This window comes from Pseudoflavonifractor sp. 60, from assembly GCF_009911645.1.
Classification (GTDB): domain Bacteria; phylum Bacillota; class Clostridia; order Oscillospirales; family Oscillospiraceae; genus Lawsonibacter.
This window is the reverse complement of sequence record NZ_QWKI01000004.1, coordinates 1-57,671: the sequence shown is the minus strand read 5'-3', so window position 1 is coordinate 57,671 and position 57,671 is coordinate 1. Positions and strand designations below refer to the sequence as shown.

General features: G+C 58.8%; 45 protein-coding genes, 2 tRNA genes and 1 pseudogene (1 of these 48 running past the window's edge). 31 read left to right on the top strand and 17 right to left on the bottom strand.

Going from position 1 to position 57,671, the window contains the following annotated elements; all coding sequences use genetic code 11:
• The 8 genes from D1646_RS01030 to D1646_RS00995 form a co-directional block, all read right to left on the bottom strand.
• On the bottom strand, positions 1-1,076 hold the start of the coding sequence (locus D1646_RS01030) for a glycoside hydrolase family 3 C-terminal domain-containing protein (RefSeq protein ID WP_160634640.1). Its footprint begins 1,342 nt before the window's first position; 1,076 of the gene's 2,418 nt are visible here — the first part of the coding sequence; the start codon lies at positions 1,074-1,076; the stop codon falls past the left edge of the window.
• Between the two features lie 68 nt (positions 1,077-1,144).
• Positions 1,145-4,138 carry a glycoside hydrolase family 3 N-terminal domain-containing protein gene (locus tag D1646_RS01025; protein ID WP_160634639.1) on the bottom strand — a complete coding sequence of 998 codons (2,994 nt, stop codon included), beginning with the start codon at positions 4,136-4,138 and terminating at the stop codon, positions 1,145-1,147.
• 197 nt (positions 4,139-4,335) lie between these two features.
• On the bottom strand, positions 4,336-5,682 hold the full coding sequence (locus tag D1646_RS01020) for an ATP-binding protein (RefSeq protein WP_160634638.1): 1,347 nt from the start codon (positions 5,680-5,682) through the stop codon (positions 4,336-4,338).
• Positions 5,679-6,389 (bottom strand): LytTR family DNA-binding domain-containing protein, encoded by a 711-nt coding sequence (locus D1646_RS01015; protein WP_160634637.1) that lies wholly within the window; start codon positions 6,387-6,389, stop codon positions 5,679-5,681. The genes D1646_RS01020 and D1646_RS01015 overlap by 4 nt, the downstream gene beginning before the upstream one ends.
• 206 nt (positions 6,390-6,595) lie before the next feature.
• A complete protein-coding gene (locus D1646_RS01010; RefSeq protein WP_160634636.1) occupies positions 6,596-8,569 on the bottom strand; it encodes a methyl-accepting chemotaxis protein in 1,974 nt (657 codons plus the stop codon).
• A gap of 221 nt (positions 8,570-8,790) precedes the next feature.
• Positions 8,791-13,494: an S-layer homology domain-containing protein gene (locus tag D1646_RS01005; protein WP_160634635.1), complete on the bottom strand. Its 4,704-nt coding sequence runs from the start codon at positions 13,492-13,494 to the stop codon at positions 8,791-8,793.
• Positions 13,495-13,702: 208 nt separating this feature from the next.
• Positions 13,703-16,732, bottom strand: coding sequence for a serine/threonine-protein kinase (locus tag D1646_RS01000; RefSeq protein WP_160634634.1), 3,030 nt, complete (start codon positions 16,730-16,732; stop codon positions 13,703-13,705).
• Between the two features lie 4 nt (positions 16,733-16,736).
• Positions 16,737-16,898: a hypothetical protein gene (locus D1646_RS00995; protein ID WP_160634633.1), complete on the bottom strand. Its 162-nt coding sequence runs from the start codon at positions 16,896-16,898 to the stop codon at positions 16,737-16,739.
• A gap of 443 nt (positions 16,899-17,341) precedes the next feature.
• On the opposite strand from D1646_RS00995, the gene D1646_RS00990 reads away from it, so the two are divergent.
• The 8 genes from D1646_RS00990 (at position 17,342) to D1646_RS00955 (ending at position 26,592) form a co-directional block, all read left to right on the top strand.
• Complete coding sequence (locus D1646_RS00990; RefSeq protein ID WP_160634632.1) at positions 17,342-17,482, top strand: hypothetical protein; 141 nt, start codon at positions 17,342-17,344, stop codon at positions 17,480-17,482.
• Between the two features lie 39 nt (positions 17,483-17,521).
• Entirely contained in the window at positions 17,522-19,096 is a 1,575-nt protein-coding gene (locus D1646_RS00985) for a recombinase family protein (RefSeq protein WP_160634631.1), read from the top strand.
• Between the two features lie 504 nt (positions 19,097-19,600).
• A complete protein-coding gene (gene ald / locus D1646_RS00980; RefSeq protein ID WP_160634630.1) occupies positions 19,601-20,710 on the top strand; it encodes an alanine dehydrogenase in 1,110 nt (369 codons plus the stop codon).
• 120 nt (positions 20,711-20,830) lie between these two features.
• On the top strand, positions 20,831-21,202 hold the full coding sequence (locus D1646_RS00975) for a DUF3870 domain-containing protein (RefSeq protein WP_160634629.1): 372 nt from the start codon (positions 20,831-20,833) through the stop codon (positions 21,200-21,202).
• Between the two features lie 40 nt (positions 21,203-21,242).
• Positions 21,243-22,454: a DUF819 family protein gene (locus D1646_RS00970; RefSeq protein ID WP_347565098.1), complete on the top strand. Its 1,212-nt coding sequence runs from the start codon at positions 21,243-21,245 to the stop codon at positions 22,452-22,454.
• 116 nt (positions 22,455-22,570) lie between these two features.
• Positions 22,571-23,974, top strand: a complete 1,404-nt coding sequence (locus D1646_RS00965; protein ID WP_160634628.1) for a transglutaminase-like domain-containing protein — start codon at positions 22,571-22,573, stop codon at positions 23,972-23,974.
• 98 nt (positions 23,975-24,072) lie between these two features.
• Positions 24,073-25,446 carry a dipeptidase PepV gene (pepV, locus tag D1646_RS00960; protein ID WP_160634627.1) on the top strand — a complete coding sequence of 458 codons (1,374 nt, stop codon included), beginning with the start codon at positions 24,073-24,075 and terminating at the stop codon, positions 25,444-25,446.
• Positions 25,447-25,500: 54 nt separating this feature from the next.
• Positions 25,501-26,592 carry a dipeptide epimerase gene (locus tag D1646_RS00955; protein ID WP_160634626.1) on the top strand — a complete coding sequence of 364 codons (1,092 nt, stop codon included), beginning with the start codon at positions 25,501-25,503 and terminating at the stop codon, positions 26,590-26,592.
• Positions 26,593-26,846: 254 nt separating this feature from the next.
• Here the strand turns inward: D1646_RS00955 and D1646_RS00950 are convergent, their stop codons facing one another.
• The 8 genes from D1646_RS00950 to D1646_RS00915 all read right to left on the bottom strand — a co-directional run bounded on the left by D1646_RS00950 (position 26,847) and on the right by D1646_RS00915 (position 35,127).
• Positions 26,847-27,875, bottom strand: coding sequence for a sugar kinase (locus D1646_RS00950; RefSeq protein WP_160634625.1), 1,029 nt, complete (start codon positions 27,873-27,875; stop codon positions 26,847-26,849).
• Between the two features lie 20 nt (positions 27,876-27,895).
• Positions 27,896-28,840 (bottom strand): bifunctional 4-hydroxy-2-oxoglutarate aldolase/2-dehydro-3-deoxy-phosphogluconate aldolase, encoded by a 945-nt coding sequence (eda, locus tag D1646_RS00945; protein ID WP_160634624.1) that lies wholly within the window; start codon positions 28,838-28,840, stop codon positions 27,896-27,898.
• Positions 28,841-28,900: 60 nt separating this feature from the next.
• Entirely contained in the window at positions 28,901-29,743 is an 843-nt protein-coding gene (locus D1646_RS00940) for an SDR family oxidoreductase (protein WP_160634705.1), read from the bottom strand.
• Positions 29,744-29,817: 74 nt separating this feature from the next.
• Complete coding sequence (uxaC, locus tag D1646_RS00935; RefSeq protein ID WP_160634623.1) at positions 29,818-31,218, bottom strand: glucuronate isomerase; 1,401 nt, start codon at positions 31,216-31,218, stop codon at positions 29,818-29,820.
• Between the two features lie 3 nt (positions 31,219-31,221).
• On the bottom strand, positions 31,222-32,283 hold the full coding sequence (gene uxuA / locus D1646_RS00930) for a mannonate dehydratase (RefSeq protein WP_160634622.1): 1,062 nt from the start codon (positions 32,281-32,283) through the stop codon (positions 31,222-31,224).
• A gap of 20 nt (positions 32,284-32,303) precedes the next feature.
• Entirely contained in the window at positions 32,304-33,605 is a 1,302-nt protein-coding gene (locus tag D1646_RS00925) for a TRAP transporter large permease (protein ID WP_160634621.1), read from the bottom strand.
• The gene (locus tag D1646_RS00920) at positions 33,606-34,088 is read right to left on the bottom strand and encodes a TRAP transporter small permease (protein ID WP_160634620.1); all 483 of its coding nucleotides are present in this window, start codon (positions 34,086-34,088) and stop codon (positions 33,606-33,608) included.
• A 16-nt stretch (positions 34,089-34,104) separates the two neighbouring features.
• On the bottom strand, positions 34,105-35,127 hold the full coding sequence (locus D1646_RS00915; RefSeq protein WP_160634619.1) for a TRAP transporter substrate-binding protein: 1,023 nt from the start codon (positions 35,125-35,127) through the stop codon (positions 34,105-34,107).
• A 274-nt stretch (positions 35,128-35,401) separates the two neighbouring features.
• Between D1646_RS00915 and D1646_RS00910 the strand changes: the two genes are divergently transcribed.
• From D1646_RS00910 to D1646_RS00815, 21 genes are all read left to right on the top strand, one after another.
• Positions 35,402-35,983 (top strand): AraC family ligand binding domain-containing protein, encoded by a 582-nt coding sequence (locus D1646_RS00910; RefSeq protein WP_243153970.1) that lies wholly within the window; start codon positions 35,402-35,404, stop codon positions 35,981-35,983.
• Between the two features lie 3 nt (positions 35,984-35,986).
• On the top strand, positions 35,987-36,259 hold the full coding sequence (locus D1646_RS22910) for an AraC family transcriptional regulator (protein WP_347565103.1): 273 nt from the start codon (positions 35,987-35,989) through the stop codon (positions 36,257-36,259).
• 169 nt (positions 36,260-36,428) lie between these two features.
• Positions 36,429-36,505: transfer RNA gene (locus D1646_RS00905), tRNA-Pro, on the top strand.
• 151 nt (positions 36,506-36,656) lie between these two features.
• A complete protein-coding gene (locus D1646_RS00900; protein ID WP_160634618.1) occupies positions 36,657-37,436 on the top strand; it encodes a TatD family hydrolase in 780 nt (259 codons plus the stop codon).
• The gene (locus D1646_RS00895) at positions 37,433-38,053 is read left to right on the top strand and encodes a TatD family nuclease-associated radical SAM protein (RefSeq protein WP_160634617.1); all 621 of its coding nucleotides are present in this window, start codon (positions 37,433-37,435) and stop codon (positions 38,051-38,053) included. The genes D1646_RS00900 and D1646_RS00895 overlap by 4 nt, the downstream gene beginning before the upstream one ends.
• A gap of 90 nt (positions 38,054-38,143) precedes the next feature.
• Positions 38,144-38,217: transfer RNA gene (locus D1646_RS00890), tRNA-Gly, on the top strand.
• 558 nt (positions 38,218-38,775) lie between these two features.
• Positions 38,776-39,072, top strand: a complete 297-nt coding sequence (locus tag D1646_RS00885) for a WXG100 family type VII secretion target (protein ID WP_160634616.1) — start codon at positions 38,776-38,778, stop codon at positions 39,070-39,072.
• 69 nt (positions 39,073-39,141) lie between these two features.
• Positions 39,142-39,456, top strand: coding sequence for a WXG100 family type VII secretion target (locus tag D1646_RS00880; protein ID WP_160634615.1), 315 nt, complete (start codon positions 39,142-39,144; stop codon positions 39,454-39,456).
• A 122-nt stretch (positions 39,457-39,578) separates the two neighbouring features.
• On the top strand, positions 39,579-40,136 hold the full coding sequence (locus D1646_RS00875; protein ID WP_160634614.1) for an FHA domain-containing protein: 558 nt from the start codon (positions 39,579-39,581) through the stop codon (positions 40,134-40,136).
• A 59-nt stretch (positions 40,137-40,195) separates the two neighbouring features.
• The gene (locus D1646_RS00870) at positions 40,196-45,166 is read left to right on the top strand and encodes an FtsK/SpoIIIE domain-containing protein (protein ID WP_160634613.1); all 4,971 of its coding nucleotides are present in this window, start codon (positions 40,196-40,198) and stop codon (positions 45,164-45,166) included.
• Positions 45,167-45,181: 15 nt separating this feature from the next.
• Entirely contained in the window at positions 45,182-45,898 is a 717-nt protein-coding gene (locus tag D1646_RS00865; RefSeq protein ID WP_160634612.1) for a LytTR family DNA-binding domain-containing protein, read from the top strand.
• Positions 45,895-46,542, top strand: coding sequence for a hypothetical protein (locus D1646_RS00860; protein ID WP_160634611.1), 648 nt, complete (start codon positions 45,895-45,897; stop codon positions 46,540-46,542). The genes D1646_RS00865 and D1646_RS00860 overlap by 4 nt, the downstream gene beginning before the upstream one ends.
• Complete coding sequence (locus D1646_RS00855; RefSeq protein WP_160634610.1) at positions 46,529-46,777, top strand: glutamyl-tRNA amidotransferase; 249 nt, start codon at positions 46,529-46,531, stop codon at positions 46,775-46,777. The genes D1646_RS00860 and D1646_RS00855 overlap by 14 nt, the downstream gene beginning before the upstream one ends.
• Before the next feature lie 111 nt (positions 46,778-46,888).
• The gene (locus tag D1646_RS00850) at positions 46,889-47,257 is read left to right on the top strand and encodes a hypothetical protein (protein WP_160634609.1); all 369 of its coding nucleotides are present in this window, start codon (positions 46,889-46,891) and stop codon (positions 47,255-47,257) included.
• A gap of 15 nt (positions 47,258-47,272) precedes the next feature.
• Positions 47,273-47,578 carry a WXG100 family type VII secretion target gene (locus D1646_RS00845; RefSeq protein ID WP_160634608.1) on the top strand — a complete coding sequence of 102 codons (306 nt, stop codon included), beginning with the start codon at positions 47,273-47,275 and terminating at the stop codon, positions 47,576-47,578.
• Positions 47,579-47,601: 23 nt separating this feature from the next.
• A complete protein-coding gene (locus tag D1646_RS00840; protein ID WP_160634607.1) occupies positions 47,602-47,919 on the top strand; it encodes a WXG100 family type VII secretion target in 318 nt (105 codons plus the stop codon).
• 16 nt (positions 47,920-47,935) lie between these two features.
• Entirely contained in the window at positions 47,936-48,244 is a 309-nt protein-coding gene (locus tag D1646_RS00835) for a hypothetical protein (protein ID WP_160634606.1), read from the top strand.
• Positions 48,231-49,703, top strand: coding sequence for an FHA domain-containing protein (locus tag D1646_RS00830; RefSeq protein ID WP_160634605.1), 1,473 nt, complete (start codon positions 48,231-48,233; stop codon positions 49,701-49,703). Before D1646_RS00835 ends, D1646_RS00830 begins: the two co-directional genes overlap by 14 nt.
• The gene (locus tag D1646_RS00825; RefSeq protein ID WP_160634604.1) at positions 49,700-50,413 is read left to right on the top strand and encodes a PP2C family serine/threonine-protein phosphatase; all 714 of its coding nucleotides are present in this window, start codon (positions 49,700-49,702) and stop codon (positions 50,411-50,413) included. Before D1646_RS00830 ends, D1646_RS00825 begins: the two co-directional genes overlap by 4 nt.
• A 125-nt stretch (positions 50,414-50,538) precedes the next feature.
• Positions 50,539-55,347: a DUF6531 domain-containing protein gene (locus tag D1646_RS00820; RefSeq protein ID WP_160634603.1), complete on the top strand. Its 4,809-nt coding sequence runs from the start codon at positions 50,539-50,541 to the stop codon at positions 55,345-55,347.
• On the top strand, positions 55,341-55,811 hold the full coding sequence (locus tag D1646_RS00815; protein ID WP_160634602.1) for a hypothetical protein: 471 nt from the start codon (positions 55,341-55,343) through the stop codon (positions 55,809-55,811). Before D1646_RS00820 ends, D1646_RS00815 begins: the two co-directional genes overlap by 7 nt.
• Before the next feature lie 60 nt (positions 55,812-55,871).
• Here the strand turns inward: D1646_RS00815 and D1646_RS00810 are convergent, their stop codons facing one another.
• Positions 55,872-56,513, bottom strand: a complete 642-nt coding sequence (locus tag D1646_RS00810; protein WP_160634601.1) for a recombinase family protein — start codon at positions 56,511-56,513, stop codon at positions 55,872-55,874.
• 387 nt (positions 56,514-56,900) lie between these two features.
• On the opposite strand from D1646_RS00810, the gene D1646_RS00805 reads away from it, so the two are divergent.
• Both D1646_RS00805 and D1646_RS00800 read left to right on the top strand, forming a co-directional pair.
• Positions 56,901-57,281 (top strand): carbon storage regulator, encoded by a 381-nt coding sequence (locus tag D1646_RS00805; RefSeq protein ID WP_160634600.1) that lies wholly within the window; start codon positions 56,901-56,903, stop codon positions 57,279-57,281.
• Between the two features lie 177 nt (positions 57,282-57,458).
• Positions 57,459-57,671: pseudogene (locus D1646_RS00800) on the top strand (flagellin); the annotation flags it as partial.

The window sequence follows — 57,671 nt, the reverse complement described above, 5'->3', positions numbered from 1 at the left end:
ACCTTGGTGGGGTTGACCACTGAGGAGCCCGCCCCCTGATACCGGGCCTTCTGGGCAAATTCCCCGATGACCGCCACCTTCGCCCCCTTCTTCAGAGGCAGAATATTTCCCTGGTTTTTCAGCAGGACGATGGACTCCCCGGCGGCTTTCGCGGCCATCCTGTGGTGGGCGTCGATATCAAAAGGCTTGCCCTCCAGCGGGGCGATTGCTTTGGTGACCGAGAGAATCACATCTACCAGCTCATCGACCCGCTGATTGATGACTTCTTCGCTGATTTTCCCGTCCCTGACCGCCTGGACCAGCTCCAGGTCGGAGTCGCCGCCGGTGGTGGGCATCTCCAGGTGTGAGCCCGCCTGGACGCCCTCAATGTGCTCATTGGAGCCGCCCCAGTCGGAGACCACGAAGCCGTCAAAGCCGAACTCGTCCCGCAGAATTTCCTGGAGCAGGTGGTAATTCTCGTTGGCGTAGACGCCGTTGACCCGGTTGTAGGAGGACATCACTGCCTTGGGATGGGACTCCTTCACAGCAATCTCAAAGCCGGTGAGGTAGATCTCCCGCAGAGTCCGCTCGTCCACCACCGAGTCGGAGGCCATCCGCCTCAGCTCCTGGGAGTTGCAGGCGAAATGCTTGGGGCATGCGGCCACGCCGTTTTTCTGAATGCCCCGCACGTAGCCTGCGGCCATCTTGCCCGCCAGATAGGGGTCCTCGGAAAAGTACTCAAAATTCCGTCCGCACAGGGGACTGCGCTTGATGTTCAGGCCGGGGCCCAGCAGTACCCCAACCCCCTGGGAGGCGGCCTCTTCCCCCAGACACAGGCCGATCTCCTCGCCCAGAGCCGGGTCCCAGGAGTTGGCGATGGTGGCGGCGGTGGGGAAACAGGTGGCGGGAAGGGAGGGATTCAAACCCAGCTGGTCTCCCGCTCCCGCCTGCTTGCGGACGCCGTGGGGGCCGTCGGACAGGGTCATATTGCGGACACCCAGCCGCTCCACACTGCGGGTCTGCCAAAAATCCTTGCCGGAGAGGAGAAAGCACTTCTCCTCCAGCGTCATTTTCTTGATGATATCCTCATGCTTCATCAGATTTTGCTCCTTCCTTCACAGGAAGCGCCCGCCGGTCGGCGGGCGCTCTCCCCGGCAGTTGTGGTTTACTGGACTTTGCGCTTGCGGTAGTTCAGCAGAAGCAGAGCCTCGGCAGCTGCCAGGACCACAGCGATGCCGATATCGGCCATCAGGAAGGTCTTGGTCATGTTGTCCATGCCGCCGGTGGGATCGCCGTTGGCGTAGTAGCCGCTGTTGCCGATGGTGTACAGAATATTTTTGCAGGACTGGCGCATAGCCAGCGTGGCGGTGGCGCTCTGGTCGGTGAACTTGTTGGACTCTGCCTGACCGAAGGCCAGCATCAGGTCGTTGCCGGTGCGCACGCAGTGGTCGGAGATCATATAGCCATAGGAGCCGTTGTAATCGCTTTCCACCATGCCCACAAAGCCCCACTCGTCCCGAAGGACGGTGTTCAGCAGGTCGGGGTTGGAGCAGGAGGGCTGGGTTCCGATGAAGTTGAAGGAGGACATGGCGGCGATACAATTGCCGGTGTAGTCCTTCACGCAGCGCTCAAAGGGCTTGAGGTAGATTTCCCGGATGGTCTGCTCAGAGGCGTAGGTGAGCAGGACGGCGCAGCGGTTGGTCTCCTGGTCGTTGAGGGCAAAGTGCTTGATGTAGGGGTAGATGCCCTTGGTGGCCGCGCCGTTGATCTCGGCGGCAGCCAGATAGCCGGCCAGCACGCCGTCCTCAGAGAAGTACTCGAAGTTGCGCCCGGCAAAGGCGGAGCGGTGGGTGTTCATAGCGGGACCATACCAGCCGTAGTTGCTGGCTTCGGCGTATTCCTGCCCCATAGCCACGCCCATGTCATAGATGAGTTCTTTGTTCCAGGTCTGGGCCATCAGGACCTCGGAGGGGTAGGCGGTGCCGTAGGCCCCGGTGATGAAGTTGGACAGGCCGGCGGGGCCGTCGCAGTCGGAGGTGGCGATCTTGCCCACGGAGTCCACCGCCGCAGTCTGCCAGCCGCCGATGTTGATCATGGTGACCATATCCTCAAAGGAGAGCTGGTCCAGCAGCTGTTCCCATTGGGGGTCATTGTAGTCCTTGCCCACCAGGTCGATGAGCTTTAGGCCGTTGTTGGCTCCCAGGGTGGGCATCTGGTCGTTGGGGTCGTCCAGGGCGGTGGGGTCGTAGTAGCCGAACAGATTCTTTTCCACAGCGGCCCGGGTCTCAGCGCTCATGGCAAAAGCGGAGGCGGCGGGAGCGGCAGTGGCCTGGGCGTAGTTGGCGAAGCCATTGGCCCGGGAGAGCTGAACAAAGTCGCCCCGGGAGTAGTCCTGGAACTGATTGACTGCGGGGGTCAGGTCGCTGGGCCGGCCGGAGCTGTAGTCCACGTCGGCGTCCACGGTGAAGGTGGCGGCATCCAGAACGGTGTGGGAGTTGGAGCGGAGGGTCAGGGTGTAGTCCCCGGCCTCCAGAATATAGCCGCCGCCGGAGATCTTCAGGCCGTCGTCATAGGCGGCGAAGTCCTCCTTGGCGATGTCAAAGTGGATGGTCTCGGAGGCGTTGGGCTCCAGAAGCTGGGTCTTGGCGAACTGGACCAGGTTGACGCTGGCCTTCTCAATGCTGCCGTTGGTGTAGGGGGGCTCGAAGTAGACCTCCACCACCTCTTTGCCGGCGGCGGAGCCGGTATTAGTTACCAGCACATCCAGAGAGACGGTATCGCCGCCGTCAGAGAAGTTGGTAATCTCCTGGGTGAAGGTGGTGTAGCTCAGGCCGTGGCCGAAGGGGTACTGAACATAGTCGTTGTAGTTAATCAGACCCTCCTGAGCGGCGGTCTCATAGAACTTGTAGCCTACATAGATGCCTTCCACGTAGTTGACGAAGGAGACCACGCCCTGATAGGCGCCGTCGTTTTCCACCATCTGGCGGCGCAGGTCGTCCACGTTGTTGAAGTCGAAGTTGCCGAAGTTGTTCCATGTGGGGGTTGCGGTCAAATCCTTGACGTAGGTGTCCGCCGTCCGGCCGGAGGGGTTGACCTCGCCGGAGATGATCTTGCCCAGGCCGGCGAAGCCGGTGTTGCCCGCGCCGGGGGCCAGGATGACGGCGCCGATGGAGGGGTACTGGTCCACCCAGCCCAGCTCCATGGCGTTGTTGGCGTTGATGACCACCACCACATTGCTGAACTCAGAGCATACCTTCTCCACCATGTTCTCCTCGGTGACGGACAGCTCCAGGTAGTGCTCCCCCTGCTCAAAGTCGTCATAGCTGCCGTTGTTGGTATAGGTGCCCTTGAAGTAGTCGTAGTTGTCGGGGGCGTAGGAGACTTGGCTTTCAATATTGTAGGTGCCGTGGATCAGGGCGTACATATCCATGGGCAGGTCGGCGTTCTCGCCGCCGGAGCGGGAGATGACGATGACTGCGGTATCGGAGAAGCCCTTGGCCTGGCTCATCACCGCGTCGGTGTAGGCGTCGGCGGTGGGCTCGGGGAGGGTCCAGTCCTGGGAGTGCATATCAATCACCGGGCGGTCGGCGCGGTAGTCGGTATACAGCTTGGTCAGCTCCTCGTTGGTGGTGAAGCCGGCGTCCTTCAGGGACTGGAGGATGCCCACGGCGGTGGAGGCGTCGGAGGAGCCGGAGCCGGTGCCGCCGAAGATGGGATTGGTGGAGCCCCAGCCGAAGACGTTCAGGCTCTTACCCTCGCCGGTGAGAGGCAGGAGGCCGTTGTTCTTCACCAGCACCAGGCCTTCCTCGCCCACCTTCTGGATGGCCTCCTTGCTGGCGGCCACCGTCTCGGCGGACAGGTTCACCTTGGCGGCGTTGAGGGCGCCGGAGACGTTGGTGTACATGGGGCCAAAGCAGATCAGATTGACGCAGACAGCCACAACCGCGACCATGGCGATGACTGCATTCCAGCGGATCAGGCCGCGCAGGCCCTTTTTGGCCTTCCCGGCGGCCACCAAGGCCACAACCATGAGCGCCAGAGCTGCCAGAATGACGTAGACATAGGCGCTGCACATATCCAGATAGGACTGTAGGTCGGCGTAGCTGACGCCCATAGGGGCAAAGATGGGGGATAACAAATTCGCAAGCAAATTCATCATAGATACCTCTCCTTTTCCTGTTGGTCGGGGCTGCCGGCCGCCCCGGTCTTTACGCTGCGAATCATATCACAAAAAAGTATCTCCAACATAGATTCCGCGCAAACTGCTCATTTTCCGGCACAAACTGTTTTTCGCTCTGTGGATGTTGTACAAAAGTAAGCCCTTCTGTTTGGCGGTTCAAACAAAAGGGCTTATCGTTATGACGGAGAGGCGGCAGGGGAGGGCCCCGGCGCTTGGAGGAGGGGGATGACAATATTGATCTCAAACCAGCTGTCCCGGTTGTAAACTCTCATCGTGCCGCCGTATTTTTCAGCAGCGTAGCGGATGGATTTGATACCGTAGCCGTGGTAGGCTCCGTCCCCCTTGGTGGAGACGGGCAGGCCGTCCTGAAACTCCAGGCGCACCTCACAGTAGTTCTCACACTGGATGACCAGAAAATCCTTTTTTGTGTACACCGCCAGGTGGATCAGACGTTTCTTCTTGTCCTGAATACCCAGCTCGCACTCGATGGCGTTGTCCAGGATGTTGCCGAAGATGGAGCACAGGTCCATCACGTCCATGAAATCCAGCCGGGCCCCGTCTGCCACACAGGTCAGCTCAATGCCGTGGCGGGCACAGTACAGGCTCTTGCCAGTGAGAACGGTGTCCAGTACCGAGTTGCCTGTCTTGTTCTGGGACTCGTAGGTGCGGATTTCCTCCTCCATGCCGTCCAGAAAGTCCATGCGCCGCTGAGGGTCCTGCTCCGCCCGGAGGATGGCGATCTGGTGCTTCAAGTCGTGATACTTCCGGTTGACCACATCGATGCTCTCCCGGGACTGCTTGTACTGGATATACTGATTTTGCAGTATGTTCTGGATGGCGTCCAGCTCCCGCTGCATATACAGCTCACACCGCTGAACGTGGTAGGCGTACAGCATGGCGACCCCGGCCAGGTCCATCAGGGTTCGGATGTTATAGATGCCCTCAATGGCGGAGCTGCTGAAGGGGGTGTTGGAGTAGACAAAGGATAGATTGCTCATCAGGAAACAGGTGACACTGATGACCACCGGAGGCCACAGCTCTCTGAACCGAAAGACAAAGGCGGCGGGCGGGTCCTTCCGCCGGCTGGTCAGCCAGAGCATCACTTCAAACACCAGGGCATAGACCACTGCCAGAAAGGCGAGGGACAGCAGCGGAGAGTCCCAGTTCAGGCGGTGCCGGAAGAAGGACCACAGCTGCCACTCCAGGGAGGCGGCAAACTCCGCCGTCAGGAAAGCGCAGGCGGTGAAGTAGCCCACGCTGAGAAGGGAGATGCTGCTGCATAGAAGGATTAGGATAAACATCAGTCCAACCGCCCCCATCATACAGGGCAGCCACAGGCCGATGGGCAGTCCGTCGGTGAGGCTGAGGAACAGACATTGAAGCCCCAGCCCCAGTCCCAGTGTCCCCCACAGCCGGAGCCCGGTAAAGCGCAGAGGGATTTTGGGGAGAAACATCAGACAGGCCAGCCACTCGGCGATGGCAGTGTAGAGCCGGGGGATATCAGAAAAGTAGACCTGACTCATACCTGTATCCCTCCCACATAGTCGGCCAGAGCGTCCAGGAAGGGCCCGCGCCGGCCCCGGCTGATGAGCAGCTTTTCCCCGGAAATTACGGCGCAGCCGTCCTGTACGCCGGTCACATGGGCCAGGTTTACCAGATAGCCCTTGTTGCAGCGGGCGAACCCCTTGCCGGCCAGCGCTTCCTCCATTTGCTGAAGAGTTGAGGAGGAGGCGTATACCCCATCGCGGGTGTGCAGCATCAGCTGATGGCCCAGCCGCTCAATGTAATGAATACTTTCCACCTCCAGCTTGCGTACGCCCCCCTTCACTGCCACCGTAAGGCAGGCGTTTTCCCGCTTTTTGACATAGCGCAGGCACCGGGTGAGGCGCTGGGAGAAAGAGAAGTAGTTCAGTGGCTTGAGGATGTAGTCCAGCGCGTTCACCGAGTAGCCCTGGATGGCGTACTGAGCCAGGTTGGTGACAAAGACAATCACCACCTCCGCGTCCATCTTCCGGATGTGGCCCGCCGCCGTCATCCCATCCATAAAAGGCATATCCACATCCAGCAGAAGCAGGTCAAACTCCGGACGGTATCGCTCCACCAGGTCCTCGCCGTTGTCGTAGTGGGTGATGTGGAAATTCCGTCCGGTCTCCTTGCTGTAGTCGTGGATAAATTGTTCCATCTGCTGAAAACATTGCTGGTCGTCCTCTGCGATCAGGATACGGATCATAGCTCCTCGCCTCCGTTTAATGTCTGTGGCAGTTCTGGAATATGGAGATTGAAAGAGTTTGCGTGTTGCGCTGCCTGTCCGCTGAGGGCCGGCGCAGCTCCATTGCCGCGCCGGCCCTCGTCATTGCTATTTTTGTGATGCCGGTCCAGTGTGCAGTGTTTTGGAATATACAAAAAACCGGAACAGGGGACTGCGCACCGGAGGGTTTAGTTCTTTGCAAGGGTGAAGCGACCTACCAGCTGTTTCAGGCTGGCGGCCTCGGCGGACAGCTCCTCGCTGGCGGCGGCACTCTCTTGGGCGGTGGCGCTGTTGGTCTGGACCACCGCAGAAATTTGATCCACACCCTCGGTGACCTGGGCGATATCCGAGGTCTGCTTCTCCACAGAGTGTACCACAATCTCCATCTTGGAGGTCACCTGTCCCGCGCTGGTGGCAGTCCGATTCAGGGCCTCGGTGACCTTGCCCACAGCCTCCTTACCCTCGGTGACGGCGTGGATGGAGGCTCCAATCAGGTCCTTGGTAGCCTTTGCGGCCTTGTCGGACTTGGAGGCCAAATTGCGCACCTCATCAGCCACCACGGCAAAGCCCTTGCCTGCGGCGCCAGCCCGGGCGGCCTCCACAGCGGCGTTAAGGGCCAGAATATTGGTCTGGAAGGCGATATCCTCAATGGCGGCAATGATTTTAGAAATTTCTGTGGAGGAGCTAGAAATCCTTTCCATAGCTTGATTCAGTTCCTTCATATACTCCATGCTGATCCCCAGATGTGCACCGGCCTCCTCTACAAACTGGCCCGCTTCTCCGGCGGCGGCGGAGGTGCTCTTGGCGCTCTGGGAGATCTCCTGGATGGTGGCTGCCAGCTGTTCCACCGCACTGGCCTGCTCCATGGAGCCCTGGCTCAGGGTCTGAGCGCCCATAGAGACCTGTCCGCTGGCGGAGGACACCTGGCCGGCGGAGGAGTCGATCTGGCGAATGGTTTCACTCAGCGACATTTTCAGGTTGCGCATGGACAACAGAATGTTCTGATAGCCTCCCACATAGGCGTCCCGGTGACTGGAGGTGACGTCAAAGTTCTGGGTTGCCAGCTCATTAAGCAGATAGCCGATGTCGCCGATAATGGTGTTCAGCCCGGCCACCATATCTGCTGTAGACTGGGTGAGCTCGGCGGTCTCATCCCGACCCAGGACTTGGGGGACAGGGGAATCCAGGTCACCCTCCACCAGCAGCTTCATCCGGGCGGCACAGGCCCGCATGGGTACACTGATGTTGCTGGACAGCTTCACCGCCACTACGATGGAGGCCAGAATGGAGGCCACGATTACCGCAACGTTGATAATCATGCCCAGGTATGTATCAGACAGGTAGTCAGTTTTCAGAGCGGTGACCGCCAGGCTCCAGCCGTCGGTGCCGCCCACGGGAGCATAGGCGGCGAAGCGGTGTCCGTCAGAGCTGCGGAAGCTGCCAAAGCCATTCTGCCCCTGGCGCATCTTCTCGTGGATGGCTGCCAGTCCCTTCAAGGACTTATCACTTTGGGCCTCACGCTCAATGTTCTGGGTTGTAATGGTATCCAGCGTGACGTCGGCAATGGTGTCGCCTGATTTATTAATCATATAGGCCTGGCAGTGCTCGCTGACCTTGATAGAGGAGACGATATCATTCAGGAAGGTCTCCGGGGGCACGAAGTAGACGACCCCAGTAATTTGACCGTTGCGAGTCCCGCCAGTGTAGATGGGGGCTGCCACCATAATGGACAGCTCGCCGGTGATTTTGCTAATCAGGGGCTCAGAGACGTATACGTTGCCCTGCATAGCCTGCTTTACATACTCCCGGTCGGAGTAGTCGTTGCCATCGAAAATGCTGCGGCCGTCCGCACCGATGATATTGCCCCGCTGAAAGCCGTGCATGGACACCCGTTCGTTAATGATAGCCCGTTTCTCCTCTGTGGAAGCGGAGAAAGCGGACAGCTGAGGAATACAGCCCGTGTCCATTGCCACGTTCTTGTAGGCAGTCAGCTCCTGTTCGATCCGCTCAGCTGCCAGCACCGCAGTTTCACTCATCATTTGATCCACTGTAGCGATTGTGTTCCTGTAGTTTAGGGCAATGCTGGACGTTCCCACCAGCACCAGGGCAATAAGTACGGTTGCCATCAAACACACTGTAATTTTTTTCCGGATACTGTTCATCTCTCTCCACCTCAACTCATTCTTCCGAGTGCGCCAGCTTGGGCCATCGGGGCTTTCTACAATTATATGTTCTGCCAGCTATATTTGTCAACCTTTTGAATCTGAATTATGAGGATTTTACCGTGGCTTGGAAGAAAATAATTGGATTTTTACAGAAATGAAATCCCGGCACACCGGAAGCTGGTCCGGTGTGCCGGGATTTTACAATGGAATGCCGGGGATTACTTGATGATATTTTCGCAGAAGCTCCTCAGGATCGCGGCCAGCTGAGCGCGGGTAGTTGTGCCGCCGGGGGCCAGGGTATCCTGGCTGTAGCCGTTAATTAGGCCTGCCGCGTTGGCCCACTGGAGGGCGGGGAGGGCGAAGGAGGAGATGCTGCCGGTGTCCGCGAACTGCGCCAGATCACTGCTGGGCTCCACGTCGTAGCCCTTCAGTTTGGCGTAGCTGTAGAGGATGACCGCAGCCTGCTCACGGGTGAGGGAGGCGTCAGCGCCGAAGGTGCCGTCACCCAGACCGGCGACCAGATTGTTCTCCGCGGCCCAGATGACGGGGGCGGCGAACCACTGTCCGGCCTGAACGTCGGTGAAGGGGGAGACGTCGGACACAGCCGGCTTGCCCTCCAGGCTGTACAGAACAGTGACCAGCATAGAGCGGCTCACAGTGCCGTCAGGATTGAAGGTGTTGCCGCTGGTGCCGACCATCAGGTCCCGGTCAAAGACGTACTCCACAGCCTCACGGAACCAGTCGTTCTCGCGCACATCAGTGAAGGAGCCGACGACGGGGACGAAAATCTGCTGGAAGCTGGGGGTCACAGTGACCGCGCCGACGGGCATGATGAAGGTGTACTCGGTGTCGGAGACCTTCACGGTGGAGACGGTTCTGCCATTCGACCTGGTAACGGTCAGTCCAGTGGGGGCATAACCGGCATCCGGGCTTATGGTGACTGTGACCTTGGTGCCGGACTTGGCGCTGCTCACAGAGGGAGAAGCGGAACCATTTACTACATCAGCCACATTGATAGCGAAGCTGCTGGAGGCGGTTCCACTGTTCCGGTCGCTGCTGGAGCTGCTGCTGGAACTGGAGCTGCCGGAGCTGGCGCCAGGACGGCTGCCGCCGCCAAGGCTGGTCAGAGTGTAGTTCTGAGCGGTACGGCGCAGGGTACCGTTATCCTTGTCGCCAATACGGGACTCCGCAGAGATGGTGTGTTTGCCGTTGCCGAAGCTGCGCAGTGTCTGGGTCCGGATGGTCAGTTTGATGCTGCCCTCTTCGCTGGTGTAGTCCACACCGGGAGTGAGCGGTACACCGTCTATAAAGACCCGGTCAATAAAGTTGGCGTAGTTGCCGGCGGGCTGGGTCTCCAGAATCATCCAATCCGGCATCCGGTCCTCTTCGCTCCAGAAGTTATTGCCATAAATGGCGTCCTGGTCTATGTTGGTGTAGTCCATATTCTGGTTGGGGATGGCAATCCTCGGAGTGTAGTCAGTGTTGCCGAAGATCTCCTGGTCGTACCACCAAACCGGCATATTTTCGTTGTCCTCTACCTTGATGGTGTAGGTTTTCGAATCTTCCTTGCTTACACCGTCAATGGTACACCTGGCGGTGACAGTAAACTCGTAATCGTCAGGATCAGCGGTGGGAACACCATATAATTCACCATTAGGCTTCAGTCTGATACCAGCGGGTACATTGCCGCTGATGCTGAAGCTGACAGCACTGGTGTTAGCGCCGGTCTCTGTGATATAGTTGGTCTGGACCAGGCAGGAGTAGGAGACATACTTAACGGCATCCAGGAGTTTTGTGGTGTTGATCTGGAAATCACCAGCAGTACCGGTGAGCAGAATCTCCACGGGATCAACGCCGTCAGCCTCAATCTTCAGTCTGCCGCTGACCAGGCCAGCAATAGGATTGCCATTTTCATCCTTCTTGGGGACCAGACGGATCTTGCCGATGTTGGCCAACTCGCCGTAGATGTCCGTGCCGCCGTCGGGAAGGGCACCCTTATTGACAGAAGTAAAGCCGGCCAAAGTGCTGTTGTTAACAGTCCAGTACTGGTCCAGCTCTACATTCTGGGCCTCGCCAGTGCCATCCGCACCAGTGAGGGTGACTTTCAGACCAGTGAGCGCGGTTTTACCCACATTGGCAAAGAGAATGTCATGGCTGGTGCCATCATGCCTTGCGTCCAGTCTGATGGTGCGCTGGGGAATGTTGTAGGTCTTATTGTAGTTGCTCTCGTCGTTGGTGCCGTTGACAAAGAGGGTGGGCTCTTCCTGAGGAGTCAGGAAGGTAACAAAGTAGTTCCGCAGGTTGGTGTCGTTCTCAGCGGCGGCGGAGTACTGGAGAGCTTCGCCAGACTTGAACGTGACAGGGGTCTCACCGCTTTTTTGAAGAGTTCCGCCAATGTGAGCTCCAATGTCTGTGTGCTCGCCCATATAGGCATCCACATTCTTACCGGTCCAGAAAGTGGGGGTAATCTTTTCGGCAGTAATCGGAGTACCATCCTCATTCAGCAGGAATACGGTCTGATAGCCCCAGTCATAGTAATCGTCGTGGCGGGGGTCCAGTACGTATACCTTGTAGGCAGTAGTGTTTTCCTCGCCTTCCTTCCCGGTGAGCGCGCCGCGCATCTGGAAATAAGTATCCCCCGAGGGTCGGTAATCATTGAGCCTGATGCCGTAGTAATTCAGATAGTTTTGCTCCTCATAGACCACGGTAATCACAACCCCATCGGGATACTGAGAGAAATCAATGGGAGCGCCGTCAGTGCTGAATATAGCGTCCTTGATGTTCTCTTTTCCGGCGGTTTCGGCCAGACTCAACATATCTGCGGCCACATAGACGCCCGCAATGCCGTCTCCGCGGGTAGTGGCAGGGTCGGCGTTAGGATCGGGATTATCGTAATTCAGCTTAGCGTAGTAGGTTCCATCAGATGATTCTTCAGCTGTCAGCCAGTAGATCCAGTAGGGACAGCCAGCCTCATTGGTATCCTCGTAGTACGATGTCATCTGCTTGAAGCTGTCCTCTGTCTTTTTGTAAAGGTCCCCATCAAACCAGGCAGAGACACTGTATTCAAAAATGAAAAGGCGGAAGTAGTGTAGGGTGTCGTTGGCATCCAGTACGGTAATGACAGCCTCATTTGGATACAGGGAAAAATCAACCGGCGCACCATCAGTGCCGAACAGAGCTTCCTTGATGTTGGCATCGGCGGGCAGACGGTCAATCTGGGGCTTGGTTAGTTTGCTGGCAGACACATAAGCGCCCTTGATATTGTCCAAGGTAGTCGACTGAGTGGCCTGGTTGCGGCAATCCATGCGGACATAGTAGGTTCCGTCTTTTTTGTTGCCATAAATCAGTCCAAAGTTGTAAAGGTCCCTGTTCTCACTACTCACAGGGTAGTGATCGTTGTAACTCCAGTAGTAGTCAGTCGCCGCATCGAAACCGGTTTCTGTCTGTTTGTACAGATACTGACTTCTCAAAGTGACAGATACGCCCTGTTGCTCAACTTTCGCGCCCAGGTAATGCAGTCCGTCATCCTTATCTACCACGGTGAAGATAACTCCGTCCGGATACTGGGAGAAATCCACTGCATAACCCGGAGTTCCAAAGATACTGCTGGCGATATCTTCTTTGCTTTCTGCGTCAGCCATGGTTTCCAGCTTACCTACATAGGTGGCCTTCACATAGTCAGTGTAGTTCGGGGAAGCAGTGTCCGAGTTGGAGTAGCTCATCCGAACGTAGTAGGTCCCACTGGCCTCGTAGCCGGATTGCAGGCGATAGGTGCGGTAAGAAACACCATCGGAAGTAGTAGGACTGTAGGTGTTAGTAACGCTGGAGCCAGACTGGCCATACAAACTGCTGGCTAAAGAAACACTGGGTCCACCGGGAACCATATACAGCTCGACCGGCTGAATCAGCGCGGGCTTGCCGTTGTGCTCCACCAACAGAGTAACCTCTACGCCCTCGCTGTAATCGGCCTGATAACCGCCGCTGTTGGCCAAGTCATTCTGGTTCCAAATCTGATTGGTGATATCAACAGCGTTCCCGTTGGCAATGTCGTTGGCTGTAGCGTAGTGGCCCTTATAGACTTTGCCGGTATAGTTGCGGCTGGCATATTCATCAGTCATTTTCAGCCCAAGATTGGCCAGATCACCGCGTCCCCAGTTCTTGGGGTCCACTGTCAGCATGAACTGCACGTAGTCGTAGCCATAGGGCTCGTAAGCGTATTGGTCGTGGATCACAATTTCCTGGCGGGGGTTGGCAATAGAGTAAACCTGAGCCTCCAGATAATTGGAAATGGAGTCGATGTTGATACTCAGGAAAATGAAGCAGCGGATATTGCTGTCATCCAACTGGTCTTTTGTGCCGATAATCAACTCCACATATCCATGCTTTGCATCCGACAGGTCAATCGTACCATCCTCAATTACAATATAGCTGTCACCGCCGTCTTTGGAGTAGGCGGCGACCTCGTTCACTGCTTGAGGTACGTCGGGTTTGCCAGAATTTTGTGCCTTCAACTGAGCCAAAATGTAGGAGACATCCACAGATTTCAGCTCTTCAGGAAGGTATCCGCTGATATACAGCGAGTAGTTCTGGCTCTCCAAAGGGTGGATGGAGAAGGTGGCAGATTCGTCAGGGATGAGATTGATTGTCTCCCCGCTCACGGTGACATAGAGGTCATCCATAACAGGGGGGACCTCAGGCTCACCCTCATTCTGACTCTCTTCCAGATCCACAGTTTGGTCTGTGCTAGTGACAGTCTCACTATCCGGGCTAATGAGTTCATTGGTTTGGTCCACGCTGGTAACAGTCTCACTGTCCGGGCTAATGGGTTCGTCCCCTTCGGCGGCCAACACACCCGCCGGAAGGAACGTTGCCAGCATGGCGGCTGTCAGCACAGCGGCCATCAGGCGTTTGAATTTCCGCATTTCTTGTATCCTCCTTCTATTTTTCTGGGTACTAAGACTTCAATCCTCCTCTCCTCGGGTCCAACCGCTCCAAACTCCGGCGCGGTCTGACCAGGGCCTGTCCCGCCGCTCCTGACAGAGATTTGAATGGTATCCGGTCCATTTAACTTTCTGCCACAACCGGCGGAACCGCCCTGTTCATGCCCCGCCTCTGTCTGGTGGAGGCCCGTCATTCTGCAAGAGCCATCAGCTCCTGCAGGGAATAAATGCGGCATTGCCGCAGATTTCCCGATGGGTAGTCGAACACCAGCATATCGCCGGTGACGTCGCACAGGTTGGGCATACAGGCCAGGACCTGACAGGACTCGTCCAGCAGCAGGCCGTACCGCTCTCCCTGGGCGGAGACATATTCTGTGATGATGAGATCCCCCACCTGGGTCACATAGGTGAGGAAAGCGTCCTCCTCCAGCATACTGACCAGCTCGCCGGTCTCCCGGTCGTAGGCCGCCGGGGTGTCGTGGAGGGGGGAGGTGATGCGCAGACGGTCGGTAATAAATTCCTCATACAGGTCCGCTTCCGGCGGTTCCCCTGTGCGCTCCTCCATCAGGGAACCGTCCCGGGCGGAGTAGCTGCGTACGGTGCCGTCATTATAGAAGACCTCAAGATAGGAGGTTCCATCCTCCTCCCGGCGGTACTGCTGGTCATAGACCTGCGCCGCGTCGGGGAGGACCGTCTGGCTCAGCAGACTGCTATCCGCGCTGTACAGGCAGAAGCCGGAGTAGGAGAAGAGCATCACCGTACTGCCGTCGGCGCTGAGGCGGGCCTCCTGGTGGGAGTAGGCGGGGTCATAGGAGAACAGCGTCGCCTCCTGGTGGTCCTCCCGCTTCAGCAGCCGCACTGAGGAGGTGTCTCTGCTGCCGATGACCGCGTGATCGCCAGACAGCTGGAGGAAGTCACAGGGGTACTCCAGCTCCAGCTCTGCCAGCGTCCGCCCCTTGCCGTCAAAGATGGTGCAAGTGTTTTCCGCCGAAGTGGTGACGGTGCAGCCGCCCTGGGAGCTGAACAGGGTGATATCCCGCTTGGGATAGGCCAGCTCGGTCTGGTCTCCCGTAGCCGGATCCAGCTGAACCATCAGGTTTTCCATGGAGAGGAAGATGCCCCTCTGGTCTGACTGGACATGGAAGGGGGTAGGGGCGGAGAAGCCGCTGGTCTGTACCATCTGTTGGGTGTCCACCACGGCGCAGATGGATTCGGCTCCATCCCAGGTGGAGAAAGCAAAATATTTTCCGCAGAAACCCCCTTCGAAACGGCTGTCGGGAGAGACCTGTAGCAGCTCCAGTTCCTCACCGCTGCTCAAGTCAAAGAGGACCAGGGCGCCGTCAGAGAAGCTCACCGCCAGCTGGGTCCCGCCGCCGTCCAGGGCGAAGAGGTCGTTTCCGGCATCGGCAAACACGTCGTTGGACACTGTAGCCTGCCGTCGGCCCTGGAAGGAGACGGTCTGGAGCAGTGCGCCAGAGGCGGTGTCATAGACGCGGGCCTGGTCCTCGTCCTTATAAAGGGCAGCCAGCCGCTTTCCGTCCCCCGACAGGGCCAGTCCAGTGGCGGCCTCTCCAGTCCATAGGGTAGTCCCGGCGCTGAGGTCATAGGCTGTCACTGCCCCCTCGCCGGCGTAAATCAGCCGGTTTTCGTCCAGGAAGACCAGCTCAGACAGTGCGGAGGGCTCCATAGGCAGCCGGACCAGGGGCTCGCCGCTGTCCAGGTCGATAATATCCGCCTGGAACGCGGTGATCGCCCCCAGCCGAGTCCCGCCGGGGGAGAGGACCAGCCGCAGGGGCTCGGAGGGCAACTCCACCGTCCGGTCGGGGTGGAAGCCGTCGGACAGGTCGTAGACCCCCAGCGCGTTGGTCAGCGCCAGCTGGGCCTGGGCGGCATAGGGGGAGTCCAGCCGCAGCGCCTCCAGGGCCCGCTCTGCCGCCAAGGGCAGGTCGCCCCGGCGGTAGGCCACCTCCGACTCGCCCACTGCAGCCAGTGCCTGTTTTGCGGCGCGCTGCTCCGCCTCGGACTGCTCCGCCTCGATCCTGGCCGCCTGCTGGGCCCGCTCCATCTGGCGCAGACCGGTAAAGGAGCACAGACCGCCCGCCAAAAACAGGCAGGTGAGAACGGCGGCGGTCACTTTAACCCGCCGCTTGTGCCGGATGGTCCGTGGGTCGTTGTCGTGGAGGTGTTCAAAGGCGTCCAGCATCTCCTGTGCGGTCTGGTACCGGTCGTCCGGGTCGGGGGCCATTGCCTTCTGGATGATGGCGGATATGGCGGGGCTGACGCCGGGCACGTTGATGGGCATAACGTCCTTGGCGTTTTCGGCGGGCTTGACGCCGGAGAACAGGTGGTAAAGGGTTGCGCCCAGGCTGTAGATATCGGAGCGCACATCCAGCAGCACCGTCTTTTTGGAGGCGGTCTCACTGGTGCTCCTGCCGGCGGGGGCCGGTCGGGACAGTACCTCGGTGGAGTTCCCGGGGGAGAGCACCTCGGTAGCGTCGATTGGAGTGTCCGCCCCAGGAACCAGGATGTTGGTGGGGCCCACCGTCTCGGTTCGGGGGAGGGCGCTGTCCTCAGGCTCTGTCTGGCCGGCCATGGGAGCGCTGTTTTTCAGAACAGCCTGCTTGGTGGGCATGGAGCTGAACTGGGCGGTGGCCCGGGTGAGGGAGCCGCTGCGGGTGTAGTCCAGCCCGTAGTGCTCCGGGGAGGCATAGCCGCGGCTGTAGCCGACCCGGACGGAGCCGTCCTCGCCCAGGGCCAAAGCGATGTTAAAGTCGATGAGCCGAATATCCCCCTGGGGGGTCAGCATAATATTAGCCGGCTTAATATCGCTGTGGAGAATGCCGTGGGGCGGACGGCTGTGGAGATAGCGCAGGGCGTCCAGCAGCTGGCAGGCCCATTCAATCACCTGCGGCTGGGAGAAGCGCTTGTTATTCTTCAGGGGCTGGTCCAGACTCTCCCCCGGGATAAAGTCCATCACGGTATAGACGATTCCGCCCTCGGCTACAAAGTCGTAGACCTGGGGGATATATGTATGGCTGAGGTTTTTCAGCGCGTCCACCTCACGGCGGAGTACCTCCGGGTCGGTGGTCAGGGTCCGCTTGTCGGCTTTCAGGACCACCTCCTTGTCCAGCCGAATGTGGCGGCCCCGATAGACAATGCCGCCGCCGCCGGAACCAATCTGCTCCAGCAGCTCATAGGTCGCTGCAATAATTTGTGCCATTCTTTCACCGCCGTTTCTTTCCAAATTCCTCCTCCAGCTTGGCGCGCAGCCGCTGGCCGGAGATGCGCAGGACCACCGCCGCAACAGCCATGCCGGCTGCGGACAGAGCCATCAATGCAGCGCCGGCGAGAAAGAGTACGTTGGAGCTTGCAAGTGCGTTGAACATAGGAACCACCGCCAATCCATCGTATTTTATACATTCTGTAGAGCTTGGGACAGCGAGACCAGCCCTCACAGGAAAAGGTCCCGCTGCAAAAAAGCCATAAAACCCCATAATTGTTAGTATTATACTACAGGAACCCAGTAAATGCAATCCTTTGGTGATGAAAATCGGAAAGAGCGGCCGCTGCTATTAGTTTGCAGGGTACAAATCACATCAGCGTGTCAGAAAGGGGATAGTTCCTCAATGCTGTGATGGTGGTGGAGTCGATTTTTTGCACAGGGACAAGCAGATTGTCCATGACCAGAAATTTAAATACATCCGGCAGATGCTGGAGTGAAGTGAGGAAAGCGATGGGCTGTGTGCACGTCGCTTTTGTTTTGTTCAAACTGGCAAACAGAATCTGCCGCCTGCATATAGTTTATCAATTTGAATGAGGAGGTGTTCCGTTGAAGACGCAGGAAATGGTGGTGATATGCCGCTATACCAAGGAAGAAATCTGCATCGCCCAGATCATCCGGGATTCTTTTGAAATATTCCTCAAAAAAGAGCTGCAAAATGTTGAAAAATACCTGCGCGCCACCGTATAACAGATACGATGAATGGCCGCTTATTTCTGGAGGTAGGATATGTATTTAGGGATAAGCAATCCCATGGACTATCATGCGGCATTATACATCAGATTATCAAAGGAGGATGAGAACGAGGGACCATCTGAGAGCGTCAACAACCAGCAGTCCCTGCTCAACGAATTTGTCCAGCAGCACCGGCTTCAAGTCTATGACACATACATTGACGACGGCTGGAGCGGAACGAACTTCGACCGTCCGAATTTCCAGCGCATGATTGCAGACATTGAGGCCAAAAAGGTTAACATGGTCATTACTAAGGATCTGAGCCGTCTGGGCCGCGACTATATCCTGACCGGCCACTACATGGAGCGGTACTTCCCGGAGCACCGGGTGCGCTACATCTCCCTGCTGGATGGCATTGATACCGGGGTGGACTCCACCGCCAACGACATCACCCCCTTCCGTGCCATCATGAACGATATGTACGCCAAGGACATCTCCAAGAAGATTTCCAGTGTCAAGCACGACAAACAGCGCAAGGGGCTGTTCATCGGCGGAAAGCCGGTCTACGGTTACAAAATGAGCCCCACGGAGAAGAACAGAATTGTCATTGACGAGGAAGCGGCCCCAATGGTGCGACGGATTTTCTCTATGGCACTGGATGGTATGAGCTGCCGAAAGATTGCCACTCAACTGAATGAGGAAAAAGTTCCTACACCAGCTGCTTATGCCGGCCTGCCGGTTGCCAATCCAGGGCCCTACACCGGCCTGTGGAGCAGCGAGCGCATTTCCGATATGCTGCAAAATGAGACTTACATCGGAAGTATGGTTCAGGGCCGCACTCGAAAGATCAATTACAAATCCAAGAAGTGCATCAGGCAGGACCGCCGGAACTGGGTAGTGGTAGAGAGAACCCATGAGCCAATTATCGACCGGGAAACCTTCGACAAAGTGCGAGTGTTGGTCAACAGCCGCAGGCATACCCGCAGCCGGACCTACGACTTTCTGCTCAAGGGGCTGATCTTCTGTCACGAGTGCGGCTATCCGCTGGCGGTGCTGAACCGCAAGAACGTGGCGGGGGAGGATAAGCTGTATTTTGTCTGCCGAACTTACCAGCGTTTTACCAAGGCGGGCGTCTGTACCAGCCACACCATCAAAGAGCAAACAGTGACCCAAGCGGTGATTGAAAAGGTACAGGAGGTCTGTTGGCAGTATCTTCAGGCAGACCAACTGCTGCCAGCGGCCAAGCGGGAGGTGGCAAAGGCTTTGGCGGAAGCGAACAACGAAAAAGAGATTGTCTCGCTGAAAGCAAAAATTGACAGTCTGACCGCCCACCTTGACAAAGTGTACATGGATAAACTGAGCGGCGTCCTGGACGAGTCCGACTTCCAGCGCATCTACGCCAAGGTCAAGGCCGACCGTGCCGCCCTGGAGCAGCGGTTCAGCCAGCTGGACCGCCCGGACTACTCCCCGGCAGAACAGGTTGACCTGGCAAAAAAGTTGGTGGAACGATTCCTGGAAACCGCCTGCACCAGCCGGGAGCTGTTGGTCAGCCTGATTGAACGGGTGGAGCTGACCAGCGACAAGCAAATCATCATCAAATTCCGCTTCAAGCAGCTGGAAAACGGCTGACTGGAAGCAAATTTTTGGGGGTCATCGTTTACAATAGCCGGGGTGCTATGTATCCCGCATTGAGAAAAAGGCGCTGGAAAAGCTTCAGACAGGCATGGACGGCTGGACGCCCTGACAAGGGGAAGACGGCTGTGCGGCAAGGGCGGAAAGGAGGGGACTTGCGGAGAGAAAGCCGGTTCACGATGGGGGATTTTCAGCCTGGTTGCGTCCCAGAGAGAAAAAGCGAAAAAAATCACATTTTTCTCTTGACAAATGGCGGGAGATTTTGTATATTATATCTATAGAGAGGGCGTCCGCCCCCTGTACTCAAATACACATTGCTGCTTCTATCTATTTGAACATGATTTTTATCATAGTCGCCATAGATGAAATCCAGCAGACGTAAGAGGCAAAGGTGTCTTTCCTTGGCTGTCTTACTCTGCTGGTTTTTATTTTCTGTTGCATTTCGCTCATTAGCGTACTGCACTAAAAACCTACTAATTATTAAGAGAGAGGGAAAAGCAAATGATAATCGGATTACCCAAGGAGATTAAAAACAATGAGTTTCGAGTGGGACTCACGCCTGGTGCAGTCAGTGCCTATGTGCAGGCTGGGAACACAGTGCTGGTAGAGCAGGGAGCCGGTCTGGGCTCTGGCTTTACGGACCAGGAGTATGTGGAGGCCGGCGCACAGATCGAGGCCTCTGCGGCGGAGGTGTGGGCCAAGGCTGGCATGGTGGTGAAGGTGAAGGAGCCCATCGAGTGTGAGTACAAGTACTTCCGGGAGGGCCTGCTGCTGTACACCTACCTTCACCTGGCCGCTGATGAGCCTCTGACCAGGGCGCTGCTGGACGCCAAAGTGACTGCCGTGGCATACGAGACCATCGTGGGCCGCGAAGGCGGACTGCCCTGTCTGGCTCCCATGAGTGAGATTGCGGGCCGTATGGCGGTGCAAGAGGGCGCCAAATACCTGGAGAAGACCTACGGCGGCCGGGGCGTGCTGCTGGCCGGTGTGCCCGGAGTGGAGAAGGGCAACGTGGTCATTCTGGGAGGCGGCAATGTGGGCACCAATGCCTGCAAGATTGCCGTGGGCATGGGCGCCAATGTTACCGTACTGGACGTGAATCTGCGCCGGCTGGCCTACCTGGACGATATCTTTGACAAGCGGATCACAACCCTTTACTCCAGCCGTGACAACATCCAAAAGGCGGTCGCTCAGGCGGACCTGGTGGTGGGCGCTGTACTCCTGCCCGGACGGGCGGCTCCCAAGCTGCTGCGGAAGGAGGACCTGCCTCTGATGAAGCCTGGCGCAGTGGTTGTGGACGTGGCGGTGGACCAGGGCGGCTGCGTGGAGACCACCCACGCCACCACCCATGACGATCCCGTCTTTATCGTGGACGGCGTGGTCCACTACTGTGTGGCCAATATGCCTGGTGCGGTGGCCCGTACCTCCACGCTGGCTCTGGGCAACGCCACATTGTCCTATGGTCTGGAGCTGGCCGCCAAGGGGGTTGCCGCCTGCAAGGAGGACAAGGGGCTGCTGGCCGGCCTGAATTGCTACGACGGCAAGTGTACCTTCCCCGGTGTGGCAGAGGCGCTGAAACTGGAGTATTCCGATCCTGCGGCGCTGATCTGATCCCGAAACAAAGCTGTAAAAAGCGGGTCCCCGCTTTTTACAGCCCCCAAAAGGGGGCTGTAATATAACGCTCAAACAAAATGGGGCCATTCGGCTCCGGCGCCGCATAGGAGGCAGTGGATGAACGAATATGAACTGGAACAGGGCCCAGGGGGCGCGGAGACCCGAACTTATTATGTGATCGGCGAGTCCCGCACAAACGCGGACAACGCCATAACCACCATCTATGGCTCTTTTTACCTGGCTTTTGAGGTCAGTGAGCTGACGGAGCAGGTTGTGGCATTTAACTGCACCCATACGTTGGACTTGACGGAGAACTTTCTCCGCAAGCTCTTTTTGGGACAGCACTTTCCCTCCATTGACACATGGCTGGAGGAGGTCCTGGAGCGCCGCTATGGCGGTTCCTCCCGGAGAGCGGTGCTGGTATCTTACCGGGATGCCCTGAAGCGTTACCGGACTATGCGGAAAGGGGGATGCCAGCCGGGAAAATAATTCCTTATCAACAATCAGCGAGAGAAAAGGAGAGAATATTGTGTTTGTAATTGAAAACGGCTTTACTTACATTGCGTTCTTGATGTTCCTGTGCGGCGGCCTACTGGCGCTGCAAAAGTACGCCAAGTGGAAGATTTTTGACATTGTGCCTCCTCTGGTGTGGATTTATGTCATCGGAATGCTGTGCTGCACCGCCGGTATGTTCAACTCTGACGGTGTCAGCGCCGCATATGGCGCACTGAAGAACAACCTGCTGTACGCTATGATCTTTGTCATGCTGCTGCGCTGCGACTTCCGCAAAATCGGCAAGCTGGGCGGCCGGCTCATCGCCATCTTCCTGGCCTGTTCGCTCACTCTGGCTGTGGGCTTCGTCCTGTTCTACCCTGTCCTGAAGGGTGCTCTGGGCGGCGGCGAGAAGACCTGGGCTGCCACTGCCGCTCTGTACGCCTCCTGGGTGGGCGGCTCCGGTAACATGGCCGCTATGGAAGCTAACTTCGGCGACCTGATTGACAAAGGCGCCTATGGCTGCGCTCTGGCTCTGGATACCGTTTGCTACTCTGTGTGGATTGCGCTGCTGCTGTTTGCGGTCAAGTTCTCCCCCAAGTGGAACAAGGCCGCCAATGCCGACACCTCCAAGCTGGACGCGCTGGCTGAGGCCGCCAACACTGAGATTGCTAAAGAGCAGAAGAAGGCCACCTCTGCCGACTGGATCTTTATCATTGGCATTGGCCTGATAGCTTCCGTGGTGTGCCAGAAGCTGGGCGTCATGCTCAACAGCGGCATCAATTCCGCCTTTGGCAGCATCATTGGTGAGAACCTGTTTGGCAACGCCACCTGTATCACTGTGGTGGTTACTGTGCTGGGCCTGATCTGTGCCATGACGCCCATGGGCAAGCTGCCCGCCGTGGAGGAGCTGTCCAACGTGCTGCTGTATGCAGTTGTGGCCATGCTGGCAACCCAGGCTCCGCTGAACGAGCTGCTGGACGCCCCCATGTGGGTTGTCTACGGTATGCTGATCCTGGCTGTCCACGTGGTGCTGATGTTCATCCTGTCCAAGGTCTTCCACTGGGATCTGTGCATGGTGTCCACCGCCTCTGTGGCCAACATCGGCGGCTCCGCCTCCGCCCCCATTATTGCCTGCGCCTACAACACCAGCTTCGCCGGCATCGGTATCCTGATGGGCGTGCTGGGCGCCGCAGTAGGCAACTTCTTCGGCATGGGCATGGGCGCAATTCTGAAAATGCTGGCCTGACCAGCGAAAGAGGACCGCGCTGTTCCGACAATTTACTGCTGAAAGTGCCCCGTCCCGCTGGGGGCGGGGTCCTTTTGGCTCAAATTCAAAAGGGAAACCGGGAAAAGGAGATATTTATGGATGTCAATGAGACCTTCCGCAGCCTGAACGTAGGCCTGCCCGAGGACATCCTGCGCCGAAAGATCTATGGTGACTTTGACAGAGCGGTCCGCCTGATTGACGGGCGGCTGGCCCAGGAGGGCGTTCCCCAGGGCCTGCGGGACTGCATGACCGCTCAGCGGGAGATGATGCTGCGCACGCCTCCCGATTACCCCTTCACCCGGGAACAGGCGCTGGCCCGGGTCCGCAGCTATATTCCGGACTTCTCGGAGGAGGAGTTTGACCAGAGGGTTGACGCAGGGAAAATCGGCTGGATCTACCTTCAGGGTCAGCCCCACTACTTTGCCCGCTTTTTCGAGACCATGTGCAAGGCGGAGCCCAGCTTTGCCCGTCGTGCCAACTTTCAGATGCACGGCGTGGAGAGCGTTGCCGGCGTCTCCGGCAAGGAGGACCGGCTGGAGCGGTGTACCCGGCTCATGAGAGAAAGGGGGCAGGTGTCCAACCGCATCCAGATTCGGGCCGCCCTGCGGCTGAAGGACGAACATTTTATCCCGGGGATGTTTCTCCGGGCTCACCTGCCCATTCCCGCCGCCTGTGAGCAGCAGCGGGATATTATCATTGAGAAAATCACCCCCGCCTCCGGAAGGATCGACCCCGAGGACGCCCTCCAGCGCACCGTATGCTGGGAGGGGGAGTGGGAGGAAAATCCGGAGTTTTCCGTCACCTACTCCTATGTCCACACCGCCAGATTTCACGACCTCTCTCAGCCGGGATTGGGGATTCAAACGCCGGCCAGCGAGGAGGAGCTGGCCCAGTGCCTGAAGGAGGAGCCCCCGCATATCGTCTTTACGCCCTATCTCCGGGATCTGGCCAGGGAGTTGACCGCAGGGAAGGAGGACACTCTGGAGAAAGCGCGGAGCATTTTTGACTTTATAACGCTGAATATGAAGTATACCTTTATGCCCGCCTACTTTGGCCTTGAGAATATTGCGGAAAACTGCGCCCGCAGTTTTACTGGCGACTGCGGGGTATTTGCCCTGCTGTTTATAACCCTGTGCCGGTGCGCCGGGATACCCGCCCAGTGGCAGAGCGGCCTGACTGCCGAGCCCGACTTCTGCGGCGGTCACGACTGGGCCCGCTTCTATGTTCTGGAGTACGGCTGGCTCTACGCCGACCCCTCTTACGGTACCGCCGCCGTCCGGGCTGATAAAGAGGAGCGGAGGAAGTTCTACTTCGGCAACCTGGACCCCTACCGCATGGTGGCTAACCGCCGGTTCCAGGCCCCCTTCATTGTGGAGAAGGTCCACTGGCGGGCGGACCCCTATGACAACCAGGTGGGGGAGCTGGAGACAGCGGACCGGGGCCTGCGCTATGAGGAGTTTGACCGCAGCAAGGCGGTGCTGCTCCATGAGGAAGTCTGAAACCCTTCGTTCCGCTGAAAAAGGGCGGAAAAGGAGAGGAAACCCGTTCCTACCATCAAACTCGATGGGGGAGAACAACTGGAAGGAATGACCATACGATGGCACTCTATGATATCATCGACCAAAATAAGGATGGGCTGATCCGCGATTTGCAGGGCTGTATCCAAATTCCAAGCCTCCAGGCCGACGACAGCAGCGGCTACCCCTACGGCGAGCAGGTCCACCGCTGCCTCCACTATGTGCTGGACGCGGCTCAGGCTCTGGGCTTCCGGGTCCACAACATGGATGAGCAGGTGGGCTGGTGCGAGTACGGCGAGGGGGAAGAGATGGTGGCGGTGCTCAGCCACCTGGATATCGTCCCCGAGGGGGATGGCTGGACCGTGCCGCCCTATGGGGGAGACGTGATTGACGGCAAGCTCTATGGCCGCGGCTCCATGGACGACAAGGGCCCCGCCATGTGCGCCCTCTACGGCCTCAAGGCCATTGCCCAGGCAGGTCTGCCGCTGAAGCGCCGTATCCGCCTGATTTTCGGCCTGAATGAGGAGACGGGCAGCTATGACATGAAGTACTACGCCGCCCACGGTGGGGAGGTCCCGGTGATGGGCATCACCCCCGACGGGGAGTACCCTGTCATCAATGGGGAGAAGGGGCTGGTCACCGAGTTTTTCACCAAGGACCTGAACCAGACCGGCCCCATTCGCCTGGAGGAACTGTCCGGCGGCGCGGCCCACAACATTGTTCCCGCCCACGCCTGCGCAGTGCTCTCCTGCTCCTGGGAGGAGGCGGAGAAGATCGCCCAGCGCCGGGTCGGCAAGGTGACCTGTACCCTGACAGACGGCGGCGTCCGGATTGAGGCCGAGGGCGTCGGAGCCCACGGCGGCGCCCCGGAGGAGGGGGAGAACGCCATTGGGCGGCTGATGCTCTTCCTGTCCTCCCTGCCCCTGGAGGGGGACGTAAAGACCATGGTAGATATGCTGGCCGGCAAGCTGGGGATGGAGTACGACGGCGGGGCCCTGGGCATCAAGCTGTCCGATGAGCTGTCCGGCCCCCTGACCATGAATCTGGGCGTTATCCAGAAGGAGGGGGAGCGGGTTACCGTCAAGCTGAACTACCGCTATCCGGTCACCCACCTGTTTGAGGAGTGCGGACCCAAGGTGAAGGCGGCTTTTGAGGAGGCCGGCTTCCAGCAGAGCTACATTCTCCACAAGAAGGCCCTCTATATGGCGGAGGACAGCCCTCTGGTCAGCAAGCTGATGAAGGTGTACGCCGACTATACCGGCGACCGCCAGTCGACCCCCAAGTGCATCGGCGGAGGTACTTATGCCAAAATGATCCCCAATACCCTGGCCTTCGGACCGATTTTCCCCGGGGATGAGGTGCGGGAGCACAAGCCCGACGAGTTTATGGAGGTGTCCCGCCTGCTGGACAACACCAAGATCCTGGCCTCCGCCATGTATGAAATGGCACGCTGAGGGTACTGCTTTGATCTGGATTTTATTAAGAATTTTATAAAATTGGAGGATATTATGAAGATTACTGAGGTAAAGCTGGGCAAGATTTCTGTTCCCCTGCGGGTCCCCTTTAAGACCGCCCTCCGCTCTGTCAACAGCGTGGAGGACGTGATTGTGGAGATCCACACCGACACCGGGGCCATTGGCTACGGCGAGGCGCCCCCCACCGGGGCCATCACCGGCGACACCACTGGGGCCATTGTGGGAGCCATTCAGGACCATATCGCCAAGAGCCTTGTGGGGCACGATGTGGATGACTTTGAGGATGTGCTCCAGATTGTCCAGAAGTGCATTGTTAAGAACTCCAGTGCCAAGGCCGCTGTGGATATGGCCTTGTGGGACCTGTATGGTCAGCTCTACAAGATTCCTGTGTATAAGCTGATGGGCGGGGCCCGGAAGCAAATCGTCACCGACATTACCATCAGCGTCAATCCCCCGGAGGAGATGGCCCGGGACGCCGTCAACGCAGTGGAGCGGGGCTATGACACGCTGAAAATCAAGGTGGGGGCCAATCCGGAGCTGGACGTGGCCCGGCTCACCGCTGTCCGCCAGGCCATTGGCGACAAGACCTGTATCCGCATTGACGCCAACCAGGGCTGGGAGCCCAAGCAGGCCGTCCGTCTGCTCAATCAGATGCAGGAGAAGGGGCTGGATATCGAGTTTGTGGAACAGCCGGTCAAGGCCCACGACTTCGAGGGCATGAAGTATGTCACCGAGCGCTCCTATGTCCCTGTCCTGGCCGACGAGAGTGTGTTCTCCCCTGAGGATGCCATGAAGATCATGCAGATGGGGGCTGCCGACCTGGTGAATATTAAGCTGATGAAGTGCGGCGGGCTGTACAACGCTCTGAAGATTGCCTCTGCTGCCGAGGTCTACGGTGTGGAGTGCATGATCGGATGTATGCTGGAGGCCAAAATCTCGGTCAACGCCGCCGTCCACCTGGCCTGCGCCAAGAAAATTATCACGAAGATCGACCTGGACGGTCCCGTGCTGTGCAGCGAGGACCCCATTCTGGGCGGCGCGGTGTTTGAGGAGCAGGTTATCACCGTCTCTGACGAGCCCGGTCTGGGCATCAAGGGCGTGGAGGGCATCCAGTACTTGACCTGAGCCCATACACTGTTAGCGCCCAATGGCCATTCGGGAGGGCAAGCACGGCATGACCCAAGAGTCCCTTGCCGCCTGGGCTGGCAGCTGGCCCCGGTAAGAGGGCCTGCGGCACAAGAATGAACAGCGCATGATAACCCTTCAAACAGACGCCAGTGCTTGCTGCCTGCGTAAAGCAGACAGCAAGCACTGGCAATTTCATTTTTCCCCAGGGTTTGGCAAGCTCTGACAAATGGGGTTATCCTATGAAGCAGACGTTACCGCTGGATCCGTCCGGAGCCGTCGCCGCCGGCCAGCTTTTTCACCTCGGCGACGGTGACCATATTGTAATCCCCCTCAATGGAGTGCTTCAGGGCGGAGGCCGCCACGGCGAACTCCACCGCCGCCTGGGTGTTCTTGCCGGTGAGCAGGGAGTAGATCAGCCCGCCGCCAAAGGAGTCGCCGCCGCCCACCCGGTCGATAATGTGTAAGTCGTACTTCTTGGAGAAGCAGTACTCGCCGCTGGCCGCATCGTAGAGCATGGCGGACCAGCCGTTGTCAAAGGCGGAGTGGGACTCCCTCAGGGTGATGGCCACCTTCTCAAAGCCGAATCTGCCGGCCAGCTGCTTGGCCACCGACTTGTAGCCCTCGTGGTTCAGAGAACCGGCGGTAATGTCGGTGGCCTCCGCCTCGATGCCGAACACGTCCTTGGCGTCCTCCTCGTTGGAGATGCACACGTCCACGTACTGGCACAGGTCGGTCATGGCCTCGCGGGCCTGGTCCCGGGTCCACAGCTTACCCCGATAGTTCAGGTCACAGGAAATTTTGCCCCCCTTGGCCTTGGCGGCCTTGCAGGCTTCCCGGCAGATATCCACCACATTGGGGCCCAGGGCCGGGGTGATGCCGGTGAAGTGAAACCAGTCCACGCCCTCAAAGATGGTGCCCCAGTTGAAGTCAGTGGTGGCGGCCTCTTGAATGGCGGAGTGGGCCCGGTCGTAGATGCACACGCTGCCCCGCTGGGCGGCCCCCTTCTCGTTGAAGTAGATGCCAACCCGGTCGCCGCCCCGGACGATCATGCTGGTGTCCACACCGTACCGGCGCAGGGAGTTCACCGCCGCCTGACCGATGGCGTGGGCGGGCAGCTTCGTGACAAAGGCGGCGTCCAGACCGTAGTTGGCCAGGGAGACCGCCACGTTGGCCTCGCCGCCGCCGAAGGAGAATTCCAGGTGGTCGGCCTGGACAAACCGCTCGTAGTTGTAGGGCTGGAGCCGAATCATCAGCTCGCCAAAGGTAACAATTTTAGCCATAACGGGTTCCTCCTAAATCTCTATTTCTGGACCAGATGGATAGCGAAGCCGCCCACCTCGCCCTTGAGGTAGATGGCCTTGGGCTTGCGGGTGGTCTGGTCAAACTCCACGCCCTGGCGGCCCAGATGGTAGACGGCCCGCTCCAGGTGGTTGGTGCCAATGGCGATGTGGCCGTTCTTGCCCAGGTAGGGGGCCTTCATGCACTCCACGGTGCCGCCGGCGAAGATGGAGCTGCTGCCCGGCCTGTAGTCGAAGCCGAAGAGGGTACACAGACCTCTGGCGGTCTGCTCCGCCTCCCCCTCGTTCTCGCAGTTAATGCCCACGTGGGCTAGGGAGAAGCCCAGCATGGTGCGGACGGCCTCCTTGCAGATGGCGGTGATCTCCTCCCACTTGCCGGCCTTGATCATGTCGCTCTTGCACATCCAGGTGCCGCCCACGGCCACAATCCGCTCATAGCCCAGATAGTCGTTGACATTTTTGGCGTTGATGCCGCCGGTACACATCCACTTAGCGGTTTTCAGTGCCGCACCAATGTTCTTCAGCATAGCCACGCCGCCGTTGGCCTCGGCGGGGAAAAACTTCAGCACCTCGCAGCCCTGATTCATAGCCTGCTGCATCTCACCGGCGGTGGTGGTGCCGGGCATCATCAGTACGCCCTTGCCCATAACGTGCTGGACCACCTTGGGGTCGTAGCCAGGGGCCACGATGAATTTTGCGCCGGCGGCCATAGCCCGGTCGGCCTGGTCCACGGTGAGCACGGTGCCCGCCCCCAGCAGCATCTCGGGGACCTCCCGGTTGATGATCTTGATGCACTCCTCCGCGCAGGCGGTGCGGAAGGTGACCTCGGCAGCGGGCAGCCCCCCGGCCACCAGCGCTCTGCACAGGGGGATGGCCTCCTCCACACTGTTGAAAGCGATAACGGGGATGATGCCGATGTTGGAAATGGTTTCACTGATTGGATTCATAAAAATTCCTCCTAACAAAACCGGGGAGACTGGGGACCCAATCCCCCCGGTGAATCCAGATTACACGCCGGAGTAGGCCGCGAAGCCCGCGTCGATGGGCAGGACCACGCCGGTAATGGCGCTGGCGGACTTGTCATCGCACAGGAAGAACACGCCGCCCAGCAGCTCCTCGCTGTCCACAAAGCGGCCCATGGGAGTCCCGTTGAGGATCTTGGCGGAGCGGGCCGTGGGGGTTCCGTCCTCGTTGAACAGCAGGGCTCTGTTCTGGTTGGATACCAGGAACCCGGGGGCGATGGCGTTGCAGCGGATGCCGGAGCCGGCGAAGTGGGTTGCCAGCCACTGAGTGAAGTTGGAGATGGCGGCCTTGGCCCCGGAGTAAGCGGGGATCTTGGTGAGGGGGATATAGGCGTTCATGGAGGAGATGTTCAGGATGCAGCCGGATTTCTTCTCTACCATGTCCTTGACAAAGGTCTGGGTGGGCAGGAGGGTCCCCTGGAAGTTCAGCTTGAACACGAAGTCCACGCCGCCTGCGTCCAGGTCGAAGAAGGTCTTCTGCCCCTCGGCGGCCTCATGGTGATACTCGTTGTCGGTGGTGGCTCGGGGATTGTTGCCGCCCGCGCCGTTGATGAGGATGTCACAGGGACCCAGGTCGGCCCGTACCTGCTGGCGGACCGCCTCCAGGGACTCGGGCTCAAGCGCGTTGGCCTTGTAGCCCTCGCAGACCAGACCCTCGGCCTTCAAATCAGCGGCCAGCTTTTTCACCGCCTCCTCGTTCAGGTCCAGTGCAGCCACCTTGGCGCCCGCCTGAGCGAAGGCCTGGGCCATGGTGCCGCACAGTATGCCGCCGGCTCCGGTCACGACCACAACTTTGCCGGTAAAGTCAATGTTCAGCGGGAGATTCATCATCATTACTTCCTTTCTTTTTGATGGGTTGGATTGATTCAGCTCCTGCCACTCCGGGAAGGGCAGAAAAGGGGTCATACGTGGAAACGGAAAAACTCGTTGGTGTTGCCAAAGCAGATATCCGCCACCATTTGATTCAGATATTTCTCATCTTCCGGGTACTGGCCGCTCTCAACCCACTGGCCAATGAGCTGGCACAAGATTCGCCGGAAATACTCGTGACGGGTGTAGCTGAGGAAGGAGCGGGAGTCGGTGAGCATCCCCACAAAGCGGCTCAGAACGCCGTTGCAGGCCAGGTCGGTGAGGTGGGCGCGCATACCGGGCAGATTGTCGTTGAACCACCAGGCACTGCCGTGCTGGAGCTTGCCGGGTACGCCGCCACCCTGGAAGCAGGAGATAATGGAGTCAATGGCGGTGTTGTCCGCCGGATTCAGGGAGTAGACAATCACCTTGGGCAGGCCGCCGTTCTCCAGGAAGGCGTTGAGCAGGGGGGCTAGGTTCTCCACGCCGCTCTGGCTGTTCACCGCGTCGTGGCCGTGGTCGGGTCCCATGGCCGCCACAGCGGGCTTGTTGTTGTTCCGGAGGCAGCCAAAGTGGATCTGCATGACCCAGTTGACCTGGACGTACTTCCTGGCGCAGGCTATGGTCACCAGGGTCTTGTAGGCGTCAGCCTCCTCCCGGGAGGGCTTTTCTCCCGCCACTGTCTTCCGGAAGGCGGCGTTGGCCAGGGCGGAGTCGGGCTGGGCGTACATGCAGTAGTCCAGACCGTGGTCGGCGCACAGACAGCCTTGGGCGTCGAAGTAGTCAATACGTTCCAGGAGGGCGGCGGCCACATCCTCAGCGGAGGACAGCTCCCGGCCAACAACGCCGGACAGACGCTGGATATAGCGGTCGAAGCCGGGCTTCTCCACATTCACCGCCTGGTCCGGGCGGAAGGCGGGCAGGACCTTGATCTCCATCGTCTCGTCCGCCGCGATGACCTGGTGCCAGTGGAGGTCGTCCGCCGGGTCATCGGTGGTACACACCGCCTTAACGTTAAATTTCCTCATGAGCTGCCGCGCCGAATAGCCCTTGAGTTTCTCGTTGGCCTCGTCGTAGATGGCTTTGGCGGTCTCCGGCGTCAGTGGGGTGTGGATATCAAAGCCCCGCTGGAGCTCCAGGTGGCTCCAGTGATAGATAGGATTGCCGATAATCTGGGGCATAGTCCGGGCGAAGGCAAGGAACTTCTCCCAGTGGGAGGCCGCCCCCGTCACCTGGTCCTCGGGGATTCCCACGGCCCGCATGAGGCGCCACTTGTAGTGGTCCCCTCCCAGCCAGACCTGTGTGATGCTCTCAAACTTCCGGTCCTCAGCGATCTCCCTGGGGTCGATGTGGCAGTGGTAGTCAATGATGGGCTGGTTCTCCGCCACCTGATGGTAGAGCCGCTTCGCCGTCTCGGTGGACAGCAGGAAGTCCTGGTCCATGAATGCAGCCATAAATCATACCCCCTCAATGGCGCCGCCGTTGGCCTCAATCAGGCCGTTCAGGTAGGCGCTGCCCAGGGCCCGGTCAAAGAGGCCGTAGCCCGGCTTGGCGTTGGAGCCCACCTCGGACCAGATCATGCGGCCGTGGTCGGGGCGGAACCAGCCGTTGAAGCCGGTGTCCACCAGGGCCTTGACAATAGCGTTCATATCCAGGGAGCCCTCCTGGGACAGGTGGCCGGACTCCTCAAAGGAGGTGTCCTCCAGAATCCTCACATTGCGCAGGTGCATAAAGCCAATGCGGTCCATAGCGGAGTACTTCCGGACCAGCTTGGGGATGTCGTTTTTGGGGGAGCAGCCCAGAGATCCGGTACACAAGCACAGGCTGTTGGCGGAGCTGTCCACAATGGACAGATAGCGGTCCAGATTCTCCTCGCAGGTGATGACCCGGGGCAGGCCGAAGATGGGGTAGGGGGGGTCGTCCGGGTGGAGCGCCATCACCACGCCGCACGCCTCGGCCACGGGGATGACCTTTTTCAGAAAATATTCGATGTTGGCCCACAGGCCCTCCTCACCCAGCTCACCGTAGGCGCGGATCAGGTCCCGGACCTGGTCCTGGGTGTAGCTGGAGTCCCAGCCAGGCAGGTGGATGTTGTCCTTCAGAGGGTCCAGGCCCTTCATCTGGTCCCAGTACATGACCAGACTGGTGGAGCCGTCGGCGGCGGCCTTGTCCAACTGGGTCCTGGTCCAGTCGAAGACGGGCATGAAATTGTAGGTGACGCACTTGACACCGTATTTGGCGCAGCGGCGGATGGACTCGCAGTAGTTCTCGATGTGCCGGTCCCGCTCCGGCCTGCCCAGTTTGATCTCCTCGGTGACGGGGATGGACTCCACCACGTCGAAGACCAGGCCCTTTTCGGCGCACAGGTCGGCCAGGCGCTTGATGCTCTCCTCGGGCCACACCTCGCCGGGCTTAACGTCGTAGACGGCGGAGACAATGGAGCGCATCCCGGGGATCTGGCGGATATCGTCCAGCGTGACAGGGTCGCTCTCCCCGTACCAGCGGAAGGAACTCTTCATAACGCAATTACTCCTTTCTTTTATACCAGCCCAGCCATGGTGGGCAGTCCCAAACTGAGGAAGGGCGCATAGGTAACCAGCATCAGCCCGATGAGGATGGCGACATAGTACCAGAGCATATAGGGGATGGTTTTGGCCAGCGTCGTCTTGCCTACCTTGATGGCCACGAACAGGGTGTTGCCCACAGGCGGGGTGATGTTGCCGATGCACAGGTTGTAGACCAAAATCAGACCGAAGTGGACGGGGCTCATGCCGAAGGTCCGGACGATGGGCAGGAACAGCGGGGTAAAGATGAGAATGGCGGGGGTCACGTCCATGAAGGTGCCGGAGATCAGGAGGATCACATTCATAATGAGCAGAATGATGATGGGATTGTCCGTCAGCCCCAGCAGCGCGGCGGAGACAGCCTGGGGGATCTGGAGGAAGGACATGACCCAGCCCAGAATGTTGGATACGCCAATGAGGAATACCACCATGCCGCTCATTTTGGCGCTGTCCACCACGATGGTCCACAGGGATTTCAGGGTGATATTGCGGTAGAGGACGCCCAGAAGCAGCGCGTAGATCACGGCGATGGCGGAACCCTCGGTGGCGGTGAAGATGCCGCCCACAATGCCGCCGATGACCACCACAATGAGGGACAGGGCGGGGAGTGCATAAAGGGTTGAGACCCACAGATTCTTCCAGTCATATTTGCCGGGGGTCCCCTTATAGCCCTTGCGCATGGCCAGAATGACGCCCACCACAATACAGCAAAGAGCCCACAGGAGACCAGGTACATAACCGGCCAGGAAGAGGGCCGCCACCGAGGTGCCGCCGGAGGCCAGAGAGTAGGTAATCAGGGCGTTGGACGGGGGGATCAGCAGGCCGGAGGGGGCGGAGGCGCCGTTGGTGGCGGCACACAGGGCGGGGTCGTAGCCCTGCTCCTCCTCGCCCTGGCGGACCATGCTGCCCACTGCGGCGGCCGCGGCGGAGGCGGAACCGGAGATGGCCCCAAAGAGGGCGTTGGCCCCGGCGTTGGTGACCAGCAACGCGCCGGGCAGCTTGCCCAGCAGCGCCATTACAAAGTCCACCAGCCGCTTGGCAATGCCGCCCTGATTCATCAGATTGCCGGCCAGGATGAAGAAGGGGATAGCGGTCAGGCTGAAGCTGCTCATCCCCACGAAGGTGCGCTGAGCCGCGGTGACCACGGACACGTCCAGAGGCATGGTGGGGAGGATGGTCGCCAGCGCGGCGATGCCGATGGAGTAGGCGATGGGTACCCCCAGGGCCAGCAGGACCAGCAGAATCGCCAAAATCAAAAACAGAGAAGAAATCGCCATTTATACCGCCTCCTTTTCTCGATTGGAGAGGATTTCAATGATATTCAGTGCGGTGAAGAGCATATTGAGCACACCGCACAGCGGAAGGACCACATAGAAGATCCCAATGGAAACCCCCAGAGAGGAGGTCATCTGTCCCATCGCCAGGTTGGCAATCTGCACGCCGCCGAAGACCAGGATGACCAAGGAGAACAGGAAGGCGATGGTCTCGCCCAGGCAGTGGAGCAGCTTCTGGACGCCGGGCTTGGTCATGTCCACCAGGATAGGGATGTTCATGTGGCCCCGCTCGGAGATAACAATGGAGGCGCCCAGCAGACTCATCCACGCGAACATGTAGGAGACCAGCTCCTCAGACCAGGAGGAAGGATTGTCCAAAATATAGCGGGTAAAGACCTGCCAGCAGGTCAGCGCCACCATAACAAGGAAGCTGACGCCCGCCAACAAATTCAGCAGCCGGGTCAATGCGGTACGAAGGGTTTTCATGGTCAGCGGCCTCCTCTCACTGCTCCGCCGAGGCGTACTCGGCGTTTAATTCCTGGATTCTCTCATAGATTGGGGCCAGATCAGGGTTGGAGTCAATCAGGTTCTGATGCATAGGGGTACAGATATCCTGAAAGGGCTGGACGTCGGGATACAGGAAGGTGACGCCCTGCTGGTTGACAGCCCGGTCCTTGGCGGCCTCTACGGCCTCGCTCCACTCCTCCCGCTCCACCGTGTTGACCAGCTTGAAGCCCTCCTTGAAGATGACGCGCTCCTCCTCGGACAGACCGTCCAGAAAGCTGCAGTTGCCAATCAAAATGTCGGGGATCATCTGGTGCATGTCGTAGGAGTAGAATTTGCACACGTCGCCATGGCCGTTGGAGGTCAAGGCCAGTTCGTTGTTCTCCGCTCCGTCGATGACCTTGGACTGGAGGGCGGTGTAGACCTCGCCAAAGCCCATGGGGGTCGCAGAGCCGCCCAGCAGATTCATCATGGTCACATTGGTGGGGGACTGCTGGACCCGGATCTTCAGGCCCTTCAGGTCTGCAGGGGAGTTGATGGGGGTATCCACGGTGTAGAAGTTTCGGGTCCCCGCGTCAATCCAGGTGACCGCCTCGAAGCCGGCCTGCTTGGTGGACTCGAAGATGGGGTCCGCCACCTCCGGGTCGTCCATAGCCGCGTGGTATGCCTCGCTGGAGGAGAAGAGATAGGGCAGGTTGAAGATGGTGTAGTTTCTGGAGAAGGTCTCCAGAATGGAGTTGCTGGCAACGCAGAAATCAATGGCTCCCGTCTGGGTCAGCTGGACCATGTCCGTCTGAGAGCCTAACAGCTCACTGGGGTAGACCTCCACGTCATACTTGTGGCCCAGCTTGCTCTCAATAAATTCCTCGAAGGCAAGAAGTGCGATATTCGTAGGATGGTCTGTCGCCTGGTTGTGACCGATGCGGATGATGCGTTTATCCCCCGCTGAGCAGCCGGAGAGGATTGGCAGCAGCACAATTGCACCCAGTGCGGCCGCCAATAGTTTCCGAAAATGTTTCATCCTCTGAATGGCCTCCTTTGATAACTGATTTTGAAAATATTGCCCTAATTTTTCCTGAAAGTTGTATATTCCAGATTTTCCTTCCAGGATTGTTTCTGATGGATCGCTGTATCTGTAAAACGCAGTTCAAAAAACATTTGGCCGGCCCTCCTGTTTTCTATAATGCAAGTATAGCCAGAATTCATTTTTTTCGCGTGGTATTTATGGCTTGAAATATGGTGAAAATTGCCTTATAATATAATGGTGTAAAAACAGAGAGGAGTTTTTGTGGAAGATGAACAAAGACATTTGGACTGACCGTCAGGTCATGCTGGATGAGTCCGCCTTTGAATTTCACCACTATCTGGACCATGTTCCGCCGAAAGTGGAATTTCATCAGCACCCCTTTTATGAGGTGTTCTTATTCCTGGGCGGCAACGTGAGCTACACCATTGAGGGCAAGACCTATAAGCTCCTCCCCGGAGATATTTTGCTGACCAACAGCCTGGATATTCATCGCCCGGAAATCTCTCCCGGAAAGCCCTATGAGCGCATTGTGATCTGGCTGGATGAACGTTTCTTCGAACAGCTGCGCGCCGGCGGAGATGATCTGGCCTCCTGTTTCGCAGACGCCGCCAGAAAGGACTACCGCCGGATTCGCCCTGACCAGTCAAGCCTGATTCGTATGCGGAATCTATGCGCACAAATCTCTCAGGCTCAAAATAGCAGGGCCTTCGGCAGCTTTACTTTGGTCTGCGCTTATTTGTTTGAGTTTTTGGTGGAAGTATGCCGATGTTATTTCAACACTTCCGACACAGTACAGGAGGATGTGACGGAAAACGACAAAATCAATGGTATTTTGGCCTATATCAACTAAAATATTACCGCAAATTTATCTCTTGATGCTATTGCGGAACGGTTCTTTACCAGTAAATTCTACTTGAGCAGGCAGTTTAAGCAATTTACTGGTATGAGTATTTACCAGTACATCATTAAAAAGCGGGTTACCATTTCCCGAGATTTGCTCCGAAGTGGCACCTCTGTGACAAGTGCCTGCATGGAGTGCGGCTTTAACGATTACTCTAATTATCTAAAAGCCTTTAAACGGGAATTTGGATGTAATCCCCGCGAGTTTATGAATTATAGATTTTAATCATCCAACATGGAGGTAGCTCAACACGAGACTCCGCCTGGCTGTGGACGCCCCTGGAAACCCCTCCCAAAACTCATCTCCAAAAAAATGAAAATAAATCAAATATTATCCTTGACAAAGCGGTGGGGTTGTGCTATTATCTCTCTTGCAGTCACGAAGGGCTGTATTTCCGGGTGTGGCGAAGTTTGGTATCGCGCTTGAATGGGGTTCAAGAGGCCGCTGGTTCGAATCCAGTCACTCGGACCAGAAAAAATCCTGAAATCGTGAGGTTTCAGGATTTTTTCATAACCTTTTTTGTTGAGAGTTCAAAAGTATATCGTTGATGGGAGCGCGGCTGACAGCCCCGCATCTTCATATAAAAATGACCCAACTACTAAATTGGATGAGGAGGGGCCATATGCGCCTGTTTGATACCCACGCCCACTACGACTCGGGCGCTTTCAACGCCGACCGTCTGGAGGTGTTGGCCTCCATGCCGGAGCAGGGAGTGGAGTTGATTTTGAATCCCGGCTGCGACCTGGACAGTTCCCGCACCGCAGTGGAGCTGGCAGAGCGATTTCCCTATGTTTACGCCGCCGTGGGGGTCCACCCCTCCGACTGCGGCCCCTGGGAGGACAGCTGGCCGGAGGAACTGAGGGCCCTGGCCGCCCACCCTAAAGTGAGAGCCATTGGAGAGATTGGCCTGGACTACTACTGGAAGGACAACCCCGCCCACGACTTCCAACAAAAGGTGTTTCACGCTCAACTGGCGCTGGCGGAGGAACTGAAGCTGCCCGTAATTGTCCACGACCGGGAGGCCCATCACGACTGTCTGGAAATCGTCCGTGCCCACCCCAATGTGACAGGAGTGTACCACTGCTACTCCGGAAGCCTGGAGGATGCCAAGACCCTGGTTAAACTGGGCTGGATGCTGTCCTTTACCGGAGTCGTCACCTATAAAAATGCCCGCAGGTCCCTGGAGGTCATTGACTGGCTGCCCTTGGACCGGGTGATGATTGAGACAGATTCTCCCTACCTCACGCCAGAACCCTTCCGAGGCCAGCGCAATGACTCCCGCAAGGTGTACCGGGTTGCGGAGACCATCGCTCAGGTGAAGGGAATCACCCTGGAGGAGGCAGCTCGAATCACCCTGGAGAATGGAATGAAATTTTTTGGAATCGAGGAGAGACCGCTATGACCATCACCTATGAGTACGAGGGTGCGCTGTATGTCAATCTGACCAATCAGTGCAACTGTGCCTGTGAGTTCTGCCTGCGAAAGGGCAAGGCGGAGGGCTCCATTTATACCGAAGATTCCCTGTGGCTGGAGCGGGAGCCAACCCGTCAGGAGGCTCTGGACAGCTTTTTGAGCCGGGATGTGTGTTCCTACCGGGAAATCGTCTTCTGCGGCTATGGAGAGCCTACCTACCGCCTGGACGATCTGCTGTGGCTGGTGGACCAGCTGAAAGAGCGCTATGGCGATAAGCTGCCTCCAGTGCGCATCAACACCAATGGTCACGCCAACCTGATTCAAAATCGAGATGTGTGCCCTGAACTGCAAGGGCGTATTGACACCCTGTCCATCTCCCTTAACGCAGCCAATGCGGCGGATTATGTGGCCCTGTGCCACCCCGTCCAAGGTGAAACGGCCTGGCAGGCTATGCTGGACTTTGCTCGGAAGTCCGCCGCCTATGTCCCGGACGTGGTGATGACCATTGTAGACAAGGATAAAACACCAGAGGAAATTGAAACCTGTCGGAAAATTGCCGAAAATCTGGGTGTCAAACTGCGAGTGCGCAGCTTTATCGATTCCTGAACCGCCGCCGGCAAAAATTTTCTGTTTCTTCAAATTTCTGCTTGCAAATTGGTCCAGCTTGTGGTATAGTAAAAACGCTTTCAGGAGCGTGCAGGTGTAGTTCAATGGCAGAATGTCAGCTTCCCAAGCTGAACACGAGGGTTCGATTCCCTTCACCTGCTCCAACCTGTGTTGCCCAAAAAGATACAGACGAAAAACACCGCATTTTCATGCGGTGTTTTTCATTTTATTAATGGAAATCGCAAAAAGATAAATTTGGGGGCTGCTGATCCAGGTGGCGGTTGAAATGCAGCGATCAATGGCCGGTGAAACACATCGAAGCGAACCCGTACCCGCAATATTTCATCGGTATGAAAGCGTATGAACTGTGTCCGTTCAGGGAGTCCACACTGGTGGCATTCCGAAAACGATCCGCCCAACAGCAGAACGCTGGTCCTGGACACCAACTGCTGTCTGCGTGATTGGCATTTTCCTTTTTCCACACAGAGCTATTGACAAACAACACCAGCCACTGTAAAATTGAACCAATATTGGCAGGGGAAACTCTGCCGTTATCAGGAGAAAATCCCCCCACATTCCTGGCTGAAATGTCATCCATCCCGGCTAAACGGCCATTCGTCAGAAATTTTCCCCAGGCGGACGAGATGCTGGTATGATGACATCACAACAAGGCGATGCCCCAACAAACAATTTCCAAAACGAAAATTTAGGAGGAGAAGACAATGGCAGAGATTAAGGTAACCCCGAGAGAGCTTCGCAACAAGGCGGACACCCTGGAGCAGCTGAACCGGCAGTTCCGGCAGGAAGTGGAGAAGATGGTGGGCTACGAGCAGCAGCTGGCCAGCATGTGGGAGGGCGACGCCCAGCAAGCCTTCCGCAAGGCTTTCAACGATGACAAGCTGAAGATGGACCGCTTCGCTCTGAACATCGACAAGTACGTGGTGGCCCTCCGGGAGGACGCCCAGAAGTACGAGGAAGCGGAGAACAAGACCACCAACATCGCCACCACCCGGAAGTAAGCGCCCCGGCGCTTCGTCCGCAGCCGGAAATTCCGGCAGCCTGAATATAATAAAGGAGAGTATATAGATATGACCGGTAATTTGAGAGTGACCCCTGAGAAGCTGATTTCCACCTCTACCCAGTTCGGCCAGTCCGACTCCAAGGTGAACACCCTGACCCAGAGCATGATGGACATTGCCAACCAGCTCAATTCCACCTGGGCCGGCGAGGCCGCCACCGGCTACTACACCAAGCTGAAGGGCCTCCAGGCCGACATGCAGAAGCTGCACAAGATGATTCAGGAGCACACCACCGACCTGCAGGAGATGGCCAAGACCTATCAGGAGGCGGAGAAGGCCAACGTCCAGACCGCCAACGCCCTGAAGACCAACGAGATTGTCTAAAAACGCCTCCGGATACATAGACAGTGTTTGGAGTCAAGCCGCCCGAAGCGCCCTGTGTGCTTCGGGTGTGCTGGTATACAGATACAATCCTGGGGCCTGTGGAGAAAGGACAGATGTAAGCTATGCTGAACTATGTGCTGGCGGCGGCCATCCTAGCCGCTCTGGCTGCCGGACTGCGCTTTTGGACCAGGCGGCGGAAGGAACACAAGAAGTTCGAGGAAATGTCCCAGAACAAGCGCCGGGATGACGCCCTGACGGAAGCGCTGCGCAACCCCCGTGCGAAACAGGAGAAGCCCGGTTCCCAGGGACCCATGGAGATCAGCTGGGACGACAAGGCTGTCAATCCGCGGGGGGTAGGCAGCGCCTCCCTGATGATGGAACTGACAGAATTTTCCGCCTATTCCCGGCGAAAATACGTCTTCCGGGCCGAGCAGCGGGTTACGGTGGGGATGGGCAAGGATTGCCAGCTGGTCCTTCCCCGGGAGGGCGTAGCGGAGCGGCACTGTGAGATTCTGCTGAACGGCAAGCGCTTTTGTGTGCGGAGCTTGTCCGACGCCAAGACAGTGCTGATCCGAAACAAGAAATCGGTGCTGGTGGGGACAGAGGGCGTCTACCTGAACAACGGCGACCGGCTCCAGCTGGGCGTGTCAGAGATCCAGTTTCGGAGCTTTAAAGGATAGGGGCGCGGTTCAGGCCAAAACAATACAGAAAGACAGAGGGTGTGTGCATAAAGATGGGTATGGTACTATCAATTTACAGCCAGAAGGGCTTCCGGGAGGTGACCCTGCCTGAGCGCGGCCAGGACGAGCTGGAGGTCCTGATCCAGAAGGAGCTGTTTGCTCTGGACCAGGATATTCGGCTCAAGCTGGAGAAGCGGGAGGAGCATTGGCGGCTGGAGTTGGAAAACGCCGCAGTGGTGGCGGGCAAGGGACCGGAGGGGGACAGTGCGGTGACCATCCGCGACGGTTTCCGCTTTGAGGCGGCCACCCAACAGGGCAGCCGGATCACCGTCATCAGCTTTGAGCAGAGCAATCCCTTCTCGGTTTACAAGAAATATGAGCTGTCCGGCCTGCGGGAGGTCACCATTGGCCGGAAGCCGGGAAATATGCTCCAATACGAGAATGATTTTGTCTCCGGGGAGCACTGCTCCATTGTGTTGGAGAACGGGACCGCAAAGCTGTGCGACAAGTCTACCAACGGGACCTATTTGAATTTCAAGCGGGTGTACGGCAGTACGGTGCTGAACTACGGCGACAGCATTCGCGTCATGCGGCTGAATATCATTTATCTGGGCAATATGATCGCCGTGGATGAATGTGACCACCTGAGCGTCTCCCTCTCCCCGCTGGGGGCGGAGCGTATCCAGGCGCTGGCGGGTCCGGTTCGGGAGGAGGAGAGCAGCCACAAGATCCTCTTCCGCCGCTCTCCCCGCGAGCTGGAGAAGCTGTACACAGATCCCTTTGAGATTGAAGGGCCTCCTCAGCCCCCCGACAGCCGGGAGGCCCCTCTGGCCATGACCATCGGCCCCGCCCTCACCATGTCCATCCCCATGATGCTGGGCACCGCCGTCTCCGTCTTTGCCAGCCGCAGCAGCGGGGCAGGGTCCGGAGCGATGATGTACATGGGCATGATTACCGCCCTGGCGTCTGCGTTGATTGGTGCGGTTTGGGCGCTGATTAATGTGCGCTACGCCGCTAAGATGAAGAAGCAGGAGGAGAACCGCCGGTTTGAGCGGTACAGCGAGTACCTGATCCGAATGCGGGACAAGATCGAGAAGGCCCACAACGAGAACGCGGCGGTGCTGAACAAGCGGTATCTCAGCGCCGGGGACTGCTGCGCCCTGGATGAGCACTCCCCGCTGCTGTGGAACCGGAACAGCTCCCACGAGGACTACCTCAGTGTGCGTCTGGGGATTGGCGAGGTGCCATTTCAGGCGCCTATTTCCGTGCCCAGGGAGCGTTTTTCCCTGATAAACGACTCCCTGGCGGATAAACCCCAGGTGATTTTGGACAACTTCAAGACCCTGCGGCAGGTGCCGGTGACGGTGGACCTGATGCAAAACCGGCTGGTGGGCATTGCCGGCGGCGAGAACCGGAAAGCGGCCATCAGCGTGGCCAAAGCAATGATGGCTCAGCTGGCCACCGCCAACTGCTATACCGACGTGAAGATTGCCGTGATCTACGACGGAAGCAAGGACATCGACCGGGAGGCCTGGGACTTTGCCATGTGGCTGCCCCATGTGTGGTCCAGTGACAAGAAGATCCGCTATATCGCCACCAGCAAGTCGGAGGCAGGGGACGTGTTCCACGCCCTGACCCAGGTGCTGCGCAACCGCAGCGAGGAGGAGAAGGAGCGCAGCTGGAAGCCCCACTTCGTCCTCTTTGTGACCGAGCCCAGACTGCTGGACAGCGAGGCGGTGGCCCGCTATGTCTTCGCCCGCAATGAGAATCTGGGCCTGTCCACTGTGCTGCTGGCGGACAGGCCGGAGGACCTGCCCAACGAGTGCGAGTGCGTGGTGGAGTGCGACAGCGAGTATCAGGGCCTGTTCAGCATGAGGGGCGGCAGGGAAGACGGGACCCAGCTCAAGTTTGACACTGTCACCGACGAGGGCCTGAAGAAGCTTTCCAAGACCCTGGGCCGCATTGAGGTCATCGAGTCGGAGCAGGAGGGCGAGATTCCCAATACCCTCACCTTCTTTGATATGTTCGGCATCGACCGCCCTGAGGCGCTGAACGCTGCCGAGCGGTGGAAGAAGGCCAACAGCATCCAGACCATGAAGGCGCTAGTGGGCTTCCGCAGCGGCAACGCCCCCTGCTATCTGGATATCCACGAGCGCTACCACGGCCCCCACGGCCTGGTGGCGGGCACCACGGGCTCCGGCAAGTCGGAGACCCTCCAGACCTACATCCTCTCCCTGGCGGTGAATTTCAGCCCTGAGGATATCGGCTTCTTTATCATCGACTACAAAGGCGGCGGTATGGCCAACCTCTTTGACGGCCTGCCCCACATGATCGGCTCCATCTCCAACCTGTCGGGCAATCAGGTCAAGCGGGCCATGGTGTCCATCCAGTCGGAGAACCGCCGCCGGCAGCGGATTTTTACCGAGTACGGGGTCAACAACATTAACGGCTACACCGCCCTGTACAAGAGCGGCGACGCTGTGGAACCGGTGCCCCATCTATTTATCATCATCGACGAGTTTGCCGAGCTGAAGCGGGAAGAGCCGGAGTTTATGAAGGAACTCATCAGCGTGGCCCAGGTGGGACGAAGCCTGGGGGTCCATCTGATTTTGTCGACCCAGCGCCCCTCGGGCACGGTGGATGAGAACATCTGGGCCAACAGTAAGTTCCGCCTGTGTCTGCGGGTCCAGGACCGGCAGGACTCCATGGATATGCTCCACCGTACCGAGGCGGCCTATCTGACTCAGGCGGGCCGGTGCTACCTCCAGGTGGGCAACGATGAGATTTTTGAGCTGTTCCAGAGCGGCTGGTCGGGCGCCTCCTATGACGAGGAGCTGGGAGGCGGCAGTCTGCTGATTGCCCAGATGCTCAGCGCCACCGGCAAGGTGGACCTGGCGGGCAACCACGCCAAGGTCAAGCGCAAGGAGGAGCTGAAGCGGCGGTGGGTCCACCAGCTGGTGGATGTCCTCCGGACCGCCCAGCGGGAGACCGGCCTGTCGGTCTCCGACCCCAGTTTCAGCTTTGAGGAGCACGGGGAGTTCAAGGACAGCTTCTATCAGGCGCTGTGGAAGCTCCAGCCTGATTTTGAGGACAACCAGTTCAACAACACCCGCATCGGGGACTTCTGCGCCCTGTACCGGGAGCTGGCAGATATTCAGGACGACGGCCAGCTGGTGCTCCAGCTCATCCGCAAGGCGACCCGGGAGGGCAAGCGCCTGCCCGAGGTGAAGTCCAAGACCCAGCTGGAGGTGACGGTGGACTACCTGCGGGGCGTGGCGGAGGAGATGGGCATTGAGAAGATCAGAAAGCTGTGGCTGCCCGTACTGCCCACCTGCCTGTATCTGGACTCTCTGGAGCCCTTCTCCCGCTCCGCCTTTGACGGAAAGGGTTGGAAGGAGCGTCCCCGCCGCTTCCAGCTCAGCGCGGTTATCGGCATGGCGGACGACCCGGCCAACCAGGCGCAGCTGCCCGTATCCCTGGACTTTGCCAACGGCGGCCACCATATGGTCATCGGTACGGTGTCCACCGGCAAGTCGACCCTGCTCCAGACGGTGATTTACTCCCTGACGTCCAGCTATACCCCCGACCTGCTGAATGTCTACTGTCTGGACTTCAGCGCCAAAATGATGTCCGTCTTCTCTGATTTGAAGCACGTGGGTGGATATCTGGACGAGAACGACCTGGACGGCGACGGCTTCAGCAAGTTCTTTACCATGATGACCCGCATTCTGGACGAGCGGAAGACCCTGTTTGCCGGCACCAGCTACGAGGACTATGTGAACTACAACGGCTGGACCGTCCCCGCCATCCTGATCGTCATTGACAACTACGGCAGCTTCCACGACAAGACCGGCGAGACCTACGAGGCCAACATGATGCGTATTGCCAAGGAGGGCAACAGCTACGGCGTCTACCTGCTGGTGTCCGCCGGAGGCATTGGGATGCAGGAGCTGCCCGGCCGGCTGGCGGAGACCTTCCGCACCGGCGTCGCCCTGGAGATGCAGGACTCCTTCGCCTATGCGGATGTGCTGCGGGTGGTCCGGCCTCCGGTGCTGCCCGAGACCAAGGTGAAGGGCCGGGGCCTGATGTACTGCGGCGAGCGTATTTTGGAGTTCCAGACCGCGCTGGCGACTCGGGCGGAGGACGGGCCGGAGCGCACCGAGCTGCTGAAGAAAGCGGTGGCTGCCATGAACGCCGCCTATACCGGCCCCAGAGCCAGAGCCATTCCCGCCATCCCGGACAACCCCACCAGAGAGGACTTCACCTCTCTGCCGGAGTACCGGCAGCTGCTGGAGCGTCCGGAACTCATGCCGGCGGGCTACGATTTCGAGTTTGCGGATATCTACTCCCTCAATCTGGTGGAGAACTATGTGTTCCTGATTACCGGCACCAAAAAGAGCGGCAAGTCGGTGTTCATGGAAAACCTTATGCTCAACAGCCTGGACCGGGGGGACGAGGTGGTAATTCTGGAGATGGGGGACAGCCGCTTTGCCCAAATCGCCCAGGAGCACGCCCTGACCCGCTGCACCGAGGCCCAAGAGGTGTATAATTTCCTGTCCCGGATCCACGGGGAGCTGGTTCAGCGGGCCGGCATCAAGAAGGCCTGCCTGGACCGGAAAGCGTCCCAGGAGGAGATGTTTACAGCTGCCCAGGCCAACTCCCGGATCAACATTTTTATCGGCAATATGTCCACCCTTATCGGACAGCTCCACGACCCGGAGTCCCCTGTCTTCAACGCCAGAGACCTGTTCGAGACCCTTTGCGAGCGGGGCATGGGCTACAACATCTTCCTCTATGGCGAGGTGAGCGACCGTGAGGAGACCGACCTGATGGGCTACACCTGCTTCGACAGTATGCGGGGCTATCGCTCCGGCGTCCGCTTCGGCGGTCGCTTCAGCGAGCAGAAGCTCTTCCCCTTCGAGAATGTGGGTTATCAGGACCAGGAGCGCTCCATGAAGTGCGGCGTGGGTATGGTGCCCAGCGAAAATCGAGAGGAGCGCCAGGTAAAAATCGTGGTGCCCATGAGTTGATAGAGGGGGATAGATATGATCGGGGTTCTTGTCTGCGACCGCGACGAGCAGGAGCGGACGCTGATTGCCCGGGACTGCAAAAATCAGGTGGCTAAAAACAGCGAGGAGCTGCTCCAGCTGGAGGGTACAGCGAAGGAGGGAGCCCTGACGGCAGCGGCGGAGGAGGAGAAGCAGGTGGACCTGCTGTATTACGAGTTTCGGAAGGGTCAGCCGGTGGACGAGCTGCGCTTCTTCCGCCGCCGCTATGGAAACACCCTGGTCATGCTCATTGCGGACCCCACCGTCTCTCCCCTGGAGTATCTGCGGCCCGGAGTTGCCCCCGACTCTCTGCTGCTGCGGCCCGTCACGGCGGGGCAGCTGGAGGGGGCCAACGCTGAGTTTATGGACAGCTTCTTCGAGCGCTTCCAGCAGGGAAAGACCGAGTCCTGTTTTGTGGTGGACACCCGGGAGGAGAAGGTGTTTATCCCCTTCTCCCGCATCTACTACTTCGAGGCCCGGGACAAAAAGCTCTTTGTGCGGATCAAAAACCAGGAGTACGCTTTCTACGACACCATCGAGGCCCTGGAGAAGCAGCTTCCCGACTCCTTCCAGCGCTGTCACCGGAGCTACATCGTCAATACCAGTAAAATCGTGCGGATACGGTTTGGCGAGAACTACATTGAGCTCAGCGACCAGATTGGCGTGCCCGTCTCCCGCAGCTATAAGCCGCTGTTTAAGGGGGCGTGGCAATGAGCGAAGTTCTGTATTTCACGCAGGCGGAGTTTATGCTCCTGCTGGAGCTGGCAGGGGGAGGGGAGTGCTCCCTCCTCAGCGACGGGGTGCGGCCGGAGAGGGAAGCGCTGACCCTGGCCTTTGCGGCCCTGTTTCAGCGGGGGATGCTCCGCAGGCAGGGGGAGGGCTTTGCTCTGGAAGGAACGGGAGTGCTCTTTGCAGATATCCGGAGCGCACCTTGGGCGGTGTGCCTCTCCAGTCCGGAGGGGGAGCGAGGGGTGTGCTATGTAGGGGAGGAGGGCCTCTGGCTGGTGGAGCTGGCCGATACCATCCTGACCCGGCAGTACCGGGTGCGGCGGATGGACCGGCTTTCGATGGAGCAGTGGCTGTTTGACAGCGAGCTGCTGGAGCGGCCGGTGCTGACCTGTGAGGACCTGTCAGAGCTGGGCGCCCTGGAGGAGGAGCTGCCCGGCCTGGACCGGCAGACCCTCCTGCGCCTGGAGAAGCGCCGCAACGGCGGTCCGGTGATGGAGCTCTATGAGGTGTATCAAAACGGGGTCCAGCGAGGGATCAGCCGGAATGGCCAGGATGTCAATTACACACAAGAGGCGCTGTCGCAGATGCTGACAGACTGCTTTGGAAAGGAACGCTATGATCGTTGTTAATGTGAACGTGCCGGCACTGGAAAAGGTGTATAACTTCTCGGTGGAGGAAAGGGCCAAGGTGGGCGACCTGATCGAGGAGCTGGTGGAGCTGATTATTCAAAAGGAGTGTGTGCCCTTTGGGGGCGAGATTGAGAAGATGGTGCTGTGCTCCGTGGACAGCGGGGCCATGTGCGACAAGGAGAAGTGCCTGAATGACTACGGCGTGTGCGGCGGAGGCGAGCTGGTCCTGGTCTAGGGGAAACCGGGTGTCCCTGCCGTTTGTCCAAAGAAAGGCGCAGTTCGTCGCCTGAGGCGGCGGGCGGCGGCCCTGTGTGGTATGCTTGGGGCAGGCAAAAGGAGAGAACGTATGAAGATCGAAGTCATTCCTGACAAAGCGGACCAGGCCGGTCTGGAGATGCTGGAGCTCTCCCGTATGCTGCGGCAGGCGCGGGAGGAGGTGGAGGAGGTGCGCCGTCAGCTGCGCCGCCACTCCCAGCTGGAGGAGTGCAGGTATGCGCTGCAAAAGCAGGAGGACGCACTGACACGGACCACCGCCAACTGCGTCAAGCTGTCCTGTTCCCTGCGGGAGATCGTTCAGGTGTACCGCCGGACCGAGCAAAAGAATATCGCTTGCATTGAGGAACAGCCCCCTGCCCACAGGGGGAAGGAAGAGATTATCATCTTTGGCAGCGGGTACGGACTGAATCAGACGGTCCAAACAATCTTGTATCAATAAGTAGGGGGAGTTGTTATGGCAGGACAAATCATTGAGGTCAACACCAGTACGCTGCGGTCCGATGTGTCGGAGATTGCTTCGGAGCTCCTGGGAATCAAGAGCGACGCAGACAAGCTGGAGGGTGTGCTGGGCCAGCTGGAGAGTATGTGGGACGGCTACGCCAAACAGGCCTTTTCCGCCGCTGTCCGGGACGACCTGAGCCGTCTGCGGGACCTGGTAAAGGCGATGCAGAGCCTGACCACCAAGACCGGACAGGCCCGGGAGGAATATGACAAGTGTGAAAACACAGTGTCTCAGATCGTCAGCTCTATCAAGGTGTAGAGCGGGTTATAGAAGGAGGAAGTATGGCTGATATTGTATTGCGGGTTACCCCGGAGGAGCTGCGCCGGAAGTCCACCGAATTCAGCACCATCATCAAGGATATCCAGAAGCGGTTTGACCGGGTCGAGAGCATTGCCGCCAAGACCAAGGGCTACTGGCTGGGGGAGGCGGGGACCCGGGACCGGGAGAGCTTTGCCTCTTATGAGAATGACATCCAGTTTTTGATCCGCCGCCTGAGCGAGCACCCTGTGGACCTGCTGGAGATGGCGGGCATCTACAGCGAGGCGGAAAAGAGCGCCACGGAGACCAACGCGAAGCTCCAGACAAACCAGATCGTATAAGGGAGGCTGAGACAGGATGAGCAGCTTGTCTGAAATCTATTTCAACTATAACAAGGCCATCGAGCAGGCCAAAAAATTAGACGATATCGCCCGCCGGCTGCGGAATGCCTCCGATGATAACATGGAGAGTATCCTGAACACCGTAAACAGCGCCTGGAAGAGCGACAGCGCACCCCAGTACATCAAGAAGGGTCAGAAGGTGGGGGGCGACATCCGCATCACCGCCGGAAATCTCACCAATATCGCCGCTGCAATCCGGACCATTGCCCAGCGGGTCCTGGACGCGGAGCTGGAGGCTTGGAGGATTGCAAATGAGCGGACATAACATCAAAAGAAACAGCATTCGAATTGTAACTGCGGCTTTTTTGCTGGCCGCAGTTACAATTGCTGCCTATGCGGCCTCTTCTGCGGTGGTGCTGGAGCAGCAGGTGACCCAGGACTCCGTGTTGCTGTATGTGAAGCACAGTGGGGAGGACCAGACTGCCCAGGCCCGGATCGGGACCCAGTCCGGGGTCAGTGTCAGCGTGACCGGGGAGGACGGCAGCCTTCCCGTGGTCACCTGGCTGCTGATGGATAACTCCCTGTCCATCAACGACGCCGACCGGGTCACGGCCAAACAATTGCTCACCGACCTGGTGGCGGGCCGGGCGTCCAACGAGCGGTTCAATCTGTGTACCTTCAGCGACAAGCTGAACATCCTGCTGGAGGAGAGCCAGGACTATGCCGACTTGAAGGGCAAAATCGACCAGATCGAGAACGTGAATCAGGAGACCTATCTCACCGATGTGCTGGCCGAGGTGCTGGACCAGGAAAAGGCCCGGGAGGACAGCGCCTTTGTGCGGATCGTGGTAATCTCCGACGGTGTGGACAACAACCCCGGCGGGCTGACCCGGGAGGAGCTGACCCAGCGGCTGAAAGAGCAGCCCATCCCCATCTACGCCCTGGGTTCCAAGAACAACAAGGCGGACAGCGACCAGCGCCTGAAGGCCATGTACGCCCTCTCCCGGCAGACCAACGCCCTGAGCTGGACCATAGGGGAGCTTAGCGATACCCTCAGCGTCTCTCAGACCATGGGCGGCAGTGAGCTTCCGGTGTGTGTGGAGGTAACCGTTCCGGAGCCCCTGCGGGACGGTACGGTGAAGGGGATTCAAATTACCTTCGGGGATGGGGCGGTGGCGGAGATCCAGGCCATCATGCCCTTTGGAGACGTGACCCAGCCGCCGGAGGAGGACCCGCCCGTTCCCACGCCTCCGCCGGTGGAAGAGCCGGAAGCGGAAATGCCCATCCTCACCATTGTGCTGGCGGCAGTTTTAGCGGCGGTGGTGGTGGGAGGAGGGATTTTCTTCCTGATGAGCCGCAAAAAGGACCAGGAGCGCATTGAGACGGTGCGGGACCCCATCCCCGACGCCGGCAGCGGCGAGACCGAGGTGGACAGCGGCGACAGCCCAGGGGGCGGCGACACCGCGATTTTGATTGGCAATGACCGGCGGCTGACCCTGTGCCTTACCGACCGGGCCGACGCCAACCGCCACTTTGAGGCCCCCCTCCGGGAGCGGGTATCCATTGGCCGGGGTCCGGGCAACCAGATTGTGCTGAACTACGATAAGTCGGTGTCCGGAACCCACTGTGAGGTGTTCATCTCGGGCAGTATCTTTAAGGTGCGGGATCTGGGCTCCCGAAACGGGACCTATGTGGATGGAATGCAGGTGGGAGATATGGCGGAGATCTCCAGCGGCAGTGTGCTGAAGCTGGGCCGGATTGAGCTTGTGGTGGAAATTCGATGAAGCTGCTGTGTGCGGGGGCGTCTCACATTGGCCAGGTACGCCGGAATAACGAGGATGCTATCCTGCTCCGGACCGACGAACGGGGCGGGCTGTTCCTGGTGGCCGACGGCATTGGCGGCAGGGAACACGGCGAGCTGGTCAGCGCCATGCTGCGGGAGCGCTATAGCCAGTGGTGGCAGGACCGCTTTTTACAGGACCCCGGTATGAGCTTTCCCGACGCCATCGGGGAGCTGAAAGGGGTCCTGCTCCGGGTCAACCGGGAGGTGGTGGACCGCTTCGGCCCCCTCCAGGCGGGCTCAACCCTGGTGCTGCTCCTCCTGATGGGAAAAAACTGCCTGTATCTGTCCGCCGGCGACAGCAGGATCTATCTGGCCCGGCGGTTGTCCTTCCAGCAGGTCACGGTGGACGACACGGTGGGAAATTCCGCCGGAGCACAGAGACAGGCCGACCGGGGCAAGCTGATGGGCGCGGTGGGCATCCGGGAGCAGCCGGAGTTCAGCGTGAGGACCGACACGCTGCAAAAGGGGGACCGGTTCTTTCTGTGCAGCGATGGGGTCTACCGTTATCTGGACGCCAACCGGCTGAGCCGGCGTCTGCTGCTGGGCTGGCCCCAGCCGGAGCAGCTGATCCAGGACTTTTCCCGGGAAATTGAGCAAAACGGCGCGGGAGACAACTATTCTCTGATCTATGTTCGGGTCAGTGGGGCGTGAGCGGGGGAATATGCCGTTCGTCGTGGAATACAGGCATTTCGTCCTCTCAGCTCCACAGGGCTGTGATGTTAGGGTATCATTGGCTCAACACCAGACAGCGGCAAGCTATGAGGGAGGAAGATGGTATGGCAAAGATAAGCATTGACCCCAAGCGGGCCAATCAGGCGATCAGCGCAGAGGCCGACCTGGCAAAAAAGCTTACATCCATGTCCAGTGAGGTCAGCAGTATCAAGGGAGCGCTGCGCTTTAAAATTTCCTGTCAGCAGCGAATTATGGCCCGCCTGAATGAGGCGGCGGCTCAGATTGCCAAGGAGTCCAACAGTACCTCGGCCCTGCGCCGGGGTCTGGAACAGGCGGTGATCCGGTACAACCAGGCGGAGAACCGGAATACCGGACTTATCCATGCGGACCCCTCCAATGTCACCAAAGAGTCGGGCAAAAGCACGATTACCCAATTCCTGGAGAATCTGCGCCAGAAAATTCAGGACATCCTCCGCGCCTTGGGCATCGTGCCAGGCGGCAGCAATAACAACAGCAGCGAGTACGCCGGCGAGCCGGTGAATATGTGTACCGGCAACTATGTCAACGACATCTGGGAGCTGACCCTGCGGGGAGATATGGAGCTGAGCTTTGTCCGGCACTACAACTCCCAGTTTGTCCAGTCCGGCCCTCTGGGTGTGGGCTGGAGCCACAGCCTGGACTGTGCCCTGAAGATTGAGGGGGACGAGGTGACGGTGTGCTGGGGCAATGGACGGCAGGAGCGGTTTGACCGGGACGAGAGCGGCGCCTTTGTCCACATCTTCGGGGGCTACGACACCTTGGAGCAGATGGAGGATGGCTACTGCTATACGACCCGGGAAGGGAAGAAGAGCTTTTTCAGCACCCAGGGCCGTATCACCCGGATTCAGGACCGGGCGGGCCACGGGCTGTCCTTTACCTATGAGGAGGACCGCATGGTGCGGGCGGCGGCCTCGGAGGAACGGTGGATTCAGCTGTCCTACAACGAGGAAGGCCTGCTGGCCCGGCTGACCGACAGCATGGACCGAGAGGTGTCCTTCCAGTACGACGGCGTCCTGCTCCAGAGCGCCTCCTCCGCCGACGGCACCTCGGAGCAGTACGAGTACGACGGGAACAGCCGCCTGAGCGCCATCATCAACGCGGCGGGGGTTCGCATCCTGGAGAACACCTTCGATGAAGAGGGCCGGGTTGTCCACCAGCGCTTCCCCGACGGGACCGAAATGCGCTACGAGTACCGGGATGACCATGTGGTCTTCACCGACCGCAACGGCAGTCAGGCAGTGTACTACCACGACCAGCGCCTGCGCCACACCTGCACCCGCTTTGCCGTGGGCGAGGAGTCCTATACCTACAACGACAAGAACGAGCGCATTACCTATACCGACCTGAACGGCAGCATTTGGAAACGGGAGTTTGACGAGAGCGGCAATGTGATCTCCCTTACAGACCCCCTGGGGCAGGTGACCAGATACCAGTACGACGCCCGGGGCCTGCTCACCTTCGTATCCGCCCCCGATGGCGGCGAGACCCGGATGGCCTACGATGAGAACAGCAATATGACCGAGATTGTGGACGCGGCGGGCAGCCGCCAGACCACCGTGTATCAGGACGGCAGAGTAGTGGAGGCGGTGGACCCGGACGGGCTGAAGACGGTCTTTGCCTACGACGAGGAGGGCCGTGTCATCGCCATCACGGACAGCCTGGGGAACACGGTGCGCCACGAGTATGACAGAGCGGGGCGGCTGGTCCGCCTGACCGACCAGAAGGGCAATGTGTCTGAGTTTGAGTACGACGGCCTGGACCGGCTCCTGCTTATCCGGGACCCCGCCGGCCAGGAGCGGTGGATCACCTATTCCCCCACAGGCAAGGTGTCTGCCATTCAGGACTTTGACGGCCTGACTGAGCGGTGGACTTTCAACGAGATGGATATGATTGCCACCTATACCAACAAGTTGGGGGGCGTCACCACCTTTACCTACGACAATATGTCCAATCCGGTGGAGATCACTCTGCCCAACGGCAGCGTCATAACCCGCTCCTACAACGCCATGAACCTGTTGGAGCGAGAGGAACAGACCGGTATGGCCCCCCGTCTCTTCGAGTACGACAGCTATGGCCGGGTCACTGCGGAGCGGCGGGGCGAGGAGAGCAAGCTGTACCGCTACGACGCCGCAGGCCGTCTGATTGGGATTACCGACTGGAACGGCGGCGAGATCACCGTGGAGCGGGACGCTCTGGGTCGGGTTACCAGGCGGACCTACGCGGACGGCAGTGCCGTCACCTTTGTGTATGACGTGGTTGGGCGCTGTGTCACCGAGCGAGACGCCCTGGGCCGGGAGGTATCCTATGAGTACTCCCCCGCCGGGCGGATGACTGGCCGCACGGATGAGAGTGGTGTGCGGACCGGCTATACTTACGGACCGGATGGCCGGCTCAGCCGGGTCACCTACGCAGACGGCAAGTATATTGACTTTACCTACGATGCCCTGGGCAATCTGGTCAAGCGAGCCCTTCAGAGCGGCTACACCGAGTTCTACACCTACGACAGGCTCAGCCGCCGGGTCCGGATTGCCGACAGCGAGGGCCGGGAAAAGGGGCTGGAGTACGATGCTGCCGGCAATGTAATCCGCACAGAGGACAACCAGGGCCGGGTGGTGTGCTATTCCTACTCCGCTGCCGGCTCCCTGGAGAAGGTCATTGATGAGATGGGCCAGGTGACCCACTACGGCTACGACCAGGCTGGACGGCTCAGCGCTGTGCTGAAGGGGGCCTTCCCCGACGAGCGGGCCCAGGAGATCCTCAGCGCCCCGGAGCAGTACCAGAAGCCGGAGAACGTGGACTGCCGCCTGACCACCTGGAAGCGGAACGCCGCCGGCAGTGTGACCGAGATCCGAAACGCCGTGGGCGCGGCGGAGACCTTTACCTACGACGCCTATGGCAGAATGGTCAGCCACACTGATCTGTCGGGGAGTGAGCTGCGCTACCGTTACCATCCGGGCGGCCTGATGGCCGAGGTGGAGTGGGACGGCGCCAGTCTGGCCCGCTATACCTACGATAAGATGAAGCGGATGACCGGGATGGAGGACCAGTGGGGGACCAGCTCCTTCCAGTACGACGCTGCGGGCCAGCTGACCCACACCCGGGACAGCTTCGGCCATGAGGTGGACTATGTTCTGGAGGGGGCGGGAGTGAAGAAGGAGGTCACCGCCAACGGCAAGACCTACCTCTACGAGTACGACGCCCACATGCGCCTGGCCGCCGTCAGCGTGGAGGGCAGCCGGATCACCTACTCCTACGACAGCGATGGCCGGCTGGCGAAGAAGGAGATGACAGGCGGCCTGTCCGAGTCCTACACCTACACCCCCGCAGGCCAGGTGAAGCGGGTCGTGCGCACCGACGGGGAGGGTGAGTGCTGGTCCTGCGACTACCAGTACGACGATTTGGGCAGCATCTCCGAGAAGGCGGAGACCCGCCGCGGCGGGGAGCGGCGGGTCACGGTGTACAGCTACGACGCCCTGAACCGGCTGGTTTCCGTCACCGAGAACGGGGTCCTGCGCAGGAGCTACCAGTACGACCAGTTTGGCAACCGAACCGAGATGACAGAGGACGGCGTTGCCACTCAGTTCCGCTACAATGTTCTCAACCAGGTAACCGAGAAGGTGTGCGGCAATCAGGTGTTTACCTACACCTACGACGAGCGGGGCAACCTGGTCACCGAGACGCAGGGTGGTCAGACCCGGACCTTCGTGTACAGTCCGGAGAACCGCCTGGTCAAGGTGGAGGACTTCGACGGCACTGCGGCGGAGTACTTCTGGGACGGCATGGGTCATCGCTTGGGCAAGGTGGTGGACGGCAAGAAGGTGCTGTTTGTCAACGACTTCAGCCGGCCCACCGGCAATGTTCTGTCCATCGAATCTCAGGAGGAGACCCGGCATCTGCTCTGGGACGAGGCCCTGACCGCCGAGCTGAGCGGGGGAGAGGTGCGCTGGTTCTTTACCGACGAGCTGGGCAGTGTCCGCGCTGCGGCGGACGGCACAGGCAAGGTGGTGGAGCACTTTGATTACGACGAGTTCGGCAAGAGCACCACCGGCAGCTGTCCCGAGTTCGGCTTCTCCGGCCTGCAATACGACGCCGAGTCGGCCTCCTACTTCGCCCAAGCCCGATTCTACTCCCCTCAGCTGGGCCGATTCCTGGCCAAGGACAAGGAGCGGTATATCTTCCCGGAGATTCCCGAATCGGTGAACCTGTATGCCTACTGCCGGAACAATCCGGTCACCTTCATTGACCCCCAGGGCACCGACTGCTACATCTTCTATCTGCCCGAGTGGAAGGGGGAGGCCATGGCTGACCGGAAGGCTCTGGCACAGAAGTACGGCTACGACATCTCCAAGGTCCACATGATTCCCATGAACAACAAGCAGGACCTGACCAACGGATGGAACGGTATGGGTACGGTAGACGGCCAGCCGGTGGACATTGATACGGTGGTCATCGACTCTCACGCCAGCCCCAGCTCTCTGGGCTTTGGCAACGGGAGCAGCTCCATGCGGGCCCAGGATATTCAGAATCTGAACAGCCAGGACGTGAAGGAGCTGGTCCTCTACGGCTGCAACGCCGGCCACATGGACTACCAGAACACCAACCCAGCGGCCCAGTTTGCCCAGCGGGTCAACGGCGGACAGGTGTTAGCCAGCGATGGTACGGTATACTCGACCCCCAGCGGGCGCACGGATTATGATTCCCGGGCGGACGACACCTTTAACAGGTACCTGCGGAATGGGGATCGTGACAACCTGGGCTGGGTGGAGTACACCTATGAAAACGGGCAGGTCCAGACCCACGTGGTGAACGATAAGAAGATGTACGTTACCGAGATGACCGACGAGCTACGCCGGAGAAGGGGGACGATGTGCTGATGACTCTCCCGCGGAAGCTCATAAGCTGCCTGCTGGCCCTGGCCCTTCTGGGGAGCATGACCGCCTGTGGGATTGCAGGGAGTGCTCAGTCTCAGACAACGGAGGAAAACATGGATTTTATGGAATATATGCGTGAAGACCTTGGGGTTGACCTGTCGGAGTATTTGGGCGCCGGCGAGGGAGAGATCACCGACGAGCCCTACGCCTATCTCCGCTTTCCAGTATCCGACCAGAGAAAGCTAGAGGAGACCCTGAACCAGGTCTGCGGGGAGCCGCTGGAGCTGACGGAGGAGGAGATCCCCGGCTACATGGGCCACGAGATTGCCAAAAAGCTGGCGAGTGAGCCGCTGGTCAGCGCCTGGAACTGCTTTCTCAGCGGCCGGGACGGTGCAAAGACCCGGGCGGTGGAGCTCTACCTGACCCAGGGCGAGGGGGAAGCTCTTTTCCTGTACTACTTCGGCTGAACACGGCAAAATATGCGGCGGGTACGTCTGGATGGCGTACCCGCCGTATGTTTCTGCGTTCTAGGAGGCGGCCCTCCGCCGGGTGGGCGCTTCCAGACCTTTGGCGCGGCACCACTCCACGGCCCGGGTGCGGAAGGTGGTGCGGGACACCCCCAGCTCCTTCCCGGCCTGCACGGCGGAGATACGGCCATACCACCATTCCTCCGCCAGCGCTCCGAACCGCTCAGGCATAGGAATACGCTCCCGGCCAAACTGCACGCCCCGCTCCTTGGCCGCTGCAATGCCCTCAGCCTGGCGCTGGTGGATAAAGTCCCGTTCGGTCTGGGCAACGTAGCTGAGCAGCTGGAGCACAATGTCAGCAATCAGCGTACCGGTGAGGTCGCGGCCCTCCCGGGTATCCAGCAGGGGCATATCCAGCACCACAATTGCAATGCCCCGGTCCTTGGTCAGGCCGGACCACTGTTCCAGAATTTCCTTGTAGTTGCGGCCCAGCCGGTCAATGCTCTTGACCACCAGCACGTCGCCATTTTTCAGGGTTGCAACAAGCTGGAGGTAGGCGGGGCGGGCGAAATCCTTTCCGGACTGCTTTTCAATCACAATGTGCTCCTCCGGCACACCGAAATTTCGCATGGCAGCCAGCTGCCGGTCCTCCCGCTGTCCTCTGGTGGATACGCGGACATATCCGTATGTGTTTCCTGACATCCCTGTGTCCTCCTCAAAAAATAGAAAGAATATCAGTCTATTTTATCGAAAAAAATCTTCCGTGTACATCGGCGGCGATATTTCGCATGACATTGGCGAAGGGAACCGCTCCATAAAAATAAAAAACTACCTGTTGAACTCAAGTTCGATAGGTAGTTTTGCACATATAAATGGATTTTATCTGCAAAGAATCTATAGGATATTTGCAATTCTGCGGCGAAAAGCGGATTTCAGAAAAAATTTGAAAAAAGGGCTAAACTTTTTCAAATTCCAGCCGAATAAGTAAATGTACCCAGCAATGGAAGTGATGCAAAAAAACTATACTTTTTTTGCAGTGGAGGAAAAAGGGCGCGAAGGAGCGCGCCGGAACGAAGTAAGGAGAACGACATGCTGAAATTGACCCTGCTCCCTGACGAGTATCTGACCGTCCGGGACGACATCGTGATTCAGCTCACCCGGGTAGCCGGGGGACGGGCGGAGTTGGCGGTGGACGCGCCCCGCGAGTTTCCCATTGTGCGCGGGGCAGTGCTGGAGAAAAACGGCGGCCAGCGTCCGGCGTGCTTAGCGCCTCCGCCGAAGAAGAAGGCCAAGAGCAGCCGGGACCAGGTTTTCCGCTGGAACGACGACCGGGAACGGGCCGTCCGGATTATGAAGCGGACCTTGGATCAGCTGGACCAGAGCCAGTTCAGCCAGGAGGCAAAGCTGCTGCGGGACCAGCTGAACCGAATTATCCCCGCCGTGTGGGAGGACGACTTGGCGGCTCCCTGAATTAGATTTCAACCGGTCTTGCAAGCCGGATGAAATATAGTACCGCGTCTGAACTGTTCCCGCTTCCAAAGGCCACGGAGCAGGAACAGCGGCGGCGCAAAACCCAGTGCCGGAACAAGGAAGTACTGGCACGCCGACCGCATACCCCTAAACATTTTTTTGAAAGGAAGCATTAAAATGAGGATTCAGCACAATATTATGGCTATGAATGCCTATCGCAACTACAACCTGAATAACAAGGCCCTGGCCGGCAACCTGGAGAAGCTGAGCTCCGGCTACAAGATCAACCGCGCCGGTGACGACGCTGCCGGTCTGGCTATCTCCGAGAAGATGCGCGCCCAGATCGCCGGCCTGGAGGCCGCTCAGAAGAACGTCAAGGACGGCACCAGC

Bases quoted from the DNA above. Each gene is read 5' to 3' on its own strand.
- D1646_RS01025 (WP_160634639.1), bottom strand. From the start codon at position 4,138: ATGATGAATTTGCTTGCGAATTTGTTATCCCCCATCTTTGCCCCTATG.
- D1646_RS01020 (WP_160634638.1), bottom strand. From the start codon at position 5,682: ATGAGTCAGGTCTACTTTTCTGATATCCCCCGGCTCTACACTGCCATC.
- D1646_RS01015 (WP_160634637.1), bottom strand. From the start codon at position 6,389: ATGATCCGTATCCTGATCGCAGAGGACGACCAGCAATGTTTTCAGCAG.
- D1646_RS01010 (WP_160634636.1), bottom strand. From the start codon at position 8,569: ATGAACAGTATCCGGAAAAAAATTACAGTGTGTTTGATGGCAACCGTA.
- D1646_RS01005 (WP_160634635.1), bottom strand. From the start codon at position 13,494: ATGCGGAAATTCAAACGCCTGATGGCCGCTGTGCTGACAGCCGCCATG.
- D1646_RS01000 (WP_160634634.1), bottom strand. From the start codon at position 16,732: ATGGCACAAATTATTGCAGCGACCTATGAGCTGCTGGAGCAGATTGGT.
- D1646_RS00995 (WP_160634633.1), bottom strand. From the start codon at position 16,898: ATGTTCAACGCACTTGCAAGCTCCAACGTACTCTTTCTCGCCGGCGCT.
- D1646_RS00985 (WP_160634631.1), top strand. From the start codon at position 17,522: ATGTATTTAGGGATAAGCAATCCCATGGACTATCATGCGGCATTATAC.
- ald (WP_160634630.1), top strand. From the start codon at position 19,601: ATGATAATCGGATTACCCAAGGAGATTAAAAACAATGAGTTTCGAGTG.
- D1646_RS00975 (WP_160634629.1), top strand. From the start codon at position 20,831: ATGAACGAATATGAACTGGAACAGGGCCCAGGGGGCGCGGAGACCCGA.
- D1646_RS00965 (WP_160634628.1), top strand. From the start codon at position 22,571: ATGGATGTCAATGAGACCTTCCGCAGCCTGAACGTAGGCCTGCCCGAG.
- pepV (WP_160634627.1), top strand. From the start codon at position 24,073: ATGGCACTCTATGATATCATCGACCAAAATAAGGATGGGCTGATCCGC.
- D1646_RS00955 (WP_160634626.1), top strand. From the start codon at position 25,501: ATGAAGATTACTGAGGTAAAGCTGGGCAAGATTTCTGTTCCCCTGCGG.
- D1646_RS00950 (WP_160634625.1), bottom strand. From the start codon at position 27,875: ATGGCTAAAATTGTTACCTTTGGCGAGCTGATGATTCGGCTCCAGCCC.
- eda (WP_160634624.1), bottom strand. From the start codon at position 28,840: ATGAATCCAATCAGTGAAACCATTTCCAACATCGGCATCATCCCCGTT.
- D1646_RS00940 (WP_160634705.1), bottom strand. From the start codon at position 29,743: ATGAATCTCCCGCTGAACATTGACTTTACCGGCAAAGTTGTGGTCGTG.
- uxaC (WP_160634623.1), bottom strand. From the start codon at position 31,218: ATGGCTGCATTCATGGACCAGGACTTCCTGCTGTCCACCGAGACGGCG.
- uxuA (WP_160634622.1), bottom strand. From the start codon at position 32,283: ATGAAGAGTTCCTTCCGCTGGTACGGGGAGAGCGACCCTGTCACGCTG.
- D1646_RS00925 (WP_160634621.1), bottom strand. From the start codon at position 33,605: ATGGCGATTTCTTCTCTGTTTTTGATTTTGGCGATTCTGCTGGTCCTG.
- D1646_RS00920 (WP_160634620.1), bottom strand. From the start codon at position 34,088: ATGAAAACCCTTCGTACCGCATTGACCCGGCTGCTGAATTTGTTGGCG.
- D1646_RS00915 (WP_160634619.1), bottom strand. From the start codon at position 35,127: ATGAAACATTTTCGGAAACTATTGGCGGCCGCACTGGGTGCAATTGTG.
- D1646_RS00910 (WP_243153970.1), top strand. From the start codon at position 35,402: ATGAACAAAGACATTTGGACTGACCGTCAGGTCATGCTGGATGAGTCC.
- D1646_RS00900 (WP_160634618.1), top strand. From the start codon at position 36,657: ATGCGCCTGTTTGATACCCACGCCCACTACGACTCGGGCGCTTTCAAC.
- D1646_RS00895 (WP_160634617.1), top strand. From the start codon at position 37,433: ATGACCATCACCTATGAGTACGAGGGTGCGCTGTATGTCAATCTGACC.
- D1646_RS00885 (WP_160634616.1), top strand. From the start codon at position 38,776: ATGGCAGAGATTAAGGTAACCCCGAGAGAGCTTCGCAACAAGGCGGAC.
- D1646_RS00880 (WP_160634615.1), top strand. From the start codon at position 39,142: ATGACCGGTAATTTGAGAGTGACCCCTGAGAAGCTGATTTCCACCTCT.
- D1646_RS00875 (WP_160634614.1), top strand. From the start codon at position 39,579: ATGCTGAACTATGTGCTGGCGGCGGCCATCCTAGCCGCTCTGGCTGCC.
- D1646_RS00870 (WP_160634613.1), top strand. From the start codon at position 40,196: ATGGTACTATCAATTTACAGCCAGAAGGGCTTCCGGGAGGTGACCCTG.
- D1646_RS00865 (WP_160634612.1), top strand. From the start codon at position 45,182: ATGATCGGGGTTCTTGTCTGCGACCGCGACGAGCAGGAGCGGACGCTG.
- D1646_RS00860 (WP_160634611.1), top strand. From the start codon at position 45,895: ATGAGCGAAGTTCTGTATTTCACGCAGGCGGAGTTTATGCTCCTGCTG.
- D1646_RS00855 (WP_160634610.1), top strand. From the start codon at position 46,529: ATGATCGTTGTTAATGTGAACGTGCCGGCACTGGAAAAGGTGTATAAC.
- D1646_RS00850 (WP_160634609.1), top strand. From the start codon at position 46,889: ATGAAGATCGAAGTCATTCCTGACAAAGCGGACCAGGCCGGTCTGGAG.
- D1646_RS00845 (WP_160634608.1), top strand. From the start codon at position 47,273: ATGGCAGGACAAATCATTGAGGTCAACACCAGTACGCTGCGGTCCGAT.
- D1646_RS00840 (WP_160634607.1), top strand. From the start codon at position 47,602: ATGGCTGATATTGTATTGCGGGTTACCCCGGAGGAGCTGCGCCGGAAG.
- D1646_RS00835 (WP_160634606.1), top strand. From the start codon at position 47,936: ATGAGCAGCTTGTCTGAAATCTATTTCAACTATAACAAGGCCATCGAG.
- D1646_RS00830 (WP_160634605.1), top strand. From the start codon at position 48,231: ATGAGCGGACATAACATCAAAAGAAACAGCATTCGAATTGTAACTGCG.
- D1646_RS00825 (WP_160634604.1), top strand. From the start codon at position 49,700: ATGAAGCTGCTGTGTGCGGGGGCGTCTCACATTGGCCAGGTACGCCGG.
- D1646_RS00820 (WP_160634603.1), top strand. From the start codon at position 50,539: ATGGCAAAGATAAGCATTGACCCCAAGCGGGCCAATCAGGCGATCAGC.
- D1646_RS00810 (WP_160634601.1), bottom strand. From the start codon at position 56,513: ATGTCAGGAAACACATACGGATATGTCCGCGTATCCACCAGAGGACAG.
- D1646_RS00805 (WP_160634600.1), top strand. From the start codon at position 56,901: ATGCTGAAATTGACCCTGCTCCCTGACGAGTATCTGACCGTCCGGGAC.